Origin of the sequence: Gemmatimonas sp. (assembly GCF_027531815.1) — a bacterium.
Lineage (GTDB): Bacteria > Gemmatimonadota > Gemmatimonadetes > Gemmatimonadales > Gemmatimonadaceae > Gemmatimonas.
In genome coordinates this window covers 172,119-229,789 of sequence record NZ_JAPZSK010000005.1, presented here as the reverse complement: position 1 = coordinate 229,789, position 57,671 = coordinate 172,119, and the positions used below count along the sequence as shown (strand labels likewise).

Here is a 57,671-nt window from a genome sequence, read left to right as displayed (position 1 = left end):
CAGTTCGGTGGCGGCAGCAACAACGCCCTGTTGGGCGCGGCGATGGCCCTCGTGCAGCAGCAGGGGGGACTCGAAGGGCTGCTGCAGAAGTTCCAGACGGGTGGCATGAGTGATCTCGTGCAGAGCTGGGTGGGAACCGGAGCGAACCTGCCGATCAGCGGGGACCAGCTGGAGCAGGTGCTGGGGCACGATAGCGTGGCGCAGGCGGCGGCTCAGGCCGGCGTATCGGCCACGCAGGCCAAGGATGGGTTGGCGTCGTTGCTCCCCGAACTGGTGAATCAGTTCACTCCCGGTGGTTCCATGCCGGCCAACAGCGGCGCGCTGGTGAACTCGGTGCTTGGCATGCTGCGCGGATGAGGCGCTTCTCCATCCTCGGGCGTCGATCGTAAATCGTCCTCACGACGGATGGTCGGCCGTTGCCCGTCGGCCGACCTTTCGTGCATGCAGTGTGCGCTGGACGCACGTTGCACGAGTAGCGGGGAGCGCGACGGAACCCGAGGCTCGACACCGCGGGCCACCCCGGGCGCCGGTGTCATCAGCCGTCGAAGCGGAGACGATCATGAACGCGCAGACGATCGAGGGCAACTGGACGCAGTTCAAGGGCAAGATTCGGGAACAGTGGGGCAAGCTCACCGACGACGACGTGGACATCATTGCCGGGAAGCGCGAGCAGCTCATCGGCAAGATCAAGGAGCGGTACGGCAAGTCGACGGACGTCGTGAGTCGCGAGATCAAGGAGTTCGAAGCGCGACACCAGAAGACGGAGTAGGTACCCGCTGTCCCGGCACGTCGGCGTCATTTCGGCGTCGGGGCCGGCGGTAACGCCAGCAGCCGACGCCGAAACGTCTGAAAGGCCCGTGAGTCTTCCGGCAGTCGCGAGAGGGCCGTGACCGGATAGGTGGCAATCTGCGCCTCGGTTGCGGCGATGCGTCGCTCTTCCAGCGGATGGCTCGCGAAGAAGGCGTCGAGCGCACCGGGATCGCGCTGGCGTTCGCGCAGCAGCGCGCGAAACATGGTCGGTATGCCGCGCGGCGAGATGCCGGCCGTGATCGTGGTTGCCACGGCTTCGCGATCCGCCTCGGCCTCGTCGTCCCGGCTGAACTTCGCAAAGAGGGCGCTACCGCCCACGCTGATGGCCGCCCGGCTCACGCCGCTTTCGCACACACCGGTCAGGGTGCACAGCAGCGTGAGGCCGACATTGGCGCCGGTGGATTGCTGCAGCTGCTGGACGCTGTGTCGGCGGGTGACGTGTCCGATCTCATGGGCAATCACGCCCGCCAGCTCGCTCTCGTTGGTGGCTCGCTCGATCAGGCCGCGGTTGACGTAGATCCACCCGCCGGGGATGGCGAAGGCATTCACCTCACGACTGTTCACCACGGTGAAGGTCCAGGTCAGCCCCCGGGTGTCGGTGGCGTAGGCGAGTCGGCGGCCGAGAGTGCCGATGTACTCCATCACGGCCGCATCGCGAACGAGCGGCAGCTGGGCGCTCACCTGCTGTGCCGCGCTGGCGCCGAGCTCGACTTCCTGCTGTTGCGACATGGCACAGCCTGTCATCAGGACGATCAGGCCGCTGCCCGGCAGGAGCATGCGCATGGGCTTTGCAGTGATGTGGTGCACGGGCATTCCGGTGAAGTCCGAAGAAGGATCGGCAGTGCACGGCGCCTGCCGAACACACCGCAACAAAAAATCGGAGAGCGGACTCATGCTGATGACATTGGCGATCGTACTCCTCGTGCTGTGGTTGCTGGGCATGGTGACGTCGTACACGATGGGCGGGGTCATTCACGTCCTGCTGGTCATCGCCATCGTGGTGTTTCTCGTGCAGGTCATTCAGGGAAGGCGTTTGCGCTAGCGGGGGGCCGTCCACACGATCACGAGGGAGAGGCAATGCAGCGTACCGGAGTGGAAGGGCCGGCAACGGGGCCGCAGCGGACTCGCTTGGCGTGTCGGATGTTGGGTGGCGCGGTCCTGGCGAGTGCCGTCGCGGGTTGTGCGGCGCTGAATCGAAAGGAGCAGGGCGCCATCATTGGCGCCACCACGGGTGGGGTTGCCGGCGGGGTGATCGGCAATCAGACGGGATCGACCGCCCGGGGGGCCATCATTGGCGCCGTCGTGGGAGGTACGATCGGGGCAGTCATTGGCCACCAGATGGACCAGCAGGCCAAGGAACTGCAGCAGCACATCCCCGGCGCGACGGTGGTGCGTGTGGGTGAAGGCATCGCGGTGACGTTCGCGTCGGGGCTCTTGTACGACTTCGATTCGGATGTCGTGCGTGCCGATGCGGCCGGCAACCTGCGCAGCCTGGCGGCGAGCCTTTCGAAGTATCCGAATACCGATCTGCTGATCGTGGGGCATACGGATGCCGTTGGCACCAGTGTCTACAACCAGCGACTCGCCGAGCGGCGTGCCGTGGCGGCGTCGAACTACCTGTCCATGCAGGGCGTGGGTACGAACCGGCTGCGTGCCGTCGGGCGCGGAGAGGCGGAACCCATCGCCGACAACGAAACGGAGGCGGGGCGACAGGCGAATCGTCGGGTGGAGATTGCCATCGTCGCGAACGCGGCGGCGCGGAAGCCGTAGGCTGCACGGCGGCGTTCCCCTGGGGTCATGAACAGCCGGCGGTGCCTCCTGAGGCACCGCCGGTTCGCTGTCGGCATCACGGGGTGGCTTGGCGCGGCATCATTGAGTCGCTGAATGTGAAGTAGGACAGCTTCGTCGACCCGGTGATGACCACTGTCGTGGCACTCCCCCGCTTGAGGCTCATGGCCGGTATGGTGAGCAACACGCGCGACGTTCCCTGTTCCCGCACTTGCAGCGAGAGGGAGACCGGCTCGATGTCCCGGTAACCACCGTTGCCGGCGAAGGACACGTTGCTGAAGAGGTTGTCGGTGCCGTTCAGTGCTCGCACATCGATGGCGGGGGCGCCCGAGGCCGCATGGATGACACGGAGACGCGCCTTGCCGCTGTCGGGGATGACCTCATCCTCGACGAGATGCAGACGCCGGGTGGTCATGTTCTCCGACATCAGGAAGGCGCTGTAGCGATTCCCGTCCACGAGCACCTTGTTGTCGGTGGCCAGCGAGGCCGTGTCGCGCCCCCCGGCCGCACGTGCCGTGAGTTGTGCAATCCGCTTGTCGACTTCGCGGTAGTCGGTCACCGACGCCGCCTTGACGCTGTCGAACAGCATCGTACCGTCGAGCTGCAACGACGCAAATCGCATCTCCTCGGTGGCATTCACGAAGCGCAGCATCGCCGTCCCACGGGCCACGGCGGAGTCGGCGGATGCCGACATGTTGGTCTCCCCGCCACTGGTGGTTTCGATGGTCGCGTCATCATCGCGGCACCCAAGCAGCGCCATGACAAGGAACAGGGTACTCCCCACACGGATGGACATGGTGGCTCCAGAGAAGGAAAACGGGGCAATGCCGGCGCCGTGCGCCGTGCCTGCATGTTCGCTTCGCCGCCAACGTCCGGACATCGGTCGGAGGAGTGATTGTGGAGTGGGACCAGGGCGATACCGGAGGAGCGAGCGAAATCACTCTTCGGAGCGATGGTGATGCGGACGGCCTGATGGTACGCTGTGCTCACGAGTTCTCCGGCCGCTGCCGGCGAAACGCCCCGGTGCCTGCAAGGATGCGGACACCACGCCGTTCCCGCGTGAACGGCTACCAACCATTGCCGGGGGATGGCACCATGCACATGCGCGTACGACATCTGCGAGTGATCCTGAATGGAGGCACACGTACGGCCGGCGCTGCGCCGCCGGCTGCGGCGTTGAACAGCGCACCGCCCACCGATGCCGCACCTGTCCCGGCCCCAACGGAACCGCCGGTGTGTTCAGGCGAGGTCTCGTCTCCAGTGGGCGAGGCCCCCGATTCGCCAGAGTAGGTTTTCGTGGACGATCGACGTACCTTGTTCTCGGCACGACCACGCGGTGGCAGACTTCGAGGGGCCCAGAGTCTTCAGGCGCCGCTTGGGGTCACCGTGCTTCGCCTCTACGGGAACGGTATGCTCGACGCTGCGGCGATGACACAGGCGGAAGCGGGTGGCGCATCGGAACCGGTGGTGCCGGTCTCACTGGTGATCATCGAGGACAACCGGCTCTTGCGAGAAGGGCTGTGCGCGCTGCTCCAGCGGCAACCGGACTTCCGTGTGTTGGATGCTGGTGCCGACTCTTCGGTGCTGGGTCGCCACAGTACCTGGCAACAGCCGGCCATCCTGCTGCTCGACGTCGGGCTGCAGGACGACCATAGTCTCGACATCTGCACACGCGTGCATGAGCGCTTCCCGGGCATGCGGGTCATCGTCATGGGTATGGCATCGCCGGACGACGACATCGCGGCGTTCGTGCGGGCCGGTGTGTCCGGGTTCATCATGAAGGACGCGACCACAGAGGAGTTTGCCGCGACCATCCGTCACGTGGCGCAGGGGGAGCAGGCGTTGCCCCGTGCGCTCACCGATTCGCTGTTTGCGCAGATCGCGCGGCAACCCCATCCATTGCCGACTGACGTCGTGGAAGACAGCGTACGCCTCACCGCCCGCGAGCGGGAGATCGTCGCGCTCCTCGGCGAAGGGCTGAGCAACAAGGAAATCGCCGCACGGTTGCACATCGCGATCCACACGGTCAAGAGCCACGTGCACAACGTCCTTGAGAAGCTGTCGTTGCACAGCCGACTCGAGGTTGCGGCATTCTCGCGCAGCCCTGGCCGGCGTTCATGAGCGACCATCGCCGTCCGATGCGTGTGGTGGCGTTGCGATTGTGGGATGCCACCGCGCATCACACCGGGACACCCGACGACGTGCTCGCCATCTGTGAGGCGCTGCTCGCACAGCTGGACGCCCGATTGCGGCGGTGGATCGGCGCGGAAGGGTACGGCTCGCTGTTGTCCCGGTCGGTTGCCGAGACGCTGGCTACGCACCCGGTCCTTGCCACGATCCCCAACCTGCTGAACGACGAGACGGAGACGTCGGTCGACGTGACGGCCGAGTCGCTGGCGCAACGTGAGGCCTGCATAGCCCTGCTGGTCACCATGATGCGCCAACTGGGCCGCATCGTTGGCGAATCCATGGCCATCCGTCTGATCGAGCAGAGCGGAACCCCGGGGGCGCGCGGTGTTGCTGGGCCCAGGCACAACGATCTCTCCTCATGACCCATCCTGACATGTCGTCCGCCGAAGTGCCGCACGAACTGGCCCTGCTTTCCACCGGCGTCCCGGGACTCGACGAGGTGCTGGGCGGTGGCTTGCCGGCGCTGTCGTTCAACCTGGTTGCCGGAGGGCCCGGAACCGGCAAGACGACGATGGCCATGCAGTTGCTTTTTGCCACGGCAACGGTCGAACGCCCCGGTCTCTTCATCACGTTGCTGGGCGAAACGTCGCTCAAGATGCTACGCTATCAGCAGTGCTTCGACTTCTTCGTCGAGGACGCCGTGGGCGAGCGCGTGCATTTCCTCAATCTTAGTGAGGAGGCGCTCGGTGGCGATCTCGAGGCGGTCCTCGCGCGTATCGTGCACAACGTGGAGGCGCTGCGCCCCGGGCTGGTGGTGGTGGATTCCTTCCGATCCCTCGTGCATTCGGTGGAAACGGAAGCCCCGAACTCCAGTCTCGAGCGGTTCGTCCAGCGCCTTGCCCTGCATCTGACCACCTGGGACATTACCTCGCTCCTCATTGGCGAGTATCAGCATCAGGAGCTGCGCAACCCGGTGTTCACGGTGGCTGACGGCATCTTCTGGCTCACGCAGGACGTCGAGCGCAATTCGGTGGTGCGCAAGCTGCAGGTGGTGAAGTCGCGCGGCGTGCCGCACATGCCGGGGCTGCACACCCTCAAGATCACCACGGCCGGCGTGCAGGTCTTCCCGCGTCTCCCCATTCAGGCGGGTGAGCAGTGTCCAGCGTCGAACGCGCGCGTGAGCACGGGCATCACGGGACTCGATGCGCTCATGGGCGGCGGCATTCCGGCGGGCGACTCGCTGGTGCTCACGGGACCGACGGGATCAGGCAAGACGACTTTTGCCATGCACTTCGTGCTCGCCGGTCTGGTCGCCGGCGAATCGGCGGTGGTGGCGGTCTTCGAGGAACGTCCCGATGTGTACCTGGCGCGCGCGGCCCGGTTCGGGAGCGCCTTCTCTGATGCCGTGGCGGCGGGGCGCCTGCGCGTGATCTACCTGCGACCGCTCGATCTGTCCGTGGACGAGACGTTGCAGGAGATCCGGGAGTCGGTGCAGGACATCGGCGCCTCCCGCGTGGTGATTGATTCGATCAACGGCTTCGAGATGGCGCTTGCCCCCACGTTTCGCGAGGATTTCCGCGAATCGTTGTATCGTCTGATCGGGACGTTGACCCGTCTGGGAGTCACGACGTACTCGACGGTGGAGATCGAGGCGCAGGACCGCGCGACGCTGACTGGGTATCACGTGTCGTTCCTCACGGACATCATCCTGAGCCAGCGCTACGCGGAGATCGATGGTGCGCTCCACAAGGTCCTGCTCGTGGTGAAGATGCGCGGCAGTGATCACAGCCGGGACTTCCGGCGCTATCGGTCGACCGAGGCGGGGGTCATACTCGGTGACACGCTGCCCGAGTACGAGGGGATCCTCTCCGGCACGCCCACCAGGTCACGCCGCCTTGGGTCGTGATGGCCCACGCTGCGGAGCTGCTGGAGCTGCTGCCGGATGGCATCGTGCTTCATGATGGTGATCGTATCGTGGCGGCCACTACGGCCACGCTGCTATTCGCGGGGGCTGAACGGCGGAGGGAGGTGGTCGGTCAGCCGGTCTCGGTGCCGTTCAAGTATCCGCACCAGCTGATAGTCCGGATGGTGCCCCTGCCCCAAACCCGTTGGGCGAGTGAGGGCGAGTACATGCCGAGCGGGCGCTCTGTGACCATGGCGGTGCAGGATACGGGTGACGGCATATCGGCAGACGTCCAGTACCACAGGTTCGAGCAGTTGCATTTACCGCCGCGCCGCGTGGTGGGGGGTGCGCTCGGGCTTTCGGCGGCACCGGGCTGATGCGGCAGGCCGGCGCATGGGACTGCCCACGGACATGACTCCTGCACAGGGGTCCATCGAGGATGACGCGGATCTCGATGGACCCATCGCCGGGCGGCAGCGCCGGCTTCGCTGCGTCACCGCCCGGTCTGGCGGATGTCTTCCTGCCGCGCTGACCGTGATGATACGGCTGTCGGTCAGAAGCTCGTGTTCACCGAGAGGAAGAGCTGACGCGGAGCGCCGGTGAGGAAGGTCGGCAGGTCACCGCGGGCCACGAAACCGCCGCTCCCCATGGTCGCGATGTAGCGCTCGTCGAGCAGGTTGCTGGCGTTCAGCTGCAGTTCGAGCGACTTGACGGCGCCGATGGCCCCCACACGATAGCGCGCCGAGAAATCCGAGACGAAGTAGCCGGGAACCTTCCCGGCGCCGTCACCGGCCGTGGCCAGGTCGTTCGTGTAGGTGAAGTAGCGCTCGCCCACGTAGCGACCGCCAAGCGACAGGCTCAGCTTGCTGCGCGTGTAGGCGAGCGACGCGTTGAGCATCTGCTGCGGTGCATCCTGCACGAACTTGTCCTTGGTATTCACGAGCGAGTTGGGATCGTTCGGGTTGGTGCGGTAATCCTCGCCGAACCGCGAGCTGTTGAAAGTGGCCGAGCCGAAGAGGCGCAGACCACGCCCGAGGTCGGCATTGAAAACGCCCTCGAGTCCCATCGTGTTCACCGACCCCACATTGCCGAAGCCGGAGGCACAGGTGACGGTCTGCGGGCAGAGCGCCACCCCAAGGAGGCGATTGCGGTAATCAATCGTGTACGCCGTGAGCCCCGCCTCAACGGCGCCACGCCGCGTGCGCGCCCCTACCTCGAGCGTCGTGGCCCGCTCCGGCTTCGCCGTAGACTTGAAGAAGTCGAAGGTGGTGACGGCTGTGTTGTACACGCCGCCAGCCGGGTTGAGCGGGAACTGATTCACGTTCTCCGACCAGTTCGCGAACAGCTCGTTGCGTTCGTTCACCTTGAACACGGCGCCGACCTGCGGCAGCAGGCCGCCATCCATTTCGATATTGAGCGATGGGCGACCCTGATCGGCGAAGATCGGTGCCGTGCGGCCGTTCACGGGCGTGTTGCCATTGTTGCGGAAGTCGGCGTTCACCAACAGGTACTTGGCGCCGTAGGTGAGCGTGAGGCGATCCTGCAGCAGTCGGCTCGTGTTCTGCGCGTAGAGCATGTTGGTGGTCACGTCGGCCGTGCGGTCGTAGTCAAGGCGGAGCACGTTGTTGAAGTCCACCTCGGGGCTCTGCTGGTAGTTGACCAGGCGCCACCGCGGCCGGCGATTGTTCGACTCGTTCATTTCGTACCAGCCACCCACCTCGAACTGGTTGGCCACCGAGCCGACGGTGAAGTTGCCGCTTCCCTTGGCCATTACCCCCACGCGATTCGCATTGTACTGGGTCTGGCGGAACATGATGGGATCGGGGCTGTAGGCGGCACCGTAGCTGGGCGCATGCCAGTCACCGCCGCCCCGATTGAGGTGGAGATACGGCTGTACCTCGAGACGTATGCCGGCGGTGGGCTTGAACTCGCCCTTGAGATAGGCGAGATGATCCATACGTGCGCCCTGCGCGGAGCTGTAATAGGCCGCGTCGGTGAGCGGCGTGTATCGCGGGATGCTCGCTTCGGCGAAGCGCTTGGCGGTGTTCCAGTCCGTGAGGTAATCGAACATTGGACCGAACCCGAACTGTGCGGACCCCTGTTCGGTGCCGTTGAAGACACCGAGCGACAGGTCCATGAAGTCGCTCTCCTTGCGATTGGCGTAGTTGTAGAACGCCGTGATCTTGCTCGACCCCAGGAAGAGGTTGGTCTTGAGGTTCAGCTGCTCGTGCCACGTTTCGCCGGCGCCGCCAAGAAAGCCACGCTGTCCGAACAGCAGGTTCTGCTCGCCGGGGAAGTTGGACAACCGCGTGCCGCCTCCCTTCCACTTGTCGGTGTCGAAGCGCGAGACGGAGACGAAGGCGGACACGCCGTTGCTGCCGCCGCCGAAGGTCCGGAGCCCCAGATCATAGCGCATCATGCTGCGCCGCGCGGCGTACTGGCCGCCCATCTGCTGCAGCGTGAACTGCGGACGCGCCGTGGGCTCGGCGGTGGCGTACTGCACGACGCCGCCGAGGTTGTTGGCGGACGCAGTGCCGAGGGCTCCCGTACCCTGGGTCACGGCCGCTGACTCGAGGTTGGCTGCGTCGACCGCGCGACCGACCCCGAGCCCGTTCCAGTTGCCGTAGGACATGTCACCCAACGGGATGCCGTCCATCGTCTGGCCGATCTGTGCACTCTGGAAGCCGCGCATGGTGATCCGGTTCGACCATTCGTACATGCCGAAGCCGTCCACCGACTGCATGTTCACGCCGGGGATGCGCTCGATCACCTTGAGCGCGCTGGTGCCGGGCACGTTCTGCTTGAGCACGGAGGTGTCGACAGCCGAAGCGGCCCTGGCGCTGCCACGCCCGGTGACGCCGGTGACGACCACCTTGCCCAGCGCCTGCGCCGAATCCTTGCGGGCGGGAGCCTGGGCGAAGACGGTGAGCGGAGAGATCACCAGCAGGGATGCCGCCGAGAGGAGCGCGAAGTGCAGCGCGCGCGGATCGTATCGCATAGACACGGAGGAGTGAGGGGGGATTCGCCGTCGAGCACCGTACGGATACTCGAAGGTCCGTGTCGATCGTGCCGATGTGATGATGGTTGCGTTGCGAAACGGCTACGGCGGCGTCACAGGCGGCACAGTGGCGCGGGCGTCGCTACCGGTAGTTGTGCCCCTTCACATGCTGTTCGCCCCCGCCCAGTTCGAGGGCGCGGAACTGCTTCGCGCGCACGTTCACCACGTGCTGCTCCACCTGCAGGGTGCCGCGCACGAGCAGCAGCGGCGTGGTGGAGATGAGCAGCGCGTGCTGCTCGAAGCGGTCGGGGGTGATGATGATGTTGATCATCCCCGTTTCGTCTTCGAGGGTGAGAAAGACGAAGCCCTTGGCCGTGCCGGGGCGCTGCCGGCAGATGACGAGACCGGCCACCGCCACGGGCTGCCCGTCCTTGCCGGTCTCGTGCGCTTCGCGCGCGGTACGCACGCCGTTGAGGGCCAGATGTGCCCGTACGTGCACCATGGGATGCCCCGTGAGCGACAGACCGGTCATGCGGAAGTCGGCTTCGGTGAGCTCCACCGGCGTATAGGCGGGCAGCGGCGCACGCTGGGCGGTGGTGGGCGTTGCGCGAGGCGCGAGTGGCAATGCCGGTCCGCGCGAGACAGCCATGACCTCCCACAACGCGGCTCGGCGACGGCGTTCGGGCGGCTCGTGCGCGAACATGGTGTCGAAGGCGCCGGCCTCGGCAAGGCGGCGCCATGCGGCCCGGTCGAGGGTCACGCGCTGTACCGCATTCTCCACGCTGGTGAACGGGCCGTCGCGCAGCGCGGCTTCGAGACTGCGGCGGGCGCGCGCGCCGAGACCGCGCACGAGGCGGAGGCCGAGCCGTACTGATACATCGCGTGGCCGGGGAGAAGTGTCGAGTTTTGAGTTGGAGTTGTCAGTCGTCTGTTGCTCCCTGTTGTGCCCCCACCGTACGGTGCCATCGTGGGCGTACAGCACACGGCCGTCGGACAGCTCGAGGCTGTGATCCCAGACGCTCCTGGTGAGATCGATAGGCCGCACGCGCACCCCGTGACGCCTGGCATCCTCGATGAGGGTGCCGGGCGAATAGAAGCCCATGGGCTGCGCATTGAGGATGGCGCACAGATACTCGGGCGCGTAGTAGTGCCGCAGCCACGCGGTGGCGTACACGATGAGCGCGAAGCTCGCGGCGTGGCTCTCGGGGAAGCCGTAGTCGGCGAAGGCGTTGATCTGGTTGTAAATGCGCCGCGCGGTCTCCTCGGGAATGCCGTTACGCTGCATGCCGGCAATGAGCTCCTCACAGATGGCCGCCATGCGTTCGCGTGACCGCTTGTGTCCCATGGCGCGTCGCAGCACATCGGCCTGCCCGGGAGTGAAGCCCGCGGCGGCGATGGCCACCTGCATCCCCTGCTCCTGAAACAGCGGCACGCCCAACGTGCGGCGCAGCACGTGCTCCACACTGGGGTGCGGATACGTGACCGGCTCGAGCCCTGCACGCCGGCGCAGGTACGGATGCACCATCTCGCCCTGAATGGGCCCGGGGCGGATGAGCGCCACTTCCACCACGAGGTCGTAGAAGCAGCGTGGCTTGAGGCGCGGCAGCGTGTTCATCTGCGCGCGGCTTTCTATCTGGAAGAGCCCCACCGTATCGGCGCGGCATATCACGTCGTACACGGCGGCGTCGCTCATGTCGAGCTGCCCCAGATCCACGGTCACCCCGCGCGTGTGGCGGATGTACAGCAGGCAGTCCTGCACGACCGTGAGCATGCCGAGCCCGAGCAGGTCGATCTTCACGAGCCCTACGGGATCGAGATCGTCCTTCTCCCACTGGATGACGGTGCGCCCGGGCATGGACGCGGGTTCGAGTGGCACTACGCCACCGAGCGGCTCTTCGGTGAGGATGAACCCTCCCACGTGAATGGACCGGTGACGGGGCAAGGCGTGCAGGCCGTTCACCACATGCGCGAGTTGTCGCACGCGCGGATCGTCGGGATCGAGTCCGGCACGCTGAAGCAGTTCACGCCCCGTCGGGCCCTCACGTGTGGCGGTGGTGCGGTTGCGCCCCTCCACGAACTCGGTGTGGGTCTCACGCTCGGCGCCCTTGGCGAGCGGGCCCAGCTGCGCGTGTTCGTCGCTCGCGAGCTTCTGCTCGGCGCGCAGATCCATGAGCTGCTGCCAGGTCGCGTCGCGCTCGGTGATCCCCTTGGGGGGCTGGGTCGGGGGCTGGGTCGGGGGCTGGGTCGGGGAGAAACGCGTGCCCGCAGCGCTCACCGAGGCGGTGGCGGGCACCGAGGACGACGTGCGCGTCGCGGCCACCGTGCGGGCGCGCTCACGGACAACGCGCGCCGTGGTCGTCGCTTCGGTGCCGCGGATCATGTGCTGGCCATAGCGTGCAGCGTCACTGCTGTTGCGGTGCCCGGTGCTCTCCACCGCCTCGGTGCGCACTGTGCGATCGCGTTTCCCCCCGACCTCACCCCCACCCTCGACCTCCTCCACACGCAACGCCTCCGCCGTGCTCCGCGCACTGAACCGGTCACTCAGCGCCGCCAGCATGTCCGCCTGCTCGGTGCTGAACCCCAGCACGCGCGCAGCATCACGCACGGCACTGCGGCCGCGCCACGTGATCTGCTCGCACACCATGGCCGCGTGTTCACGCCCGTAGCGGTTGTACACGTACTGCAGCACGCGCTCGCGGTCGCGGTGCGCGAAGTCGATGTCGATGTCGGGCGGTTCCTGGCGCTCTTCGCTGAGAAAGCGCTCGAAGAGCAGCTCCATGCGAATGGGATCAACCGCCGTGATGCCGAGGCAGAAGCAGACGGCGGAGTTGGCCGCCGAGCCGCGCCCCTGACAGAGAATGCCCTCACGCCGCGCGAAGCGTACGATGTCCCACACGATGAGAAAGAAGCCCGCCAGTTCGAGCTTGCGGATCATCCCCAGTTCGTGCGCCAGCTGCCGGTCGTGCCGGGGCGTACGCTGGGTGCCCCAGCGTTCGTGCGCGCCCTGCTCCACGAGCCGCGAGAGATACTCGTTGGCCGTCACGCCTGGCGGCAGCGGAAACGCCGGCATGCTGGGCTTGAGCTGCTCCAGCCGAAACGCGCAGCGCTCGGCGATGTCCACGGTGGCGCGCACCCCCTCTTCGGCCCCACGCCAGCGTTGGTATATGCGCGCAATGGGCTTGAGCGCCCATTCGGCGTTGGGCTTGAGGCGCGTGCCCATGGTGTCGAGCGTGCGTTCGTGGCGCAGCGTGTGCAGCACGTCGTGCACGATGCGCGCCGAGGGATCGGCGTAGTGCACGTTGTTGGTGACCACCCATGGCACCCCCAGCCGCGCGGCGAGCGGGCGCAGCTGCTTCACCAGCGCGCGCTCTTCGGGAAGCCGATGATCCCAGCACTCGATGGCCAGCTGTGCGCCGAAGACATCGCGCAGTTCACAGGCGGCGGTCCAGGCGAGATCGGCACGCCCTTCGGCGAGCAGTTGCGGCAGCCAGCCCCGGGGACAGCCCGTGAGTGCGGTGACCCCCTCCACATGCCGGGTGACGAGAGCCCACGGGACGCTGGGGCGCCCGCGGTCGCTGTCCATGCGGGCCCGGGTGACGAGCGTGGCAATGTTGTGGTAGCCGGTGCGCGATTCGGCGAGCAGCACCAGATGCGTGCGCCGCTCGCCGCCACGTCCGGCGAGCTCAGGCATGCGGACCGTGAGCTCAGCGCCCAGGATGCCCGGGAGCGCCAGGGCCGCACAGGCGGTGCCGAAGCGCACCACGCCCCCCATCTCGTCGTGATCGGTGAGAGCGAGGGCCCGGTAGCCCAGCGCCGCCGCCCGTTCGGCGAGCGTCTCGGGGAGGGAGGCGCCGTCGAGGAGCGAGAGGGCGGAATGACAGTGGAGTTCGGCGTACGCGGGACTGGCCATCGCACCGAATATACACCGAAAACAAGCGGCGCGCGCGAGGGGGCTGGATGAGGTCCGAATCACGTCCGAATCACGTCTGCATCGCGTCTGAATCACATCCTCGTGTTCGCGCGTTATTCTTGGACGTACCTCCCCAGTACTCCTGTACCACCCCGATGCCCAACCGCGACACGCAGCAGATCGACGAGGTCCTCGAGGCCGCCGATCACATGACCACCGAGGAGCTGGACCGCCTGCCGTACGGCATGATCCAACTTGACGCGAGCGGTCGCATTCTCAACTACAACGCGCTCGAGTCCTCACTGGCGTCTCTCAGCAAGGGCGACGCCATCGGCAAGCAGTTCTTCACCGAGATTGCGCCGTGCACGCGCGTGCAGGAGTTCTACGGGCGCTTCAAGGAAGGCGTGATCCGCGAAGCGCTCGACACGAGCTTCCACTTCCACTTTGCCTTCAAGCAGAACCCGCGCGATGTGACCGTGCGGCTGCTGTACTCCAAGCGCTCGCGCACGGTATGGGTGCTCATCTCCGATCACGACGGCAAGCCGTTGCGCGCGCAGGCCACCGACGACGAGTGAGTGCGGGGCGCGCCGCGGCGATCAGCGGCGCAGGATGGCGAGTGAGTCGGGCGAGCCGTCGTTGGGCGCCGGCGTGATCCCCAGCAGACGGGCCAGCAGCGGGTACACGTGGACGTTGGCCACGGGGCCGATCACACGCCCCAGCTGAATGTCGGGCCCCGCCGCCACGAACAGCGCGCCCATGCTGGGCAGGAAGTTGTCGTAGCCGTGCGTGCCGCCACGCGGCATGCCGAGCCGCTGCAGGCGCTCGGTGCTGCTGATGGTCCAGCCTTCGTCGGCGAGCAGCACGATGGGCGTGATGCGCGGGTGAGCGCGATAGCGATAGCGTGCAGGTACGCTGTCCTTGAGAAACACCTGCACGTGCGGGACACGCTGCAGCGCGCGATACACGTCGGCCAGCCTGCCCGGTGCCGGCGTGATGGCCGCTACCGGCATCCAGTCCACCACCTCCATGTCGTCGAGCGATACGTACTCGTCGAGGCGAACGACACGCGTGCTGTCGATCTCGGTCATGCCGTGATCGGAGACGATCACCAGGTTCACCTGCCCGGACAGCCCGCGGGTGGCGAGGCCATCCACGAGCGCCCCCACGAGCGAATCCACGTGGGCGATGGCGCTGTCCACCTGCGGAGCGGACGGCCCGTAGCTGTGTCCCACGTCGTCGGTGGTGCTGACGTACATCGCAATGAAGCGCGGCGCCCGTTCCGGCGGCAGCGCGAGCCACTCCAGTACCTGCTGCACCCGCTGCGTGTTGGGAACGCGCCCGTCGTACGGCCGATAGTAGGTGGGAAACCGACCATTGATGGCGTAGTCGCTCCCCGGCCAGAAGAACCCCGCCGTTCGCATGCCCTGTCGCTCGGCGGTGTTCCAGATGGGTTCACCGCCCCACCACCGTGGATCGCGCGCCACATTCGTATCGCCGATGGTGAACGTGGTGCCGATGCGTGCATCCCGCATGGTGTTGGCCACGATGCCATGATGCTCCGGATGCAGCCCCGAGACCAGCGTGTAGTGGTTGGGGAACGTCTTGCTGGGAAACGCCGGCACGAGACGCTCCGCGCGCACGCCGCGCGCGGCCAGCGCACGCAGGCGCACCGCACTCGGCCGCGCGAGGTAGTCCGCGCGAAAACCGTCGAGGGACAGCAGCACGGTGGCATGTGGCGTGTGCTGCTCCGCGGGGGCGGCGCGGGAGCCGCGCTGCGCTCCCCACGTCGCGCAACCGACCAGCAGGACAACCGTCCACACCAGGACGCCACAGGCAAGGACGCGAGCCGACATCATCCGTAATCGTGTCAGGGAACACCCAGCGCGCACACGAGCACGGCGCTTCATGTGCGCACCGTGACCAACTCGTGACGAAGTCCGACGGGCGCTTCGCCACTCGCATCGTAACCGCAGGGGATGCACCACGGGAAGCGGGGTGGGCGCAGCAGCAGCGCGCGACAGCACGGCCGACATCGGTCTAAGTTCGCGCGCGTTGCGCGGAGGCGAAGCCACCGGCCTGATCGCCACGCCGGTATCGTTGGTCTGGTAGGCACCGGCATACCCGGTATGATCGTCATGGTGCTGGCGTTGCGGCCGCCGGGTCGGCATACAATCCTCGGCGACGGACCAGGAACTTCTCGAACTCCACGGCCACGAATACCACTGACGCAATGGCCAGGCAGGCGGCCAGCTCACCGAGGGTGAGCGGGACGGTGTGAAACACGCGGTTCATGGCCGGCACGTAAATGGTGGCGAGCTGCAGCAGCAGCGTAGCCACCACCGCCAACAGCAGCAACGGATTGCTCGTCACTCCCTGGCGAAACACCGATTGGCGCTCCGACCGGATGGCCATGATGTGCGTGAGCTGCGAGAGGGTGAGGACGGTGAACGTCATCGTCTGCCAGTGCGCGTTGCCCGTATGTCTGGCCCAGGCGAGAGTGCCGAGCGACAGCGCCGCCATGAGCAATCCCACCCACACGGCATGCTGCCACAGGCCGTGGGCGAAGATGCCCTCCTGAGGCGGGCGCGGTGGGCGCTGCATCACGTCGCGCTCGGCGCGCTCGGCCGCGAGCGCCAGTCCCGGCAATCCGTCGGTGACGAGGTTCATCCACAGGATGTGAATGGGGAGCAACGGCAGTGGCAGTCCGAGAAACGGGGCGAGGAAGAGCGTCCAGATTTCGCCGGCATTGGTGGAGAGAACGAAGCGCACGAAACGACGGATGTTGTCGTAGATGCGACGCCCTTCGCGCACCGCCTGCACGATGGTGGCGAAGTTGTCGTCGAGCAGCACCATGTGCGAGGCCTCGCGCGCGACATCGGTGCCGCCGAGACCCATGGCAATGCCGATGTCGGCATGCTTGAGCGCCGGGGCGTCATTCACGCCGTCGCCCGTCATGGCGGCAAACTCGCCGCGCGCCTGCAGCGCGCGCACGATACGCAGCTTGTCCTCCGGCGCGACGCGCGCGTACACGCGCGTGTGCTCGACCTGTTCGCGCAGCGCCTCGTCGTTGAGGTCGGCCAGGGCGCGTCCCGTAAGTACCGGCGCCGTGGGATCGGTCATGATGCCAAGGCGGAGCGCAATGGCGCGTGCGGTGGCCGGGTGATCACCGGTGATCATCACCACATGAATCCCTGCCGTATGGCAGGTGCGCACGGCGTCGGCCGCCTCCTGGCGTGGCGGGTCGATCAGGCCCACGAGCGCGAGGAGCAGTTGGTGCTCCTCGAGCGCGTCCGGCGGATCGCCCGGTTCCCCATGATCGCTGTTGGTGGCCACGGCCAGCACTCGCAGTCCCGCGGCCGCCATCTGCTCGGCCTGCTGCAGTACGGCCGCGCGATCGATGGGCACGAGCGCGCCGTCGCGCAGCATGCGGTCGCAGTGGGGTACCACCCGCTCGGGGGCACCCTTCGTGCAGGCCAGTCGCTGCTCGTGTCCAGGCGCGGCGTGTACCGTTGTCATGCGCGCGCGCTCGGAGGTGAACGGCACCTCGGCGATACGCGGCCAGCGCTGCTCGAGCGACGGCTTGTGCGCGTCGTGCGCCGTCGCCCAGCGCACGAGCGCGGTTTCCGTGGGATCACCCACCAGTACATCGTCTGCCGCTGCATCGTCTGCCGCGCCCTGCACGTCGGTGCACAGGGTGGCAACACCCGCGATGGTGAGCGCTACGTGCGGGAGCGGGGTACGCACGTGGGATGCCTCGAGCGCTGATCCGCACGGCGCCTGCACCACATCCACGCGCATGCGGTTTTCGGTGAGGGTGCCGGTCTTGTCCGTGCAGATGTACGTGACCGACCCGAGCGTCTCCACCGCGGGGAGGCGGCGAATGAGGGCCTGCTGGCGCACCATGCGGCGGGCCCCCAGAGCGAGCGACACCGTGATGACGGCGGGAAGCGCTTCGGGGATGGCCGCCACGGCGAGGCTGAGCGCGGTCATGAACATGAGCCCCAGCGGTTCGCCGCGCAGCAGCCCTGTGACGAAGATGATGGTACAGAGGCCAATCACCAGCACCGCGAGTCGGCGGCCGAACGCGGCGAGGCGGAGCTGCAGCGGTGAGCGTACATCGGTGTCGTCCTGCAGCATGGCGGCGATGCGGCCAAGTTCGGTGCGCATGCCGGTGGCGACGACGATGCCCGTGCCGCGGCCCGCCGCGATGCTCGTGCCCTTGTACAGCATGCCGTGGCGGTCGCCGAGCGGGGCGTCGGTGGCGCTTGTGGGCGCCGTGTCCTTTTCCACCGGCACCGACTCGCCGGTGAGTGCCGCTTCCTCCACGCTGAGGCGCGCGCTGTCGGTGAGGCGTACGTCGGCGGGCACCACATTGCCCGCCTCGAGCAGCACGAGGTCACCCGGGACGAGGTCGTGGGAAGGGACGGTGCGCTCCTCGCCTGCGCGCCGCACTCGTGCGGTTGGCGCAGCCATGGCGCCGAGGGCCGCGAGTGCGCGCTCGGCACGGTATTCCTGCACGAAGCCCAGGACGGCGTTGAGGATGACGATGGCGACGATGGCCAGCGTGTCTTCGGGGTCGCCGACGAGGGCGGCGATGATGGCGGCGGCGATGAGCACCAGCACCATGACGTCGGCGAACTGCGCGAGCAGCATGCGTAACGGCCCGCGTCGGGTGGCGGCGCGCAGGGTGTTGTCGCCGTGCTCCCGTTGGCGGCGCGTCACCTCGTTGGGGGTGAGCCCGCGGGCAGGGTCGACGCGCAGCTGCTCGGCGACGGCGGCGGTCGTCATCGTATGCCACGGCCGTTCGCCTGGGCCAGATACGGTCATGCGATTCCCGCGTTTGAGGGCTTTCGCAATAATGGAAGGCTTTGCTCAGTCGTACCACCCCTGCAGGTACCAGCCGGTCTCGGTGTGGTACACCAGCAGATCACCGTCGGTGGGGGCGGTGCAGCGCCAGTAGTCGCGCGCGTAGCCATCACCACGCCACCAGTCGCCGCTGAGCCGTTCCGGGCCGTGGGCGGCGGCGAGATCGATGCGGCGACCACGCCACCAGATGGCGCCGGGCACGCCGTGCGGGGCTTCGATGTCGACGGGGTCGGGGGCGGGAAGGAGACGGAGGACGGCGGTGGGGGCATTGGTGGCACCCGCGGCTCCCGCGGCATCGGCTGGATTGGCGGACACGGGCACGGGCGCGGCGGCGAGGGTGAGGGCGTCGGCGGGCGCCCAGCGACCGGCTTCCTCGGGGCGGTGCGTGTCTCGCGCCTCGGGGTGGACCACGACGTCGCCGCGGTTGTCGGGGTCGAGCACGGCGCGCAGGCGGGCGAAGACCGCGTCGGCATGCATGGCCGCATCACGCCAGGAGGGAACGAGCAGGTCGCCCTGATCGGCGGCCAGCGGGGCCGTGGCGGGGATGCCCAGGGTCACCCCGATGACCGGCGCGGGGATGGGCCAGCGCTCGAGCAGGGCACGGCACTGATCGAAGAGCGGCTCGAGCCGCGCGAGGGGGCGCGCAGGGCGCACTTCCCGGGTGATGGTGCGCTGGGGGATGCCGAGCAACGCGGGGATGGCGCGAGGGCCGGGATCGGGGGAACCAGGGGGAAGGAAGCAGGGGACCGGGAGCAGGGGGCAGGTTGTCGCCTCGTCGCGGCGCGCTGTTCCCCCTGCTTCCTGCTCCCGGCCTCCTGCTCCCTGCTTCCTGGTATGGTCGGAGTCATCACTCGTCTCCGGCACGTGCACATGCCCGCGCAGTTCACTCCCGATCTCCTCGATGGGGTACTGCCGCCCGGCATCGAGCACGAGCGTAATGGCCACGGCGGCCACGGCGCGACCGTCGTGCACACACTCCTGCAGGAGCCGTTGCAGCTGGGCGCGCAGCACGAAGAGAATGGGCTTGGCGCTTTCCACGGCCCCTGGCAACTCCACGCTCGTACTGCGCGCGGCTTCGACACGCACGAGCCCCGGACGCCGCGGGTCGTCGCCGCGCGCCAGCCGCCAGGCCGTGAGTCCCTCGGCCCCCCACCGTTGCTCGACCTCCCCGGCGTGGAGGGCGGCGAGCGCCCCCACGGTGGTGAGGCCGAGCATGCGCAGGGCGTCGCGTACTTCGTCGCTCATGGGCACGAGCCCGAGCGGGGCGGGGGCGAGATAGCGGGCGCAGCCGCCGCGTGGAATCAACGTGATTTCCGCACCCGCGTCCCGACGTCCCGGCGCCCATGTGGCCGCGCGCGCCGCCACACAGCTGTCGGCGATGGCCACGCGCGCGTCGGGGTGCCACTGGCGCGCGATGGCGAGCAGGGTGCGTGCGAGCTGTTCCTCGCCACCCAGCGCCTCGAAGCCGGTGGCCCCCACCCACCATAACCCCGGGGCGCTGCTGGCCGGGGTAACCTGAGGGCTGGCCGCCAGCAACGCCGTGGTGGCAGCGAGCATGGCGTCGGCCACGGCGTGATCGTCCCACGGCCGCACCTCGAGCGCCGCGCAGCGTGCCCTGGCGTCGACAATGGTCATCCCCGCCCGCACACCGGCCCGCCCCGCCGCCAGCGAGACCACACGCAGGCGGGCGCCGTGGCTGAGCGCCCGCGGCCGCTCATCCCAGTGCGGGAGGGGCGGCGGCGGGGGCGGGATCGGGGCGCTCTTTCCGCGGGGCCGACTGCCCGCCGCCGCTGCCGAGGAGTGCCCCGGTACGCTCGCGCGCCAATTCGCGGCGTCCGCGTCGCCCGAACCCTGATTCGGCGGCACGCCGTCGCCCACGGTATGTGGTCCAGTCGCGGGTACGCCGGTCGAGCTCCCGGTCGAGCCGGAGCCGGTCGGTGTCCTCGAAGCGGTCGCTGCCGAGGCGGTCGCCGGGTTCGTCGAGTCCAGCAGCAAGTCGAGCTGGATGTCCCGGAAGGTCAGTTCCGTACAGGTCGTGGCTGCCAACACCGAGTCCCCCCCAGGTGACGGGGTGCTCGCTGCGCTGGGCGTCGTTGCCGGTGTCGACGCCGTTGCCACTGGGGGCCCAGGGACGACGCGCGCTGCGCGCCACCCCGCGCCGATCGGGAATCTCGGGATGCGCACACACGCGACGCGCCAGGAGGACGACACGGGGGACCTCGATGGGCCGGTTGCTGGTGAGGGGGACGGCGCCCTTTTCGATCGTGAGCAGGGAGCAGGGGGCGGGGGGGAGGGAGCGGGAGGCAGGAGTGGGGGCGCGGGAAGCCGAGGGACGCCCTGCCGGAGCGTGCATGGATGGCGGAGGGCTCAGCGCCACCCGCACACGCACCGTGCCGGCCAGCCGCTGGACACGCGTTTCCCCGGGAGAGGCATGCTCCAGCACCACACAGGCGGCATCGCGTTCACGAGCGAGCTGCGCCAGACGCACGCCGTGCACCCGGGAGAGGGGCGGCGCCCCGTCGAGCACGACCAGCCCGAAGACCCCGCTGCGCAGCAGCAGATCGGTGGTCCAGGCCGCTCGTTTGGCCTCGGGGAGGCGGATGACGACGAATCGCTCCCCTAGGTCGGCCCACGGGGCCGGGGCCAAGGTGCGGCCGGCATCGATCCAGGCCACCCAGGCCCCGCTCCGCAGCACCTGCGCCACCACCTGCCGCAGCAGCGCCGTTTTGCCCACCGCCAACGGGCCGGTGAGTTCCGTGATACGCCCCCGGGGAATCCCGCCCCCCAGCGCCCGGTCGAGCGCCGGCACCCCCGTGGACCAGGGCGCACTGGCCCGACGGCCACCCGCCACCACCCGGTGCACGTCGGCCTGCAGCGCAGGGGAAATGGTGGCCGGCAGCGCCCGCCCAGCCGATTCGGCCCCGACCGGCGGGGACTCCGCGTGAGGACGCAGCGCAGCGGACGAGGTGGAGGTGCGTGACATGATGAATACCGAACAAATGCCGAAAGTCTCAGGGCAGAAAAACCGCCGACTGAAGCGGCGGACCCGTTGTCAACTAAGCGTGAGCTGTCTGACAATTGCCGTATTCATTCCTTCTTCCTCGGGGAGAACCATTCTTCCTGTCTCCGTGGGCAGAGACCGACACCCAGCCTTTGGGGGCTGGCGGGACGACCTGTTCCCCCCGACCCTCTGACCGGCGACGTCCCCGCGCAGCTCCGGCAGCAGGGGATCCGACATGTTGGACCCTACCGAATACATGCCGAAGTCGCAAGTGGCTGGCGGGGGGTTACTCTACCAGTATGAGCTCCCTCCCCGTGCTTTCCGACATCGAGATCCAGCGCAGCCTGGGTGCCCTGCCCGGGTGGGCCCGCAAGGGTGAGACGATCACGAAGAGCTACCACTTCGCGACCTTCCCAGCGGGCATCGCCTTCATCGCGAAGGTGGCCGACGTGGCTGAAGCGCAGCAGCATCACCCCGACGTGGACATTCGCTACACCAAGGTGACCTTCGCGCTGTCCACGCACGACAGCGGCGGCATCACCGCCAAGGACTTCACGCTCGCCGAGGCGATCGAGCGGCTCGCCGCCGAGTAGGACGGGCGCTCAGCTACCCTTGCGCAGCGTGACCGATCCGTTGACGGTGCTCGCGCGCACGCGGGTGCGTCCGTCGCCGACCGTGCCGCGCAGACGACGGGGCGACAGGGTGCCCGAGACGGTGATGGGGAAGTCGGTGGACACGCGCCCGTTCACCGTGCTCAGCTCGAGATCGGCGCCGAAGTTGGCCGGGAATTCCAGTGTGATCGCCCCGTTCACCGTCTCGTACTCCAGGTCGTCGGCGCGCCCCATCGCGCCCATGGACACGTTGATGCTGCCGTTCACCGTCTTCGCGTAGACCGGTCCGCCGGCACTGCGCGCGGTGATGCTGCCGTTCACGGTGGCCGCGCGCACCTCGGTGCTCACGTCGCGCACCTCGATGCCGCCGTTCACGGTGGCGAGATCCACGCGCGTGCCCTCGGGCACCTTCACCACGAAGCGCACCGACACGTCGTTGCGATCGTTCCAGCGCATGCGCTTCTCCGACCGGATGCCGCTCTCGTCGCAGGTGGCGCCTTCGTTGTAGAGCGCACAGATGACGACGTTGTCGCCCGACTTCTTCTGCTCGATGCGCACCATCTCCGGGTCGCCACGGCGCCAGCGCTTCTCGCCGGTCACTTCCACGCGACCGCTCGTGCTGCGCTCGACCTCCACGCCGCCGTTGATGTTCTTGATGAACAGCACCCCGCGTGACGGCACGGTGCCCATCCACGTGAAGGCGTTCTCGCGCCGCGAATCCTGCGCGGCGAGCGCCGAAGCCGAGAGCAGCACGAGCACACCGCTGCGGGCGAGGGAACGGGAGACGAGGGAGGCGTGCATACGGGACTCCGGATGGGAAAGGGTCAGGAGCGGGGCGTGCGCACGAGACGCACGTCGCCGCTGAAGGTCGAGATGTCGAGCTGCAGCGCTACCCCGCCGCTGCCGGACGCGGGACCGAACTCGAAGCGCCGCACATTGCCACCGCGCCGGTTGGCGCCCGCGCTCCCCGGCATGAGGGTGAGCGGCATGACGGCGGAGAGTTCACCGGTTACGGTGCTGTGGTCGAGCTGACCGCGCGCCTCGTCCGGCAGGCGCAGGATCACATCGCCGCTGTGGGTACCCACCTGCACGCGGGCGGCAGAGTTGAAGTCAGCGGACACCCGCACGTCACCGCTCATGGTTTCCGCGGTGAACCGGGTAATCCGGCTGGCGTCCACGTTCAGGTTACCGCTGGTGGTGCGCACCTCGATGTCGCCGCGCACGTCGCGCAGCTGCATGTCCCCGCTCACCGTGGTGACACGCGCGAGCGTCAGGGCGCCGGTGCGCGTGCCGGCAATGATCACGTCGCCCGAGAGGGTCTCCGCAAAGATGCGGCCCCCCACATCGTCGAGTCGCAGATTGCCGCTCGTGCTGCGCACATCGATTCCTCCGGTGATCCCACGCACCTCCACGTCGGCCGAGAGTGCGCTCACCACCAGGCGTACCCCACGTGGCACATCGAGTTCGATCGCCTGCTGGTCCTGCCACTTGGACGCGTTCCGTTCCCCCTCGGTCGGCATGACCACGAGCGTGACGCCGGTGCTGCGCAGCTGATAGTCGCCGCGCGCGGCGCGCACACGGCCCGTACTGCCGTCCACCCCACGCACGACCAGCCGTCCGCTGCGCACGGTGATGTCCACCACCGCGCCGTCAGCCAGACGCACCGACGTATCGCGTGCCTGTGCGTGCACCATCGTCGACGGCACCAGCATGGCGACCGGGGTGAGCGCGACGAGCGCCGCCAGCAGCGTGGCGGAGACGCCGGCGCGGGGCGCGCGGTCGCGGGGCAGGGACACGTCACTCACAGCAGGGCCACTCGGCGCAGCAGGGTGAGCTTCGCCTGCAATGCCCGATCGAGCTGCGACGACACCACGCTGCTGCGCGGGTCGCGCGCCAGTGCGGCGCGGCTGTCGGCGATGGCCCGGTCGATGATGTCCAGATTGCGCCGAAGCTCCGTCACGGTCACCGAGTCGAGCTCGGTGAAGCGCTCGTCCACGATCTGTCGTAGGGCGCCGATTTCGCGCTCATAGGTGAAGTGCGGGTCGGCGGCATCGGTTTCGTCGGCCACCACCAGCCGCGCGTTCGTCGCGGCATCGCCCGGCAATCCGCCATCGGCCGACAGCGGCTCACCCGACGGCGCGCGTGCGGCAACCGACGCCGCAACGGCATCACCGCGGCGCGCCTTGGCGAGCTGCCACGTGATGCCGGAACTCACGGCCACCAGCACGGTTGCCGCCATGGCGAACCACTGCACCGAGATCCCGCGTCCGGTGCGCAACGCCGGGGGGGCGCCGGTGGTGGACGGCGACAGGGGAACGACCGGCGCCTCGAGCCGCGCTTCGATGCCGGACCAGAGATCGCGCGACGGAGACAGCGAGGGCAGGGCGGCCGCTTGCGCCGTGAGGCGCTCGAGATCGGCCACCAACGCGTCGCAGGTGGCGCACGTCGATCGGTGCGTGAGCATCCAGCCCTGATCGGTGGCTCTCAGGTCGTGCTCCAGCCATGCCCCCAGCTGCGCCTCGAAACGGGCACAGTCGGCGGACACGGTGGCAGGTGGGCGAGTGGTCATGATGACGTCCTAACGAGTCAGTGCGGCACGCAGCAGCATGCGCGCGCGGTGCAACTGGGCCTTGCTGCCGCCCGGCGAGATGCCGAGCTGCGCGCCGATCTCCTCGTGGGTGAAGCCTTCCACGTCGTGCAGCACGAACACCGTGCGTGCCCCCTTCGGCAACCCGGCAATGGCCCCCTCGAGGTCGAGGCGGTCGCCCACCGACTCGCCGCGTGACGGTGCCTGGTCGAGGGCCTCGTCATCGGCGGTGCGGTGGTCCCGAATGCCAAGCGTCTTCCGGCGGGTGAGCACGACGTTCACCGTGACGCGATGCAGCCAGGTGGCAAACGCCGCGTCGCCGCGGAAGCCCGGAAGCTTCTCCCACACGCGCACGAACACGTCCTGGGTAACCTCTTCCGCGAGTACCCGGTCGCCGAGCATGCGCACGCACAGGCTGTATACCCGGTCGGCATGTGCCCGATACACCCGCTCAAACGCCCGGCGGTCGCCGCCGGCCGCGGCTGCCACATCGTCACCGTCCGGCGTGTTCGACGCCGGGCTCGGTGCGGAGATGTGGAGAGTGCGGTCGTTCACGCGCAAGGCGAGCAGAGGGGGCTCCGGAAACTTGACACCCTTTCGACCGCGCGGCGGGCTCGAAGGTTTGAAAGGCGGCACCAGCGCCCTCGGCAGGGGGACTCGGCAGGGGAGCCCCCAGGCCTCGGCCTCCGGGTCAGCGTCCCTCCACGATCTCCCGCAGCTGCCCGAAGCGGCTGAGCCAGTGGTTTGGCTTGGCGTCGGCCAGCTCCTCGCGGCTGAAGGGCCCCCAGAGGGCGGCCGCGGTGGTCACCCCCGCGGCACGACCGGCGTGCATGTCGTGTGGGGAATCGCCCACGAAGAGGGCGGCGTTGGCGTTGGCGCCCAACCGCTCGAGCGCCAACCACACCGGGTCGGGGAGGGGCTTGTGCCGAGTGGTCTCTTCGAAGGTCACGACCGCATCGAACGCGTCGCCCAGTCCCACATGGTCGAGGGAGCGCTTCGTCATCCCTTTCCCCTTGCTGGTCACGATGGCCGTGGGGTACCCGGCGGCACGCGCCCACTGGATGGTGTCGAGCACCTCGGGAAACGGTGTGGTCAGCCGCTCGAGGTGGAGGTCCTGGTAGTCGCGATAGCGCCCCACCATGGCCTCCACGTCGGCGGCATCGGTGCACCACGCGTGCAACTGGGTGCGCAGCGGGGTGCCGATTCCCGCCACCCATTCCGCGGTGGTGGGGACCCGGTCCCGCTCCGCAAAGGCGTACTGCATGCACTCCAGCAGCAGGCCAATGGAATCGATGAGGGTACCGTCGAGATCGAAGAGCAGGGCAGGTTGGGCCATCCCCAACTCTAACCGCTGAGGCCCCGCTCATCAGCGCCGGTGGCCCGGGAGCGAGCACTCCGGTGGGGAGCACCGGCGCTCAGGGGCTGGCGCCTCGGCGCATCCCCCTCGGCGACCGGCCGCGGCAGCACCACCACGCACGCGTCGACGTGCGCACCTCCGCCCTCAAGAGCCCGCCCCGGGCTGCGGCCGTGCTCGGAGGTGCGCACGAGTTCCGGAAAGGTGCGCCACGCGCGCACGGCTTCACCGTGAGCGGCTTCACCGTGAGCGGCTGCGCCGGCGCGCCAGCGTCGCAAGGCCGGTTCGCATCCAGCGCCGGTGGCTGCGGCAATACACCTTCGCGCCGCGGCGATCTCTGCCGCCCAACGCTGGCGCTCGACGGCGCTCCAGCTCTGCAGCAGGGAACGCAGCCAGTGCAGGGTCAGCTGTTGCTCGGTACTGTGCTTCTCGACGCCCGCCAGCCGATGATTGGCTGGCCGCTGATCGGTGGCGTCCGTTGCCAGGCCGCTGAGCCGACGCTGTCGTTCGTGGGCTAGCCAGCGTTGCACGGCGCGGGCGATGCGTCGGCGTACCGCGGGCCACGGCACGTCCGGTTCGGCGTACGTCACCTGATGCGAGCGCGCGCCGACCGGCGGTGGAGACGGTGGTCGCCGGCATCGTGGTGGCCAGTGCCCTTCTGCGACGGCGAGCAGGGCATCGGGGCGTGCCGACACCCAGGCGCGCTGCGGGTGCAACACGACGGCGAGCGCCAGCGGCCCGTGGGTCGTGTGCAGCAGCACGAGTGCGCCGTGCAGTGAGCGCGGGGCGGCGCGCCACCTCGCCCATCTCACCGGGCGTGCGTGTGGCAGGTCGTGGTCTCCGTTGGTGGACGGTGGCATCCATGTGGCGAGGAGTTCGAGCCAGCGGGTGTTGCGGTCGGGTGCCGAGCGGCGGGCGGTGCTGCCAACGAGCCGTGCGGCGAGTGCGGCCTTGTGTGCCACGCGCTCCTCGATGCGCAGGTGCTGTCGGATGTGCCGTGCGCAACGCAGGCGATACTCGTGGACAACGGCATGCGGGGACCCCAGCCGCAGCACGCGTCCGCTGCGCTGGGTGCGCAGCGCATGGGTCCACGGCAGATCGAGGTGTAGCACGACTCCGGCATCCTGCAGGTTCACACCTTCGGCGATGAGATCCGTGGCGAGCAGCAGGGTGACACGCTGGTGGGTGGGGGGCGGCGGGCGGCCGTGGGCGCGCGGGGCGAAGGCTTCCAGCAGCGCGGTGCGCGTGACCGGCCCGCTGGCGATGCGCGCCTGCCGGCTGGTGAGCAGTCCCACGCCGGCAATGTCGGCGAGGGCGCGAAACAGCGCCTCCACGGTGCGGGTGTGTTGGGAGAAGGCTACGACGGGCACCTCGCTGTGGCCTTGGCATACGTGCCGGACGTACGCGGCCCGCAGCCGGTCGGCGCGGGCGGTTGCGCGGTGATGATCGCGCAGGGCGCGCAGCGCGGTGGTGTGGCGCTCGAGCACCTCGATCATCGGCTGGGGTGCGTGCGGGGGGTCGAGTGCGTGTTCGACGAGCAGTTCGGGAAAGCCGAGCTGCATGTCGGTGGCCTCATCGCCTACGAGCCAGCTGGCGAGCTCCTGGGCGGTGGGATGTCGTCCCGCATCGAGGGCTGAGCGGAGCGCTGCGGCGCGCTGCAGTCGCCGGGTGATGGCATGGGTGAGTGCGGCGTCGCTGGAGCACCAGGCGCGGAGCAGCCCCAGCCTGATGAGGGCGCCACTGGCGGCGCCGTGGCGTGCGGGAAGTGGGGCGGGGAGTTCCAGCAGGCGATCGAGGGTGCCGGGGTGTTGGGCGATCGTGTGTGGGGGGTGGATGCGTTGTGGCGGCGGTGCGGCGCGCGGTCCACTCGTCGGGCTCTCCCCGCCTGCCCCGCCACCCGTCGTGCTACCGTGCCCGGGCGTCTCGTGAAGGCGATCACGTCGCACGATGAGGGTGGCGAGCAGGTGACGGGGAAGCGGGGTGGCGTGATGACCGCGGAAGAGCGCAAAGAGTGCTTCGAGGTCGCGCGTCCGATTGTGGAGTGGTGTGGCGCTGAGGAGCAGCACATCGCAGCCCGTGACAGCCTGTGCGACATGTCGGTAGCGGGTGGTCTGCTCATTGCGTAGTGCGTGGGCTTCGTCGATGATGACGAGCACGCGCCGGTGGTGTGCCGACGATGCCGTGGCCCGATCGGCGAAGGCGGGGAGTGGTTTCACCGAGGCCTGGTGCAGCGAATGCACGGTGATGGCGGCTTGCCGGCTGCGTAGCAGTGCGGCCTGCCACATGGTTACGAGCGTGGCGGGGGCGATGATGGTGGTGTGTGCGTACTGCCGTGCCACCGCAAGTGCCGTGAAGGTCTTGCCGAGCCCGACGGCATCGGCGAGCAGGGCACCGCGGTGGCGCTCGAGCATGGCGAGCAGCCGTGCGGCGGCGTGGCGCTGGTGGGGCAGCAGGCGCACGTCGCCGAGCGCTTCGGGGGGGAGCGGCGGCAGCAGGGCGGTGGCGAAGCGGTGGCGGACGGTGCGCAGGCGGTCAGTCATGGTGGTGCCACTCCAGCAGTGGCGCGAGCAGGGTGGGGGCCAGCTGGTAGGCTTGCAGCACGGTGGCGTCGAGCGTGGCGCTATTGATGGGCGCACCGTGTGCCTGCTGCTCCTGATGCAGCAGCTGTTCCCCCAGGGGGTGGAGCAGTTGCACGGCGCGATTCCAGTCGGCGGGCACGGGGAGTGCGGCAACGGTCCAGCCGAGGAATCGTTTGAATCCACCGCGCGCGGGTTCGGCGAGTGCGCCGAGCCAGGCGTTGGCGATGGAGGAGGAGAGGAGAGCGTGGAGGGCGTAGCTGTCGGCGAGCGTGGGGAGTCGCATGACGTAGCAGCTGTTGAGCGGGACGGTGGGATCGCCGGCGGGGAGCACGGTGCTGCGCATGCTGCGTGCGATGTCGGCCCAGACGAGTCGTGGGCGATCGGTGCGGGCGGCTTCGGTGCGGAAGAGCGTCCACCACGGGTGGGTGCGTCGTGCATCGCGGCGCGCCTGCAGGGTGGGGCGCCATTGGGCGAGCCAGCGGGTGGCGGCGGGGGGCAGGGTCTTGAGTGGACGTCCATCGTGGCCGTGTGTCCAGAGGACGCGCAGGTCCTGTGGGGCGGGTGTGTCGCCCCGCGCGGCATCGTGTGCGGCGGCGAGGCCGATGCTGTCGCCGCGGAGTGCGGGGCGCAGGAGGGTGCGCTCGATGACGGCCTGTCGCGCGGGGCCGGAGAGTGCCGTGACGGTTGCGCCATCGTCGTGGTGTTCAGTGGCGTGCACCACGAAGGCGGCGTTGCAGCCGCATTTGACGCCGAGGAGTGGGCGGCCGAGTGGCGTGGTGGCGAGCGCGGGTCCGGCGGCGCGGAGCTGCTCGAATGCGGCGTGGGCGGCAGGTGGGAGCAGCAGCCAGGGTGCGCCGTGGTCGCCTTGGAGTGAGAGCGTTTCGGCGCTGCGGTCGAACCAGCGCGTGCGATGCGTGGTCACGGCGCAGCGGACGAGGGGCGGCGTGGCATGGGGCGCGGCGGTGTACGGCGTGGCCGCGTGGGGATGTGGTGTGTGGCGGCTGGTGGTGGGGGTGCGGCGACTTCCGTGGCGGGCGGGGGTGGCGTCCTTGCGTCGCGCCACCACGAGCGACGGGTAGGTGGCCGCATCGAAGAGCGCGGGCGCCTGGCTCCAGTCGTGCACGAGGCACAGCTGCGTTTCCTCGAGGAGGAGGCGTCGGACGCCTCCGCCGGAGAGCGTGCGCCAGAGCTTGGCCGGAACGAGCAGGGCGAGCACACCGTGTGGGGCGAGCAGGTGCACGCTGCGTTCGACGAAGGCGGCGGCGAGATCGGCCTGGGCGCCGAAGCCGGCACCGGCTCCGGCGCGAGTGGCGCCGGCGTGCCAGGTGGCGGCGCGCATGACGCGAAACTCGTGGCGCAGCCACTGGCGTTCGCTGGCGGCCAGCGCGTGCGGGCGTACCCACGGCGGGTTGCCGACGACCAGCGAAAAGCCGTTGTGGGCGGCCACATCGGCGAACACGGAGGCGAAGCGGAAGGGGAGGGCGGCGCCGAGGTGCAGTCGTTGCGTTTCCGCGGCCAGTTCGCGTGCGTGTTGGCGCAGCGTGTCGAGGCGCAGGCGTTCGGCGCGTTGCGGGCGTCGGCGGTCGCCAAACAGATCGCGACCGCGCAGCACGGTGAGCAGCGTGCGACGTTCGTGCTGCAGCGCCTCCCGGCGGCGGGCAAGTTCCCTGACGGCGCGCCGGCGTTCCTCGCGGTCGAGGGTGTCGGCGAGGCGGTGCTTGCGGGCGCCGGCGGCGCGTGCGTAGCGCTCGCGCAGGCGGGCGAGGGTGCGGGCGCTGGGCGCCGCGAACTGGAAGCTTCCGCCGGTGAGCGAATCGCCCACGCGGATGTGGTGATCGAGATTGGGGAGTGGTGGAATGCGGTCGGGGTGTGTGGCCGGGCATTCGATGATCACGGAGAGCCAGAGGCGCAGCTCGCAGAGCCAGACCGCCATGGGTTGGCGGTCGACGCCGAAGATGGAGCGGGCGAGCAGGTCTCGGCGGCGGATGTGGGTGTCGCGCGGGTCTCCGAGGCGTGCGAGGAGGGCGTCGAGCTGTTCGAGGAGATGGACGAGGAAGGCGCCGGAGCCACAGGCGGGATCGATCACCCGCAGCGCCTCGATGCGGGCGCGCAGCGCGTCACGTTGCTCGGGGGAAACGACCGTGCTGTCGGCTGCGGCAGTCTCGCCAGCGAGGGTGAGTGCCTCGGGGATATCGGGGAAGAGCGTGGTGAGCGCGGCGTGGACGGTGTGGCCGACCAGCGCAGGGGGCGTGTAGTACGATCCGGAGCGTCGTCGCTCGCTGCTGGCCATGAGTCCCTCGAAGGCGCGCCCGAGCATTTCAGGGTCGACGGCGGCTTCGGACCATTGCGCGGAGTCTTCGTGCGCCGTGAAGCGGTGCCGGTCGATGACGGCGACGACGAGATGGGTGACGGCATCGTCGGAAAAGCGCCAGCGGTGCCACCGCCGTTCGAGTGCGGTCGGGGAGAAGAGTCCGCCGTTGAGGAAGGGAACGGCACCGAAGGCGCGCGCGGCGGCCGCGCGTTGGCGGGCCGGGGTGTTGAGGGTACCGAAGAAGAGGGGGCGGAGCAGGCGATCATGGAGGCGCCCGCCGGTTTCCAGCTGCTTGACCGTTTCCGTGAGCAAGAAGTCGCGCCGCTGATCGAGCCATCCCTTCGCTTCGAGGAACGCGAGGAACAGGCATCGTGATGCGCAGAGCAGGGCGAGTTCGCGCCGTTCCTCGCGCGAGGGGGCGCGCTGGTGGGCGGGTGTGGTCGCGGCAGTTGCGGCGGGGCCGCGCGTGGAGTGGGGCGCGTGCAGCGACAGCGCGAGGGTATCGACCGCCTGCTCGAGGGCGCGGTAGAATCGTCCGCCGAGTGCGTCACGCTGCAGGATGTCGGCAAAGCGGGCGTGTCGCAGCAGATCATCGGGCTCACCGACCGCGGCGAGGGTGCGCAGCGTTTCCGCATCGGAGTCGAGCACGCGGGTGCACTCGACGCGGAGCGCGGCCACGCGGGTGGTACCCTGGCCCGGGGAGGCGATGGCGAGGCAGAGGGTGGTGCCATCGGCTCGCCGGTCGACGGTGAGCAGGCACCAGAGGCGATCGGGGGCGGACCGGCAGAGCGAGGCGGCCAGTCGTCGGGTACGCTCCCGGGCGTCGTCGATGGGGAGGGTGTCTGCCAGTGGCGCCGCGAGGTCGGCGAGCAGGAGGCGCAGGGTTCCCGCGCCCACCGCCAGTTCGGCGCGCCGGGTGAGGGGGGCGATGCCGAGGGCGCGCCTGTTGGCGGCATCGACGGGTGCCGCAGGGCCGAAGCCCAGCACCTGGCCGATTGCGCGCAGCGGCGTGAACGGGTTGAGTGCACCATCGGGGCGCGTGTCGGCACGCGCGAGCAGTCGGGCAGCAGAGCGGAGAGTGAGCACGGCGGCACGATGTCACCGACGCGCGCACGTTGTGTCACCCGAATCGTGCGCGCGTGTGCATTCCAACGCAGGGGCCGACGCGCCATCTTTTGCGCCATGCCGATGACTCCGGTACGCGAAGTGGCGTTGGTCTTCACCCGCCTGGGGCTCACGGCGTTCGGCGGTCCGGCCGCGCACATCGCCGCCATGGACGACGAACTCGTCACTCGGCGCGCGTGGCTGTCGCGCGACGACTTCGCCGACCTCATCGGCGCGGCCAATCTCATTCCCGGCCCCAATTCCACCGAACTGGCGATTCACCTGGGCTACCGTCGTGCCGGGTGGCCCGGACTGGTGGTGGCCGGGTGCTGCTTCATCGCCCCGGCGGTGCTGCTGGTCTGGGGGATCGCGTGGGCGTACGTCGCTCTGGGGACGCGTGTGGAGGTGCAGGCGCTGTTCCAGGGGATGCAGCCGGCGGTGCTGGCCGTGGTCGCGCAGGCCATCTGGCGGCTCAAGGGCAGCCTCGCGCGCACGCGGCTTGGCGTGGTGCTGGCGATGCTGGCCTTCGTGGGGGTGCTGCTGGGTGTGTCGGAGCTGGTGCTGCTGCTGGGGGCGTTGGTCGCGGCCCTGCTGTATGCGGTCCTCTCCTGGCGTGGCGCCAACGCGTCGGGTGCCGGGTTCGCCATCGGACCGTGGCTGGGGCTGGGGAGTGCGAGCCTACCCCAGCCGGTAACGCCCACCGGAGCCGCGGCCATGTGGACCGCCGCGGGAGCGGCCGCCGTGAAAGCCACCGCCTCGCTCTCCGCGGGGGCGCTGTTTCTGAGCTTCGCGAAGATCGGCAGCGTACTCTTTGGCAGCGGCTACGTGCTGCTCACCTTCTTGCGCGGCGAGTTCGTGACGCGACTGGGCGTCCTGTCGGAAGCACAACTGCTGGATGCGATTGCCGTAGGGCAGGTGACTCCGGGGCCGGTCTTCTCGGCCGCGACCTTCGTGGGCTATCTGCTGGGCGGCCACGCTGGAGCCGCCGCGGCCACGGCCGGGATTTTTCTGCCGGCGTTCGTGGGTGTTGCCGTGACGGCGCCACTGGTGGCGCGCCTGCGCCGGTCGCCGGTACTGAGCCGCACCCTCGACGCCGTGAATGCCGTCACGCTGGCCTTCATGGCGGGGGTGGTCCTGCTCATGGCACGCGGCATCGCTCTTTCGCCGTGGTCGCTCGCTATCTTGGTCTCGGCCACTCTGCTGCTGCTTGGCACGCGTGTTGGTGCCGGGTGGGTACTCTTCGGCGGTGCCTTGGCCGGACTCACGCGTCTGCTGATCACCGGCGCCGCCGGTTCTCCCTGACCTCACTCCCCTCCGCCTCGTGTCCCTGCGCACCTGCTGGATCAACGGCTCGTACGTCTCCGAAGCCGACGCCACCGTCTCCATTTTCGATCGCAGCGTGCTATTCGGCGACGGTGTGTACGAGGTGGCGGCCGTGTTCAACGGCCGGCTGCTCGATGCCGACCGGCACCTCGTGCGCCTCGAGCGTTCCATGCGCGAGATCGCGCTGCCGAGCGCGTATCCGGTGGCACAGCTCGAAGCGGTCATGCAGGAGCTGGCCACGCGGGGCGGCATCACCGAAGGGCTGGTGTATCTGCAGGTCACGCGCGGTGCAGCCGAACGCGACTTCGCCTTTCCGGAGCAGGTCACGCCCACGGTGTTCGCCTTCGCGCGCCCCAAGCGCCTGAGCGACGATCCCAATGCGAGCGGCGTGCGTGTGCACGTGGTACCCGATATTCGCTGGCAGCGATGCGACATCAAGAGCACGGCAATGCTGGCGCAGGTGCTGGCCAAGCAGGCGGCGCGGCAGGCGGGTGCGTTCGAGGCGATGATGCACGAAGACGGCCTCGTGACCGAAGGCGGCTCGAGCAATCTGTGGATCGTGCGCGACGGGGTGGCGTACACCCGGCCGCTGTCGAACGACATTCTGGCCGGTATCACCCGGCACGTGTGCCTCGAGGTGGCCGATGACGCCGAGGTGCCGGTGGTCCAGCGCGCCTTCACGGTCGACCAGGCACGCGCGGCTGACGAGTGCTTCATCACCAGCGCCACCAGCTTCGTTCTGCCCATCACGTCCATCGACAGCCATGTGGTGGGAACGGGGGCCATGGGGCCGGTGACCAGTCGCATGCGCGCGGCGTATCTGGCGCGGGCAGAACGGCTCACCCGCTGACCACTGCACAGCACGGTTTCCGTTATCTTTCAAGGGTGCCCCATCGTTTCCCCGCTCCGGAGTGTTCGCCATGAAGACCGCGCAGCAGCTGATCGCCGAGGCCAAGGCCGCCGTCACCGAAGTCACGGCGCGCGAGGTGCAGGATGCCCTCGGCCGCGGTGAGGCGCTCACGCTCATCGACATTCGCGAGCAGAACGAGTGGGCGTTGGGGCATGCGGCACCGGCGCAGTACATAGGGCGCGGCGTGCTGGAAAGCCAGATCGAGGCCAAGGTGCCGCGCGATGCGCGGGTGGTGCTGATGTGCGCGAGCGGCAACCGGTCGGCGCTGGCCGCGGTGACGCTGCAGCAGATGGGCTACGGCAACGTGGCGTCGCTCGCTGGCGGATTCCGCGACTGGGTGGCGTCGGGCGGCGAGGTCGCCGGCTGACCGCGCGATTGCCGGCGGTGAACAACGCCGACTCGGCCGCGCGCCTGCGCGAGGCGCTGCGGCACCCCATGGTATCTGCCTTGGCCACGCGCCTGGCGGCTCGCGCTCCCGAGGAGGCCACGGCGCTCGACGACACGCGGCTTGCCGCCGTCGCCGCGGTGCTGCGGGTCGTCGATGGCGCGCCCGAATTGCTCTTCATCAAGCGGGCCGACCACGACGGCGATCCGTGGAGCGGGCACATGGCGTTTCCCGGTGGCCGTTACGAGGCGACCGATGCGTCGCTGCTGGTCACGGCGCAGCGTGAAGCGTTGGAGGAGTTGGCGCTCGACCTGCGGGCGGGGGTATGGCTGGGGCAGCTGGATGACCTCGCTCCGCGCAATGCGGTGCTGCCGCCGCTGCTCATCCGCCCGTTCGTGGCGCTCGTGGCGGCCGACGTGACGTTCCTGCCGAACGAGGAAGTGGCCGCAACGTTCTGGGTCCCGCTCGCCGTTCTCGCGCACGCGGACAGCCGCGGCGAGCACGTGATGACCATCAACGGCACGCGGGCGCGCTTCCCCGGCTACCGCGTGGAGCAGCATATCGTGTGGGGCCTGACCGAACGCATCGTGCAGCAGCTGCTGTCGCTGCTCGATCCCGAGCATTTCAACTTCGAGGACACCGCGTGACCATCGTCTCCATGAAGCGGGCCACTGCCGCTGCCGGTGTGCTACTCCTGCTCGGCGCTTGCGCCCGGCCGGCACCGGTGCCCCTGTCGGCACCCATGGCGGGGAAGCGCGTGGAAGGCGATCGCGGTATGGTGGCGGCGTCTCACCCCGATGCAGCCGCCGCCGGCGCGGCGCTGCTTGGGCAGGGTGGCAACGCCATCGATGCGTACGTGGCCACGGCGTTTGCCCTTTCCGTAACCGACGTCTCGCAGACCGGACTTGGCGGCGGCGGGGCGATGACCTTCTACGACGCGTCGGCGCGCCGGGTGGAGCACCTGAGCTTCTATCCCCGCACCGGCGCCAATCCCGAGTGGGCGCGCCCCGACAGCTCGCGCGGCCGGGCGATGGGACGCGCCGCCGCGACGCCGGGCATGGTGGCCGGGTTGCTGGAGGCGCACGGCAAGTGGGGCCGCCTGCCGCTCGCGCAGGTCATGGCACCGGCCATTCGCCTCGCACGCGACGGCTTCATCGTGTCACCGCTGCTGGCGCGCACGATCGAGCGTTCGCGCGACAAGATGATGGCCGATTCGCTGGCGATGCTGCGCTTCATGCCGGGAGGCCGCGCGCTGCGGCCGGGAGAGCGGCTGGTGCAGCCCGAGCTCGCGAACACGCTGGAGCGCATTCGTGACGGCGGACGCACCGCGTTTTACGGGGGCGACATCGCCGAGCGGCTGAGTGCCAAGGTGCAGGCGCGCGGCGGGCTGATCAGCGTGAGCGACATGCAGCGCTACGCCGTGCTGACGGTGCGTCCGCTGTGCACGACGTGGCGGCAGTACACGGTGCTCGGTGCGCCACCGCCAATGGGTGGTGCCTCGGTGCTGGCGATGCTGCAGATGGCCGATCGCAGTGGGGTGGCCAGCGCGGGGGGCTTCACGTCGCACCCCGAGGCGGTGGTGAAGATGGCCGACATCATGCGCCTTGCCGGTGCCGATGCGAACCGGTGGCGTGGTGACCCGGTCGCGCTGCGCGTACCGGCGCGCGGCGCGTCGAGCGCATCGTTTGCAGCCGTCCGTGCGGGGCTCGTTGGCGGCGCGTTGCCGGACACCGTGCTGGCCGGCAACGCTCCGGCCTTCGACAGCATCGCGGTGGCGTCGACGTGTGCCGGCTTCGACCCGTATCCCGCGCAACCGGTCTCGGCGACGGCGCCGGGTGAGGCGGGCGACCTACCGACGGGACGCGACGTGTCGGGTGAGGCGCCGCGCGAGGGCGAGAGCTTTACCTCGCACCTCTCGGTGGTGGACGGGCAGGGCAACGCCGTGTCGGCCACCACGACGGTGGGCGTGCTCTTCGGGTCGGGGGTCTACACCGACGGCTTCTGGCTCAATTCGTCGGCCTCGAACTTCGATGCGCGGACGCGTGGCACCGAGCGGTATGCCAACAGCACCATGTCTCCCACGCTCGTGCTGGAGGGGAACGCCGTGCGTCTGGTGATCGGTGCGGCCGGGTCGCAGTACATTCAGCCAGCGATCGCGCAGGTCACGTTGCGCACTCTGGCGTTCGGCGAAGATCCCTGGACGGCGATCGCGGCGCCGCGCATTCACGCGTCGGCCGCGAGCACCGAGGTGGAAGTGGAGCCGGGCTTTGCGTCGGAGGTGTACGAGGCGCTGGTGCGGCGCGGTTATCGCCCGGAGAGCCGGGTGGCCGACATCACCTTTGGCGGCGTACACGCGGTGTACGTGAGTCCGCGCGGCCGTCGCATTGGCGTGGCCGACCCGCGCCGCGACGGGGTGGCGGCGCGGCAGTAGCTCGCGCCGGCCGACCGGCGCTGGGGCGCTTGCCGAGGGTTTAGTGGTGCCTAAATTGTTGGTATGGCAACACCGAATCCTTCCCCTCCGTCCGATCCAGTAGCGGTCCCTCCGGAAGCGGCGACTGTCGAACCCGGCTGGCGCCGTGCCCGGCTGGCGCCATCGCTCTCCGAGGTGCACCGCTCCGTCGAGGTGCACGGCGCCACCTGGTTCCGCAAGCTGCTGGCCTTTGCCGGCCCCGGCTATCTGGTGGCGGTGGGATACATGGACCCGGGCAACTGGGCCACCGACCTCGCCGGTGGGTCGCGCTTCGGTTACGCGCTGCTGTCGGTCATCCTGCTCTCCAACCTCATGGCGGTGCTCCTGCAGGGGCTCGCCTCCAAGCTGGGCATCGTCACCGGTCGCGATCTCGCGCAGGCCTGTCGGGATCACTACTCGCGGCGCACCGGGTTCGCGCTCTGGGTGCTCTGTGAGCTCGCCATCGCGGCCTGCGACCTGGCCGAAGTGATCGGCACCGCCATCGCCCTCAACCTGCTCTTCGGCATCTCGCTGCCCGTGGGCATCGCCATCACGGCGTTCGACGTGATGATCGTGCTGTACCTGCAGAACAAGGGCTTCCGCCTCCTCGAAGCGTTGGTCATCGCGCTCATCGCGGTGGTGGGCGGTTGCTTCGTCTTCGAGCTGTTCATCTCGAAGCCCGACATCGGTGAGGTGGCGCGCGGCTTCCTGCCCACCACGGAGATCATCACCAACCCCGAGATGCTGTACATCGCCATCGGCATCCTGGGTGCCACGGTGATGCCGCACAATCTGTATCTGCACTCGAGCATCGTGCAGACGCGGAAGTACGCCGAAAACACCGAGGGGAAACGGGAGGCGGTGCGCTTTGCGTTTCTGGACAGCACCATCGCGCTCACCTTCGCGCTGTTCATCAACGCGGCCATCCTCATCGTGGCCGCCGCCACCTTCCACAGCACCGGCAACACCGAGGTGGCGGAGATCCAGGACGCCTACAAGCTGCTGTCGCCGCTGCTGGGCGTGGGTGGTGCCAGCGCGGTCTTCGCCCTCGCCCTGCTGGCGTCGGGACAGAACTCCACGCTCACCGGCACCCTGGCCGGGCAGATCGTCATGGAGGGATTCCTCGATCTCCGGTTGCGGCCGTGGCTGCGCCGGCTCATCACGCGCGCCATCGCCATCGTGCCGGCGGCCATCGTGGCGATACTTTATGGCGAGAGTGGCACGGCCAAGCTGCTCGTGCTCAGCCAGGTCATCCTCTCGCTGCAACTCTCCTTCGCCGTGTTTCCGCTGGTGCAGTTCACCTCCGACAAGGTGAAAATGGGCGCGTTCGTCAACTCCACGCCACTCAAGGTTGCGGCCTATACCGTGGCCACGGTCATCGCCTCGCTCAACGTGTGGCTGCTCGCGCAGACCGTGCTCGGGTGGATGCACTGATGTACCGCCGCATCCTCGTGCCCCTCGAGCACTCATCGTACGATCGCGTCATCATCGACCACGTGCGCCAGCTCGCCAGCCTGTGCGGCTCCTCCATCGTGCTCATCCATGTGGCCGACGGCTGGGCCGCGCGCAACCAGCAGTCGCTCAAGCTGCGCGAGTCGGAGGAGATGCGCGTCGATCGCGACTACCTCGAGGGGCTCTGCGCCCAGCTGCGCGGCGAAGGGTTTGAGACCGAGTCCCTCCTTGCTGGAGGGGACCCGGCCTCGGAGATCGCGAGCGCCGCCGACCGCGAGCGGTGCGACCTCATCGCCATGGCGACGCACGGGCACAAGGGGCTGCAGGACCTGCTCTACGGGACCACCGCCAACGGGGTCCGGCACCGGACCATGGTGCCGGTCCTCATGGTCCGGGGTCCCGTTGGCGGTCGCCCCCGCTGATCTTTCGCACCATGACTGCCCGCCCCGCTGACTCGCCCCCGCTGCTCACCGAACCGGTCGAGGACTATCTCAAGGCGATCTACGAGCTCGAGATGCGCCACGGTGCGGCGGCCACCTCCGACGTGGCCAGTGCGCTCGCCGTGGCACCGGCGTCGGTGACCGGGATGATCCGCCGGCTGGCCAGCCAGGGCTTTCTCGATCATGTGCCCTACAAGGGCGTGCAGCTTACGGCGCTGGGCCGCCAGGCGGCGCTGCGTACCATCCGCCGGCACCGCATTCTCGAGACGTACCTCACGCGCGTGCTGGGGTACCCGTGGGACCGCGTGCACGACGAGGCCGAGCGGCTCGAGCATGCCGCGTCCGACGACCTCATCGCGCGCATGGCGGCGGCGCTGGGCAACCCCACGGCGGATCCGCATGGCGCCCCCATCCCCACAGCCGACGGCCACGTGGACGAGCGCACACACCGCACGCTGGCCGACCTTGAAGTGGGCGAATGCGCGCGGATGGTGCGCGTGAGCGACAAGGATCCGTCGCTGCTGCGCTACCTGGCCGAAATCTCGTTGCAGCCGGGGGCCGAAATCACCCTCGTGGCACGCGCGCCCTTCGACGGCCCCATCACGCTGCGCATCGGTACCGCCGAGCCGCTGGTGGGACCCAATCTGGCCGCGCAGGTGTTGGTGGAATCGATGACGTCCTCCATGCCAGCCTCCGCTTCCGCTCGCCGCCCTGCGGCGCCCTCCGCACCGGCTCCTGCTGCCACCGCCGAGTCGGCGGGCGCACGCCCCCGCTCCCGCAAGCCGTCGCGCTGACCCGCCCGCTGGCGTTGCCGAGGGAGGGGCGGTGATGTGCTACCGATGGCGCGCGGTCTCCGCCGCGCTCGTGCTGTTCGCGGCACTCGCCGCGTGTCCCGCGCTCGCGCCTACGGCGGGGGCGCAGGGAGACACCATTCTGTCGCCCACGTACGGCCGCCGTGCGCCCACAGTACGCGGGATCGCCGTGGATGCGCGCATGGCCGAGGATTTCGGCTTGCGCCCGGGCGCGGTAGTGCGGCTGTCGGGTACGCCGGGGGTACCGGGGGACAGCGTCACCGTGGCTGCCGTCTTCGAGCGCAGGGCCGACCCCGCCGAAGTGGCGCGGCGCGAGTATCGCATCCGCACCCACGTCGATCATCTGCAGCAGCTGCTCGCACTCGACGATCGGGTCGACCGATTCGCCGTGGGCGTTCCCGACTCTGTGCCCATCGATTCCGCCGTCGCCCGCATCAACCACGTGGCGTTCGGCTTTCGCGCGCACAAGTCGGCCGACGTGGCGGTGCAGAGCTCACGCACCTTTCGGGTGGTGGAGCGCTTTCATCGCGCCATTGGCCTCATCACCGTGGTGGCCAGCGCGGTCTTTCTGCTCTGCCTGCTGCTGTTGAGTGTCGAGGAACGCCGGCGCGACATTGCGGCGCTGCGGCTCATGGGGATCTCGCAGGCAACGGTCGTGCGGGCCATCGTGATCGAGGCGGCGCTGGTTTCGGTGATCGGGAGCGTCATCGGTGCCGGGATCGGGTGGGTCGCCAGTCTCATCGTGAACGCGCACTTCCAGCAGGTGTACCGCACCCCGCTGCTGTTCGCGCTGCTCACGCCGGAGATCTTCGCCTTCGCCACGCTCACCAGCCTCGTGCTTGGTATCGCCGCGGGCGCCGTGGCCGCCTGGCGACTGGTGCGCACGCCGCCGCTCACGCTGCTTGGCCGATGACGTCGCACCCCGGAGGCCACCCATGAGCATGCGCGCCACGCTGGCCTTGGCCACCCTGCGCCGTCATCCCTCACGCACCGCCCTGGCCGTGATGGGCATTGCCGTGGCGGCCGCGTTGCTGCTCGACATGGTCATGCTGGCCACGGGCATGCGGGAAAGCTTCCGCTCGCTGCTGCTCACCCGCGGCTACCAGCTGCGCGTGTCCCCCAAGGGGACGCTCCCCTTCGACAGCGAGGCCACCATCGACGGCGCGACGGCCATCGTGTCGGCGTTGCGTGCCAATCCCGACATTCGCGCCGTCAGCCCGGGGCTGGGGGCCACGCTGGCGTTGCCGGGCCATCGGTTCCCGTCGGTCTTTTCGCTCGGGCTCGAATCCGATGTGCAGGGCGACTACGTCCTGGACGGAGGGCGCGACCTGCCGCCGCCGTCCGACCGCACCACCGGTGCGGCTGCGCCATTGCCGGCGGTGGTGAACCGCGCGTTTCTGCTGCGCAGCGGCAAGCAGCTGGGCGACACGCTCACGGTGGCATCCGGTATCGACGCGCAGCTGCGCACCACGGCGCGCGCGCGCGTGGTGGTGCTGGCCGGTGAAGGCCGGTTCTTCTACGTACCCGCCGAAACGCCGGTCATGGCCCTGCCGCTGCGCGAACTCCGCACCCTGTTGGGGAGCGCCTACCGAGACCGCATGTCGGTGGCCATGGCCGAGAGCCGGCGCGGCGATTCGGCCAGCGTGGAAGCGGTGCGCACCTGGATTGCGCAGACCCAACCGCGCGTGACGGCCATCAGCACCGAGACCGCCATTCGGCAGGTCGAGGAGCGCCTTTCGTACTTCCGGCAGCTCGCCTTCGTACTCGGGGCCATCAGCCTCGGCATCGGCTTTCTCCTCGTGGCCACGCTCGTCACGCTGTCGGTGAACGAGCGACGGGGAGAGATCGCCGTGTTGCGCGCCATTGGTACCCAGAAGGGGGGCGTACTGCGCCAGGTCTTTCTCGAGGGGTTCATGCTGAGTGCCACCGGCATTGCGGGGGGGCTGCTGCTGGGGCTCGTGACCGCACGCTGGCTGAACGGCATTCTGCGCGACTTCCCCGGGCTGCCGGCCGCGTTCGACTTCTTCCGCTGGAGCCCCGAAGCGGCATGGAAGTCCCTGGCCCTGCTGCTCGTCTCCGGAACGCTTGCCGGACTGTTGCCGGCGTGGCGCGCCGCCTCCATTCCCATCGTGCGCTCGCTGCGCGAGGACGCTGTTGGCTGACATGACGCACTCCACACCCGTGGGCTCGCGTGACGAGGTGGTGATTCGTTGCGAACAGGTGGAGCGCAGCTACCGCATGGGCGACGCCCTCGTGCAGGCGGTGCGCGGCATCGATCTGGAGATCGCTCGCGGTGAGTTTGCGGCCATCACGGGACCATCCGGGTGCGGCAAGAGCACCCTGCTGCATCTCCTGGGGGCCATCGACGCGCCGAGCAGCGGGCGCGTGCTCGTGAACGGCCGGGACACGGCGCAGCTGGGCGATACCGAGGCCACCGACTTTCGGCTGCGGCACATCGGCTTTGTGTTTCAGCGCTTCTACCTCATGCCCACGTTGTCGGCCCAGGAGAACGTGGAGCTGCCGCTCGCCGAAGCGGGGATGGACCGGCGTGCGCGCCGCACGCGGGCCGAGCAGCTGCTCGGGTACGTGGGGCTGGGTGACCGTCGGGATCATCGCCCCACGCAGCTGTCGGGTGGTGAACAGCAACGCGTGGCCATTGCCCGTGCGCTCGCCAACAGTCCGGCGCTGTTGCTGGCCGACGAGCCCACGGGCGAGCTGGATGCCGCCACCGGTGAGCGTCTGCTCGAGCTGTTCGGACAGTTGCATCGCGACGGCACGACGCTGGTGTTTGTCACGCACGACACGGTCGTGGCCAACCGCGCCCAGCGGGTGATTCGCCTGCGCGACGGCCTGGTGTCGTCAGACACCCGCAACCGCCCTGCCTGAGCCACGTGCCATGAACCGCGAACGGCTGGGCACCTCGTGGCTGCTGGCGTGGCGCACGGTCACGTCACGTCCGTGGCGTGCGCTGCTGCTGTGCAGCGGATTCGGCGTCGGAGTGGGCGTCATGGTGGTGCTGCTGGCCGTCGGCGAGGCGATGGTGCGCCAAGCCAGTCAGGAGCGGCTGGTGGGCGGTGGCCAGATCACGGTGCTGCCGGAAGGGATCGATCTCGAGGTCCTCACGACCGGCGGGCTGGGTGGGCTGTTCTTCTCGGTGCCCAACGCGCGCTTCGTGTACCGGCAGGTGCTCAGCAATCCGCGTCTCGCTGATGCCGTCTCGGTGGCGGCGCCGCAGATGGAGGGAAAGCTGCTCTATCTCACCACACCGGACGGCGTGGAGCGGGCCGTTCGGGCCACCGGTGAAGTGCCGTCGGCCACGCGGGCGCTCGGGGCGATGCCCACGATCACCGAGGGGGTGTGGGAGGACGATGCTGGTGACCTGCGCTGGACGCGTCCCACGGTGGCGGAGCTGCGACACGAAATCGACCACTTCCATCGCCCTGCCGATGGGCTGGCGAACGCCGACTCGTGGGGCGAATGGCACTACTTCAACGTGCTTTCCCCCGACGCCTCGAGGTGGGCCTTCATCACGTTCCTCGTGGGCGGTGATGTACGGGGAGAGCGGTGGGGAGGGCAACTGCTCGTCACGTTGCACGAGCGGGGGCGGGCGCCGCGGCGCTTCGTCACGAACGTTCCGCGGGAGCGGGTTCGCTTCAGTCGTCGCGATGCCGACGTGCGTATTGGCGAGGGAAGCGTCACGGTGCTTCCCGACGGGCGCTACGCGATTCGGTCCGTGGGTCGTGAAGCAGGCACGGGCGCATCGCTCTCCCTCGACCTGGTGGTGTCACCAACGCCGCGCGTGGAGTTCCCCGGTGCCACGCTGGTGAGCGGTGACTTCACCTCGGGCTACGCGGTGCCGGCGCTGCGCGCCACGGCCACCGGCCGCATCTGCGTCGCGTCGCGCTGCGACCGCTATGCCGAAGCGCAGGCGTATCACGATCACAACTGGGGAGGCTGGCGTGGCGTGACGTGGGAGTGGGGCGCCACGCGCGCCGGTGACTACACGCTGCTGTACGGACGCGTCACGCCCGAAGACACAGCGGGCAGTTCGTCGCCGCTGTTCGTGTACGTGACCGACGCACGCGGCTTCGTGGCGCTGTTCCGCCCCCGGGTCGTGCACTACGAGGATGCGCGCGTGGTGAACACGGCGGAGGGGCCGCTGCGGGTGCCGGCCAACGCCGAACTGTTCGATGTGCGCGACGCGGATACGCTGCGGCTGCAGCTCACGATCGACGACGCGGTGGCCACCGACACGCGCACGGGGCTCGCCGAACGTGGCGAGGGCGACTACGCGCGCGGCCTCGCCCGACCGTGGTTCGTGCAGATGGCGGGCGAGGCGCAGCTCAGCGGACGCATTCGCGGCACCGTGCTCAGCGGGCGCGGGCGCGGCTTCTTCGAAACGTACCGCTGATCCGCCCCGCTGTGCGTGGTCCCGGTCTGCCGGTGCCTCAGCGCACGCGCTGGGTCACATACTCACGCGTCTCCGGAGCGAGGCGCGCCGAGTCCAGCCATCGGTGTGGCGATCCGACACGGCTGGCACCGGTGTGGCGGCATGCGGTGCTCCATGGGTGAGCCGGCATCGCGTCCGACGATCCGTTTCGGCACGCAAGGGTGGAACTACCCCGCGTGGGTCGGCCCCTTCTATCCCGCGAACACCCGTGCGGTCGACTTCCTGCGCACCTATGCGAAGGCGTTCGAGGTGGTGGAGATCGACTCCACCTTCTACGCCATTCCCCCGGTGAGCACCGTGCGCGGATGGGCCGCACGAGCGCCCGACCACTTCATGTTCACCTGCAAGCTGCCGCAGGCGATCACGCACGAGCGGCGTTTTCGCGACAGTCGCGGCCTGCTGGACGAGTTCGCCGATCGCATGCGCGAGCTGGGCCCACGGCTGGGGCCCATTCTCATCCAGTGCGCGCCGGACTTCCTGCCGGCGCAGGGCAAGCCCTTCGCCGAGTGGCTGGCGACGTTGCCTCGCGACCTGCGCTTTGCGGTGGAGTTTCGGCATCCGTCGTGGGTGCGGCGACGCGTGCTGGCGCTGCTGCAGGAGCACGGGGTGGCGCTGGCGCTCAGCGATGGGCGATGGATTCCCCGGGAGTGGTTGCTGTCGCTCTGTGCGCACCCCACCGCCGATTTTGCGTACCTGCGCTGGATGGGACCCGATCGCGCCATCACCGATTACTCGCAGCTGCAGGTGGACCGCAGCGCCGAACTGGACGCCTGGGCGCGCGTGATGCCGGTGCTGCAGGGACAGGTCCGCGAGATCTTCGGCTTCGTGAACAACCATTTCGCGGGCCATGCGCCCGCTTCGGTGCGCATGCTGCAGACCCGCCTGGGGCTCCCCACGGTGGACCCGGCACGGCTGGGGGACCAGGCGTCGCTCTTCTGACGCCGCCGGGGCACTTGCGGGGCGGCCGCGCTGCCTAGATTGCAGGCATGACGACGACCCAAGTGCCGCCCGTGCCGTCCGACGCCGCGCAGCGCCTCGTGCGTGGGGAATCCATGCATCCGCACGATGTGCTCGGGGCCCACACAGCCACGGTGGATGGTGTGCAGGGGGTCGTCGTCCGCGCGTTCCTCCCCAATGCGGCCGCGGTTTCCGTGCTGGTGGGAGAACACGAGTTCGCCATGCAGCGTGACGCAGCTGGCCTCTTCACGACCTTCCTCTCCGATCGCCGCGTCCCGCTGCGCTACCGGCTCGTGGTCACCTCCGGCGAGGGGGAACGGTTCACCATCGACGATCCCTATCGCTTCCAGCCCACGATGGGCGAGGTCGATCTGCACCTCTTCAACGAGGGGCGGCACCTGCGCCTCTGGGAGAAGCTGGGGTCGCATCCCATGGTGGTGGACGGCGTGGCCGGAACGGCCTTCGCCGTGTGGGCGCCCAATGCGGTGCGCGTGAGTGTAATCGGCACCTTCAATCGCTGGGATGGGCGCGCGCACGCCATGCGCATGCTGGGCACGAGCGGCGTGTTCGAGCTGTTCGTGCCGGGGGTCGGCGCCGAAGCGTTGTACAAGTACGAGATCCGCACGCGCACCGGCGCGACGCGCGTGAAGACCGATCCGTACGCCCACAAGCTGGAGCAGGCGCCGGGCTTCGCATCCATCGTGCAGGCGCGCAGTGGCTATGTGTGGAGCGACGGCAGCTGGCTGGCGCAGCGCGCCGAGGGCGAGCCGCTGCGCGAGCCGATGCTGGCCTACGAGGTGCACCTGGGCTCGTGGTTGCGTGGCGACGACGGCCGTGTGCTCAGCTACGGCGAGATCGCGCCCAAGCTGGCGGAGCATGTGCGCCGCATGGGGTTCACCCACGTGGAGCTGCTCCCCGTGCAGGAGCATCCGTTCGGTGGCTCGTGGGGCTACCAGGTGGGCGGGTACTTTGCGCCCACGTCCCGCTTCGGCACGCCTGACGACTTCCGGCATCTGGTGGACACGCTGCACCAGGCGGGGATCGGCGTGCTGCTGGACTGGGTGCCGGCGCATTTCCCCAAGGATGACTGGGCGCTGCGCCGGTTCGATGGCACGGCCTGCTACGAGCACGAAGATCCGCGCCTCGGCGATCACCCCGAGTGGGGAACGCACATCTTCAATTATGCGCGGCACGAGGTGCGCAACTTCCTCGTGGCGAATGCGCTGTACTGGATCGAGGAGTTCCACATTGACGGGCTGCGCGTGGATGCCGTGGCATCCATGCTGTACCTGGACTACGGCCGCGAAGCCGGACAGTGGCTGCGCAACAAGCATGGCGGCCGCGAGAACCTCGATGCCGTGGGGTTCCTCAAGCAGCTCAATCATGCTGTGCAGTCGCTGCACCCCGGTGTGATCACAGTGGCGGAGGAGAGCACGGCGTGGCCCAAGGTCACGGCCCCGATCAGCGACGGCGGACTGGGCTTCACCTTCAAGTGGAACATGGGGTGGATGCACGACACCCTCGACTACTTCCGGGTGGACCCCTTCTTCCGCAAGGGCGCGCACGACAAGATGACGTTCGCGATGTGGTACGAGTACAGCGAACGGTTCGTGAATCCGCTGTCGCACGACGAAGTGGTGCACCTCAAGAAGTCGCTGCTCGAGAAAATGCCGGGGGACGTGTGGCAGAAGCTCGCCAACGTGCGGGCGCTCATGGGTTATTCGGTGACGCGTCCCGGCAAGTCGCTCTTCTTCATGGGCATGGAGCTGGGCACGCACCACGAGTGGAATCACGACGCGAGCCTCGAGTGGCACCTGCTGGAAGATCCGCGCCGACGTGGCCTGCTGGAGTACGTCTGTGCGCTGGGCGCGCTCTACCGCCAGCTCCCCTGCCTGTGGCGCGGGGATCATGACCCGAACGGCTATCGCTGGATCGATGTGGCCGATCGTGAGCAGTCGGTGTTTTCGTACGCGCGCTTCGATGGCCACGAGCATGCCGTGGTAGTACTGAATCTCACGCCGGTGCCCCGTGCCGACTATCGGCTGGGGGCGCCGGCGCGCACGCGCTATCGCGTGGCGCTCAACTCCGATGCACCCGAGTTCGGCGGCAGCGGCTACGAGGCCGCGGTGTCGGCGTGCTCCGACGCCGTGCCGTACCACGGATTCGAGCAGTCGTTCACGGTGTCGCTGCCGCCGCTGAGCATGCTGGTGCTGGTGCCCGAGGAGCTGCCGCCGCCGGCGGCGCCCGATGCGCCGGCGTTGTCCGCGGCCAACCCCGAAGGCAAGGCGAGGAAGGGGAAGAAGGCGCCGAAGGCCACCAAGACGCCCAAGACGCCCAAGGCGCCCAAGTTGACCACGGCGTCGAAGCCGGCCAGTGTGGCCGCGCCGTCGCCCGCGCCGGCACCCGCCGCCAAGCGGGCGCGCACGCCGCGCAAGCGGTCGGTCCCTCCCGCCCCGCCGGCGCATGAGCAGTAAGGCGAAGACCATTGCGTTCGGCCTGCTCACGGCCGTGGCGGTGGGCGTGTGTGTACGGCTTGGCATCTGGCAGCTCGACCGGCTGACACAGCGACGCGCGCAGAACGCGATCGTGGCGTCGCGGGGGGCAACCGAGGCGCTGCCGCTGGCCGCGTTGCAGGGGCAGGACACGAGCGTGACCCACTGGCGACGGGTGCGCATCGAGGCGGTCGCCGACTACGGCAACGAACTCGTGCACGCCACGCGCACGCAGAACGGGTCGCCCGGTGTGCATTTGCTCACGCCGGTGCGCCCCCTCGACGGCAGCTGGGGGGACACCGCGATTCTCGTGCTGCGTGGCTATCTCTACGCGGCCGACGGCCGCACCGCCGATTTCGCCAAGGCGCGAGAGGCCGATACGCTGCGGCTGGACGCGTTGCTCCTCTCGTTCCCGCCCAAGCGCGGCGGCCAGGCCACCATGCAGTCGTCACCGCGGGCCATGCGGCTGCTCGACCGCGATACGATCGGCACGCTGGTGGGGCGCCCGGTGGCACCGTTCATCCTGCTGGCGCTGGGCGACACCATCATGCAGGACATCACCCGCCCCACGCGCGTGCCGCCACCGGCCATCAACGATGGCCCGCACCTGTCGTACGCGCTGCAGTGGTTCTCCTTCGCTACGGTCTTTCTGGTGGGCTTCGTGGCCTTCGTCCGCACGAGGCGGCGCTACGCGCCGTAGTACGCCCGGTACCACTCCACGAAGCGCGCCACGCCCGTTTCGATGGACGTCTTCGGCGCAAAGCCCACGTCCTGCTCCAGCGCCTCGACATCGGCGTAGGTGGCCGGCACGTCGCCCAGCTGCATGGGCAGCATGGTCTTCACGGCGGTGCGCCCCAGCGCCTGCTCGAGCGTACCGATCAGGTGCATGAGTTCCACCGGGTTGTTGTTGCCGATGTTGTAGATGCGGTAGGGCGCCTTGCTCGTGGCGGGATCAGGGCAATCGCTGTCCCACGCCGCGTTCGGTGGCGCCGTATGGTCGCTCGTGCGAATCACCCCTTCCACGATGTCGTCGATGTAGGTGAAGTCGCGGCGCATCTGGCCATGGTTGAAGACGTCGATGGGGCGCCCGTCGAGGATGGCCTTCGTGAACAGGAAGAGCGCCATGTCCGGGCGTCCCCACGGGCCGTAGACCGTGAAGAAGCGCAGCCCCGTGGTGGGCAGCCCGTACAGGTGGCTGTACGTGTGCGCCATGAGCTCGTTGGCCTTCTTCGTGGCCGCGTAAAGCGACAGCGGATGGTCCACGTTCTGGTGCACCGAGAAGGGCATCGCCGTGTTGGCCCCGTACACGCTCGACGAGCTCGCGTAGGTGAGATGCTGCACGCCGTGATGGCGGCACCCTTCGAGGATGTGCAGGAACCCCACCAGGTTGCTGTCGATGTACGTGTGCGGGTTGGTGAGCGAGTAGCGCACCCCCGCCTGCGCGGCCAGGTTGATGACCTTGTCGAACCGCTCGGTGGCGAAGAGTCGCTCGATGCCGGCGCGGTCGCCCAGGTCCATCTTCACGAAGGTGAACCCCGGCTGCCCCTGCAGCCGCGCGAGGCGCGCTTCCTTCAGCGTGGGGTCGTAGTAGTCGTTGACGTTGTCCAGCCCCACCACCGTGTCGCCTCGCGCCAGCAGGCGTTCGCTCGTGTGGAAGCCAATGAAGCCGGCCGCGCCGGTGACGAGAATCTTTGCCATGGTGAGATTAGGACGATCGAGTTGGCAATGTCGCTACCGGACGTTGCAGGAGGAGTACGGCGCCCATTATGGCCGCGCCGCCCACCAGCGTGCCGGTACCGACGGGCTGAGCCAGGAGCACCACTCCCAGCAGTGTCGTCCAGAACGGTTCCACCGTGCTCGTGATGGCGGTGCGCACGTTGCCGAGGATGCGCAACCCCGCCAGAAATCCCACGAAAGCGCCGGAGGCGAGCACGCCCTGCAGTACGCTCGCCCCCAGCGCCACCGCATCGGGAATGGCGAACAGCGTGCCCGACAGCACCGACCACGTGGCGAAACAGAGTGTCCCGCCCACACAGATCGCCCGCGCGACATCGAGCCCGTCGCGCCCGCGCTGCAACCCGCTCAGGACGGGGATGTACAGCGCGTACACGAGCGCCCCCGACAGGATGACGGCCAATCCCACGGGCGACAGCGACGCGGCGCTGGGGGCGCCCACCATGGCCGCGATGCCACCCAGTGCCAGGGCGAGTGCCAGCACCCGCGACCCGTCGAGGGGTTCGAGACCACGCACCGCGGTGATCACGGTGACCCACGCGGGGTACGTGTAGAACAGGAAGCTGGCCGTGGCGGCGGGCAACCAGCGCAACGCCGCCAGCGCCAGCGTGGCCACGATGGCCTGTCCGCCGCCGGCAATGAGCAGCGTGCGCGGACGATACCAGGGGGAGAGCCCCGCCGCCGGCGCGGGCGGACGCCACCAGCCATACGCCACCACCAGCACCGCACTGGCGAAATAGCGCCAGGTCTGGATACTCTCGAGCGCCATGCCACGCTCGGTGGCCACCACGGTGAGCGGCGAAATGGAGCCGAAGCAGCAGGCGCTGAACACCACCGCCAGCGTACCGCGCCAGATGGCGCGCCGCGCCGCCGGCGATGCACTCACAGCAGCTTGCCGGCGAGGAACAGGTAGGCCACGCTGAAGTAGAGGCTGATCGCCGACACGTCCACGATGGTGGCCACGAATGGCGCCGACGCACTGGCCGGGTCGAACCCCAACCGCTTGAGCAGGAACGGGAGCATGGAGCCACTCAGCGACCCGATCGTGACCACGGCCACGAGCGTGACGCCCACCGTGAGCGCAATCCACGCCGAGTGAACGCCGTAGTCGTACAGCCCGAGCGTGTTCCAGGCCACGATGCGGATCATGGCGATGACGCCAATGATGATCCCCAGGATGAGCCCGGCCGGCAACTCGCGCAGCACGATGCGCCACCAGTCGCCCAACCGCACCTCGCCCAGTGCCATGGCGCGGATGATCAGCGATGTGGCCTGCGACCCCGAGTTCCCCCCCGAACTCATGACGAGCGGGATGAACTGCGAGAGGAATACGGCATCGTCGAGGCTGTGCTCGTAACGCGCCATGACCGAGGCGGTGAAGAACTCGCTCATGGCCAGGATGGCCAGCCAGCCGCCGCGCTTGCGCACGTTTTGCCAGAGCGAGATCTGCATGTAGGGCTCCTCGAGCGCCTCCATGCCGCCGAACTTCTGCGCGTCCTCGGTCTGCTCTTCCTGGATGACGTCGATGACGTCGTCCACGGTGACCACACCCAGCAGCCGCTTCTGCCCATCCACCACCGGCAGCGCCACGAGGTCGTAGTTGGACGTCACCTGCGACACCTCTTCCTGCGGGGTGTCGGGGGACACGCTCACCACTTCGGTCCACGCGTGCTCGCTGATGCGCGACCCTTCCGGCGCCGCCAGCAGCTCGCGCAACGACAGTACTCCGCGCAGCCGCCCCGCGTCGTCCACCGTGTAGATGGTGTACATGGCCTCGCGCCGGCCGCCGCGCGCCATGGCTCGCACCGCCCGTAACGACTCCTCCACCGTGAGCGTCTCCAGCACACTCACGAACTCGGTGGTCATGAGTCCACCGGCCGTGTACGGATCGTACTGGAGCAGCCGCTCCGTTTCGGCCTTCTCCGCCGGCTCGAGCTCCTGCAGGATCTCGTCGGCCGTCTCCTCGTCGAGCTCCTCGAGGGCGTCGGCCCGCTCGTCGGGGTCCATCTCGGCGACAATTTCCGCCGCCTCCCCCGCCGGCAGCTCCTCGAGGACCTGCGTGCGCAGCTCCTCGTCGAGGTACTCCAGCACCTCGGCGGCGCGCTCGCGCGGCAGGGCGGCCAGGAAGGCCCGCACCGCAGCCTCCGGCATGGCCTCTGCCACGTCGGCGAGGTCGGCCGGGTGCATCTCCTCCGTCTGCGGGCCGATGCTCTCCGGATGCTCCTCGAGCAGCTCGAGCAGGTCCGGCACGATCAGCGCCGCAAGCGGCCGGTCTTTGTCGGAACGAGGCGTCATGGGCGAAGAGGCGGCGGTTCGGGCGCAAGTTAGTGAGCCCCTTCCCGGGCGCAAAGCGACGCCCGTCGTCCGGTTACAGCACGGGCAACGAGCCCTTCTCCACCGTGATGTTCACCACCCGGACACCGGCGTGGTCCAGACACGCGTCGAGCAGCGGCCGGTCGATGGGGCCATCGGTCTCCAGCACGGCCCCCTTCATGGACACCTCGGCGTGGTGCACGCCCGGGACGGCCGTCAGGGCCGTCCACACGGCGCGCACGGCGTGCACCGAAAGCAGCCCCTCGATCTGCACGTGGATGCGAAGTCGTGGCATCTTTCAATCTCGGCGCCACTCCATGGCTTCTCAACGGGGACCGGGCGCCGGCTGGTTTCCCTCGAGCATGCCCCCATGCCACGTGTCGCGTTTCTCGGTCTCGGCGCCATTGGAACTCCCATGGCGCGCCATCTCGCCCGTCCCGATTTCGACCTCGCCGTGTGGAACCGCACCGCGGCCAGGGCCGAGGCGTTTGCGGCCGCGCACGACGCGCGTGCCGTGACCACGCCCGCCGAGGCCGCGCGGGACCGTGATGTGGTCGTGACCTGTCTCCCCGTGTCACGGGATGTCGAGTCGCTGCTCGCGGGCCCGGACGGCCTGCTGGCCACCATGCCGGCCGGCGCTGTCCTCGTCGACTGCACGTCGGGCGACGCCGCCACCTCGCGGCGGATCGCTGCCACCCTGGCCGAGCGCGGCATCGGGTTTCTCGACGCCCCCGTGTCCGGCGGGGTGAGCGGGGCGGAGCAGGGAACACTCACGGTCATGATCGGCGGCGACGAGGCCACCCTGGCGCGCGTGCGCCCCGTCATCGAGTGCTTCGGCAAGAAGATCGTGCACTGCGGCGCCGTGGGCGCGGGCGATGCCCTCAAGGCAGTGAATAACGCGTTGCTGGCCATGCACATCTGGGGTACCGCCGAGGGGCTGGTGGCACTCGAGAAGGCGGGGGTGAAGGCGGAGGTGGCACTCGACGTGATCAACACCTCGAGCGGCCGCTCGAACGCGAGTATGAACCTCTTCCCCGAGCGGGTGGTCACGCGTGCCTTCCCCCGCACCTTCCGGCTGGCGCTGCTCGACAAGGACGTGGGAATAGCCGCCGAGCTGGCGCGCGAGCAGCGCATTACGGCACCGCTGCTGCAGCTCACCTCGGAGCTGTTCCGCATGGCCCATCACGAGCTGGGCGAGGAGGCCGATCATGTGGAAGCGGCCCGTGTGGTGGAGCGACTGGGCGGCGCCACCATTGGCGGCGGGGCCGCCACCGGGAGTGCCTCGACATGACAGCCACCCAGGTGCCCCCGCATATGTCCGACGGCAGCGAGCACGTGATTGCCAGCGTCGATGCCATTCGTGCCCAGTTCCCCGCCCTTGGTCGTCGCGAGGGAGACCAGCCCGTGGCGTACTTCGACGGGCCGGGGGGTACGCAGGTGCCGCGCGGCGTGGCCGATGCCATGACGTACTACCTGCTGCACCACAACGCCAACACGCACTGGGCCTATCCCACGAGCGTGGAGACCGATGCCCTGCTCATGCAGGCGCGCGAGACGCTCGCCGACTTTCTGGGGGCGAGCGCGGGGGAGATCGCGTTTGGTGCCAACATGACCACGCTGCTGTTTCATCTGTCGCGGGCCATTGGTCGCGCCCTGCAGCCGGGTGACGAAATCATCGTCACCGAGCTCGATCACCACGCCAACATCGCGCCGTGGCAGGCGCTGGCGAAGGAACGGGGGGCCGTGCTGCGCTGGCTGCCGCTCGATCTCGACACGTTCCGCCACGAGGCGGGCGCGTTCGAGCGACTGCTGACTGAGCGCACCAAGGTGGTGGCGCTCGGGGCGGCCTCCAACATCCTTGGCACGGTGAGTGATGTGCCGCGCCTGGTGCAGCTCGCGCGCGCCGCCGGCGCCATCACGGTGGTCGACGCCGTGCATTACGCCCCGCACCATCTGGTCGACGTGCAGACGCTGGGCGCCGACTTCGTGCTGTGCAGCGCCTACAAGTTCTACGGGCCGCATGTGGGGGTGGTGTACGGCCGCGCCGATGCCACCGCCGCGCTCGACCTGCCGCGCCTGGAGCCTGCGCCCGATTGGGTCCCGGAATGCCTGGAAACCGGCACCCAGAACCACGAGGGCATCGTGGGCGCCGCCGCCGCGGTGGAGTTTCTCGCCAGCATTGCCGGCGAGGTGACGACCTCCCGCCGTGACCGGCTGGCCGTTGCCATGCACGGGCTGCACGAGCGCGGCGAGCAGCTGTTCGCCCAGCTGTGGAACGGCCTCGCGGAGGTCGACGGGGTCACGCTCTACGGGCCCCGTCCCGGTACGCCCCGCACGCCCACCCTGAGCTTTCGAGTGCTAGGGCACGCCGCCGAGTCGGTGGCGCGCTTCCTCGCGCCGCGGGGCGTGTACGTGTCGCACGGCGACTTCTACGCCACCACGGTGGCGCGTCGGTTGGGATACGAGCAGGAGGGCTTCGTGCGCGTCGGCTGTGCCTGCTACACGAGCGGCGCGGAAGTGGCGCGGCTCGTGGATGGCGTGCGTACGCTGGTCCAGGGGCGCTGAATGCGCGTGCCGGTCAGTCGATCACGCGGGGGGGTGCCGGCGGCATCTCGTGCGGCCCGGGCGCTGGTGGTGAGCGCCACCACCGCCCTGCTCGCCGCCGCGTTTGCGGCGTGCGGCGAGCCGGCGGCCCGCGGCCAGGCGCTGCCCGCGGCCGAGTTTCTCTTTGCGGCGGGTGACTCCACCTACTGGGTGCGCAGCGGCGGAGAAGGCATGCGGGTGCGCAGCGCTCCCATCCTGCTCACCGACGTGGATGGTCGCCTCATCGAGGTGTTCCTCTCCGACGATGGCGCGGAGTATCCCAGCGCCTCGTTCGCCACCACGCGGTTGTGGGCGCGCGCCCTGCAGTCGCGCGACAGCACGCTGCTCTTTGCCGACAGCACGGTCATGCGCGAGCTGACCGCGTGGCGTAAGGCCAACCCGCGCGAGCTTGAGATCGATCCCAACGATGACGATGCACCCGATGACCCGCGCACCGTCGTGCACGATGGCATCGAGATCATTGATGTGCACGGCCCGTATCTCACCTTCGAACATCTGCTGGACGCCGACATTGACGGTGGCCCGCCGCACCAGCATCGCGGGCGCCGCTTCGTGGTGGATGTGCGCAGTGGACACGTGAACAGCCTGGGTGAACTGCTGGGTGCCGAGGAGGCGCGGCGGGTGGTATTGGTCGCGCAGGCGTCGCTGGCGCAGCTCACCGACAGCATTCGACAGGCGGGTGCCGCCGGCGACGACCGGGCGCAGGCCGCGGTGGAAACCCTCGACAGTTTCGTCTTCGACAGCAGCAGCTTCGGCATCACCGACCTGGCCCGCGAACCGGCCATCGCCTTCATGGTGCCGGGGCAGGCCACCGATGGCGAGGCGCTGGCGCTGTACCTACCGCCCATCGGCGTGCGCGCGCCCCGCTGGTGGACGTCGGTGCGGAGCACGTTGCCCGAGTGGAGCAGCGATTCGTCGCGGGCGCGCTGGGAGCGTGGGGGCTACGATGTGATTGCCGTGCCCGCACAGGACGGGGAACTGCTGGGGCTGTCGCTCAGTGCGCGTGGCGTGACGACCTCGCGGCGCGAGTGGCCGGTGGCTACGGTGGGCGCACCGGCGTACCAGCTCATTGCCCTCGAAAAGCCGCCGCTCGACAGCGCCGGCCGCGCGTCGCTCGCCCGCGCCTTCGACCGGTCCACGGCGCTCGATGGCCTGGTGCAGCGGGCCTCGCATCGCCGCCCTCCCCGCCGTCACGATGCCGTGCGCGTGTCCATGCGGCACGCCACCTTCTCCGCCCAGCCATGACCGACCGCCCCGCCCGTCCCGTCGCCCACTCGCAGCACGAGACGAGTGAACTCATCATGCCGCAGGATGCCAACATCCTTGGCCATGCCTTCGGCGGCGCCATCATGGCCATGGTGGACAAGGCCGCGGCGGTCTCGGCGTTCCGCCATGCCCGCACCGCCTGCGTGACGGCCTCCATCGACCGCGTCGACTTCCGCGAGCCCATTCACGTGGGCGATCTCGTGACGTGCAAGGCGTCGGTGAACTTCGTGGGCACCACGTCCATGGAGATCGGGGTGCGGGTGGAGGCCGAGGACCTCATCAACGGCACTCGGCGGCACACGAATACCTGCTACCTCACGTTCGTGGCCATCGATCGCAACGGCCGCCCGGTGCCCATCGCCGCGGTGATGCCGGAAACCGAGGAGCAGCAGCGGCGCTACGACGCCGCGCAGGCCCGCCGTCGTCGTCGCCTCGAGGAGCGCCAGGACGAGGCGCGGGGCGCGTCGTAGGGAACGTGCCACGCCCGCGCGCGCGAGGATCTGCGACTATGTTGCCGCATGTCCGCTGACCAGATCGGCGAGGCGCGCGATACCTACGCCGCGCTCCGCCTGCCCAATTTCCGTCGCTACATCCTCGCGCTGTTCACGCTCACCCTGGGTATTCAAATCCAGGGGACGGTCGTCGGCTGGCAGATTTACGATCTCACGAAGGATCCGCTGGCCCTTGGCCTCGTCGGGTTGGCGGAGGCGCTGCCGGCGATCAGCATGTCGCTGTTCGCCGGACATGTCGCCGATACCTACGACCGACGCCGCATCGCGTTGGCGGCGCTGTCGGTCCTGGTGGCGTGCTCAATCGCGCTCTGGTGGCTGGCGCTCCCCGCGCCCACGGGCAACACACCGCTTACGGCGTCTGCGCGCGTGCGATCCATCTACGCCGTCATCGTCGTGAGTGGCGTGGCGCGCGCCTTTCTGCAGCCGGCACGTCAGGCGCTCAGCGCCGAGCTGGTGCCGCGTACGCTATACAGCAATGCCATCACGTGGCGCAGCGGCAGCTGGCAGTTGGCCGCCGTGCTGGGGCCGGCGCTGGGTGGCCTGCTGTACGCCGTGGGCGGCATCACGCTCAGCTACGCTGTGGACGCCGTGCTCATGGCATTCGCGGTATTGGTGCTCTTCTCCGTGCGTCATCGCTCGCCCCACCGCGAGCGGCACGATGAACCGATGCGCGTAGCCATTCTTGGCGGGTTGCATTTCGTCTTCCGCGATCCGTTGCTGCTGAGCGCCTTGTCACTCGACCTGTTCTCGGTACTCTTCGGTGGCGCCGTGGCGCTGTTGCCAGTCTTCGCCAGCGAGATTCTGCAGGCCGGCCCCACGGGGCTCGGATTGCTGCGCGCGGCCCCTGCGGCGGGGGCGGTGGTGTCGAGCATCCTGCTCACGCGCTTCCCGCCCTTCGCGCATTCGGGGCGCAACCTGCTGCTCGCCGTCACCGGCTTCGGGGTGTGCACGATCGGCTTCGGGCTCAGTCGGAGCCTGCCGCTCTCCATTGCCTTCCTCGCGCTGGGGGGCGCGAGCGACATGGTGAGCGTGGTCATTCGCAGCCTCATGCTGCAGATGCGCACTCCCGAGGCGCTGCTGGGGCGCGTCTCCAGCGTGAATCAGATCTTCATTGGCAGCTCGAACGAGATCGGTGCGTTCGAGAGTGGCATCACCGCCCGCTGGTGGGGCGCGGTGACGGCCGTGGTGGTGGGTGGCGTGGCTACTCTGGGCGTGGCGGCCACGGTGGCGTGGAGGGTGCCGGCGCTACGCCGGCTGAAGAATCTGAAGGGGCACTGAGCACGCCGACGTTCGGGCGTCGGATGTCGGATGTGTCGGACGTGTCGGATGTCGGAGGTCGGATGTCGGAGGTCGGATTGAATGCCCGAAATCGGAGCCCGGAAACGGCGTTCGGAGGTCCGAAATCGGAGGGGTGGCAGGGAGCGTCGATCGCGCCCCAGCCCCACACGCTCCGGCCTCCGATTTCCGAACGCCGTTTCCCGCCTCCGATCTCCGGTATTCATCCGACTTCCGATCTCTGACCAGTCCGACCAATCCGACCTTATCCGAGCCCCGCCTCCTCCTCCGTCAACGCCAGCTCCACCTCGTACCCATCCTTCGCCACGGTCGTATTGGCGAACA

Annotated in this window: 50 protein-coding genes (2 of these 50 cut by a window edge); 30 read left to right on the top strand and 20 right to left on the bottom strand. The window is 69.0% G+C overall.

The features are described 5' to 3' along the window. Positions 1-357 carry the 3' portion of a YidB family protein gene (locus tag O9271_RS07230; RefSeq protein ID WP_298267704.1) on the top strand. Its footprint begins 96 nt before the window's first position, so 357 of the gene's 453 nt are visible here — the last part of the coding sequence; the start codon falls outside the window, past its left edge; its stop codon occupies positions 355-357. 202 nt (positions 358-559) lie between these two features. Further along, positions 560-769, top strand: coding sequence for a CsbD family protein (locus O9271_RS07225; protein ID WP_298267701.1), 210 nt, complete (start codon positions 560-562; stop codon positions 767-769). Between the two features lie 26 nt (positions 770-795). Here the strand turns inward: O9271_RS07225 and O9271_RS07220 are convergent, their stop codons facing one another. Next, positions 796-1,593, bottom strand: a complete 798-nt coding sequence (locus tag O9271_RS07220) for a M48 family metallopeptidase (protein WP_298267699.1) — start codon at positions 1,591-1,593, stop codon at positions 796-798. A gap of 109 nt (positions 1,594-1,702) precedes the next feature. Here O9271_RS07220 and O9271_RS07215 point away from each other — a divergent pair, with 109 nt between their 5' ends. Together O9271_RS07215 and O9271_RS07210 are read left to right on the top strand one after the other, a co-directional pair. Then, positions 1,703-1,852 carry a lmo0937 family membrane protein gene (locus O9271_RS07215; protein WP_298267697.1) on the top strand — a complete coding sequence of 50 codons (150 nt, stop codon included), beginning with the start codon at positions 1,703-1,705 and terminating at the stop codon, positions 1,850-1,852. Between the two features lie 35 nt (positions 1,853-1,887). Further along, positions 1,888-2,580, top strand: coding sequence for an OmpA family protein (locus O9271_RS07210; protein WP_298267694.1), 693 nt, complete (start codon positions 1,888-1,890; stop codon positions 2,578-2,580). A gap of 76 nt (positions 2,581-2,656) precedes the next feature. On the opposite strand, the gene O9271_RS07205 is transcribed toward O9271_RS07210, so the two are convergent. Then, positions 2,657-3,394, bottom strand: coding sequence for a DUF4397 domain-containing protein (locus O9271_RS07205; protein ID WP_298267692.1), 738 nt, complete (start codon positions 3,392-3,394; stop codon positions 2,657-2,659). Positions 3,395-3,984: 590 nt separating this feature from the next. On the opposite strand from O9271_RS07205, the gene O9271_RS07200 reads away from it, so the two are divergent. From O9271_RS07200 to O9271_RS07185, 4 genes are read left to right on the top strand one after another with little or no spacing between them, the layout of a single operon-like run. After that, complete coding sequence (locus O9271_RS07200; protein ID WP_298267690.1) at positions 3,985-4,719, top strand: response regulator transcription factor; 735 nt, start codon at positions 3,985-3,987, stop codon at positions 4,717-4,719. Then, positions 4,716-5,150, top strand: a complete 435-nt coding sequence (locus O9271_RS07195; RefSeq protein WP_298267687.1) for a hypothetical protein — start codon at positions 4,716-4,718, stop codon at positions 5,148-5,150. The genes O9271_RS07200 and O9271_RS07195 overlap by 4 nt, the downstream gene beginning before the upstream one ends. 11 nt (positions 5,151-5,161) lie before the next feature. Continuing rightward, positions 5,162-6,634 carry an ATPase domain-containing protein gene (locus O9271_RS07190; RefSeq protein ID WP_298267685.1) on the top strand — a complete coding sequence of 491 codons (1,473 nt, stop codon included), beginning with the start codon at positions 5,162-5,164 and terminating at the stop codon, positions 6,632-6,634. Beyond that, the gene (locus tag O9271_RS07185; protein ID WP_298267683.1) at positions 6,631-7,008 is read left to right on the top strand and encodes a hypothetical protein; all 378 of its coding nucleotides are present in this window, start codon (positions 6,631-6,633) and stop codon (positions 7,006-7,008) included. Before O9271_RS07190 ends, O9271_RS07185 begins: the two co-directional genes overlap by 4 nt. A 176-nt stretch (positions 7,009-7,184) precedes the next feature. Here the strand turns inward: O9271_RS07185 and O9271_RS07180 are convergent, their stop codons facing one another. Next, a complete protein-coding gene (locus O9271_RS07180; RefSeq protein ID WP_298267853.1) occupies positions 7,185-9,629 on the bottom strand; it encodes a TonB-dependent receptor in 2,445 nt (814 codons plus the stop codon). Positions 9,630-9,771: 142 nt separating this feature from the next. After that, the gene (locus O9271_RS07175) at positions 9,772-13,539 is read right to left on the bottom strand and encodes a PHP domain-containing protein (protein WP_298267681.1); all 3,768 of its coding nucleotides are present in this window, start codon (positions 13,537-13,539) and stop codon (positions 9,772-9,774) included. Positions 13,540-13,694: 155 nt separating this feature from the next. On the opposite strand from O9271_RS07175, the gene O9271_RS07170 reads away from it, so the two are divergent. After that, positions 13,695-14,114: a PAS domain-containing protein gene (locus O9271_RS07170; RefSeq protein ID WP_298267679.1), complete on the top strand. Its 420-nt coding sequence runs from the start codon at positions 13,695-13,697 to the stop codon at positions 14,112-14,114. Positions 14,115-14,135: 21 nt separating this feature from the next. On the opposite strand, the gene O9271_RS07165 is transcribed toward O9271_RS07170, so the two are convergent. The 4 genes from O9271_RS07165 to O9271_RS07150 all read right to left on the bottom strand — a co-directional run bounded on the left by O9271_RS07165 (position 14,136) and on the right by O9271_RS07150 (position 21,388). Continuing rightward, positions 14,136-15,392, bottom strand: coding sequence for an ectonucleotide pyrophosphatase/phosphodiesterase (locus O9271_RS07165; protein WP_298267677.1), 1,257 nt, complete (start codon positions 15,390-15,392; stop codon positions 14,136-14,138). A gap of 280 nt (positions 15,393-15,672) precedes the next feature. Next, entirely contained in the window at positions 15,673-18,327 is a 2,655-nt protein-coding gene (locus O9271_RS07160; RefSeq protein ID WP_298267675.1) for a cation-translocating P-type ATPase, read from the bottom strand. A gap of 84 nt (positions 18,328-18,411) precedes the next feature. Beyond that, on the bottom strand, positions 18,412-20,157 hold the full coding sequence (locus tag O9271_RS07155; RefSeq protein WP_343213879.1) for a hypothetical protein: 1,746 nt from the start codon (positions 20,155-20,157) through the stop codon (positions 18,412-18,414). Beyond that, positions 20,120-21,388 carry a hypothetical protein gene (locus tag O9271_RS07150; protein ID WP_298267670.1) on the bottom strand — a complete coding sequence of 423 codons (1,269 nt, stop codon included), beginning with the start codon at positions 21,386-21,388 and terminating at the stop codon, positions 20,120-20,122. The genes O9271_RS07155 and O9271_RS07150 overlap by 38 nt, the downstream gene beginning before the upstream one ends. A gap of 317 nt (positions 21,389-21,705) precedes the next feature. Between O9271_RS07150 and O9271_RS07145 the strand changes: the two genes are divergently transcribed. Further along, on the top strand, positions 21,706-21,999 hold the full coding sequence (locus O9271_RS07145) for a 4a-hydroxytetrahydrobiopterin dehydratase (RefSeq protein ID WP_298267668.1): 294 nt from the start codon (positions 21,706-21,708) through the stop codon (positions 21,997-21,999). A 9-nt stretch (positions 22,000-22,008) separates the two neighbouring features. Here the strand turns inward: O9271_RS07145 and O9271_RS07140 are convergent, their stop codons facing one another. The 7 genes from O9271_RS07140 to O9271_RS07110 form a co-directional block, all read right to left on the bottom strand. Then, positions 22,009-22,818, bottom strand: a complete 810-nt coding sequence (locus O9271_RS07140) for a DUF4097 family beta strand repeat-containing protein (protein WP_298267666.1) — start codon at positions 22,816-22,818, stop codon at positions 22,009-22,011. Positions 22,819-22,841: 23 nt separating this feature from the next. Next, a complete protein-coding gene (locus O9271_RS07135; RefSeq protein WP_298267664.1) occupies positions 22,842-23,822 on the bottom strand; it encodes a DUF4097 family beta strand repeat-containing protein in 981 nt (326 codons plus the stop codon). Further along, positions 23,819-24,586, bottom strand: coding sequence for a hypothetical protein (locus O9271_RS07130; RefSeq protein ID WP_298267662.1), 768 nt, complete (start codon positions 24,584-24,586; stop codon positions 23,819-23,821). The genes O9271_RS07135 and O9271_RS07130 overlap by 4 nt, the downstream gene beginning before the upstream one ends. Before the next feature lie 9 nt (positions 24,587-24,595). Continuing rightward, entirely contained in the window at positions 24,596-25,159 is a 564-nt protein-coding gene (locus O9271_RS07125) for an RNA polymerase sigma factor (protein ID WP_298267660.1), read from the bottom strand. A gap of 136 nt (positions 25,160-25,295) precedes the next feature. Continuing rightward, entirely contained in the window at positions 25,296-25,940 is a 645-nt protein-coding gene (locus tag O9271_RS07120; protein ID WP_298267658.1) for an HAD-IA family hydrolase, read from the bottom strand. Between the two features lie 8 nt (positions 25,941-25,948). Then, positions 25,949-28,498: a DEAD/DEAH box helicase gene (locus tag O9271_RS07115; RefSeq protein ID WP_298267656.1), complete on the bottom strand. Its 2,550-nt coding sequence runs from the start codon at positions 28,496-28,498 to the stop codon at positions 25,949-25,951. After that, positions 28,491-31,934: an N-6 DNA methylase gene (locus tag O9271_RS07110; RefSeq protein ID WP_298267654.1), complete on the bottom strand. Its 3,444-nt coding sequence runs from the start codon at positions 31,932-31,934 to the stop codon at positions 28,491-28,493. Before O9271_RS07110 ends, O9271_RS07115 begins: the two co-directional genes overlap by 8 nt. A gap of 96 nt (positions 31,935-32,030) precedes the next feature. Here O9271_RS07110 and chrA point away from each other — a divergent pair, with 96 nt between their 5' ends. The 15 genes from chrA (at position 32,031) to O9271_RS07035 (ending at position 48,322) form a co-directional block, all read left to right on the top strand. Continuing rightward, positions 32,031-33,254 (top strand): chromate efflux transporter, encoded by a 1,224-nt coding sequence (gene chrA / locus O9271_RS07105; protein ID WP_298267652.1) that lies wholly within the window; start codon positions 32,031-32,033, stop codon positions 33,252-33,254. Between the two features lie 19 nt (positions 33,255-33,273). After that, on the top strand, positions 33,274-34,125 hold the full coding sequence (locus O9271_RS07100; RefSeq protein ID WP_298267649.1) for a D-amino-acid transaminase: 852 nt from the start codon (positions 33,274-33,276) through the stop codon (positions 34,123-34,125). A 70-nt stretch (positions 34,126-34,195) separates the two neighbouring features. Continuing rightward, complete coding sequence (locus O9271_RS07095) at positions 34,196-34,552, top strand: rhodanese-like domain-containing protein (protein WP_298267647.1); 357 nt, start codon at positions 34,196-34,198, stop codon at positions 34,550-34,552. A gap of 17 nt (positions 34,553-34,569) precedes the next feature. Continuing rightward, a complete protein-coding gene (locus O9271_RS07090) occupies positions 34,570-35,217 on the top strand; it encodes a CoA pyrophosphatase (RefSeq protein ID WP_298267644.1) in 648 nt (215 codons plus the stop codon). Continuing rightward, on the top strand, positions 35,214-37,001 hold the full coding sequence (locus tag O9271_RS07085; protein WP_298267642.1) for a gamma-glutamyltransferase: 1,788 nt from the start codon (positions 35,214-35,216) through the stop codon (positions 36,999-37,001). The genes O9271_RS07090 and O9271_RS07085 overlap by 4 nt, the downstream gene beginning before the upstream one ends. A 63-nt stretch (positions 37,002-37,064) precedes the next feature. Then, on the top strand, positions 37,065-38,453 hold the full coding sequence (locus O9271_RS07080) for an Nramp family divalent metal transporter (RefSeq protein ID WP_343213876.1): 1,389 nt from the start codon (positions 37,065-37,067) through the stop codon (positions 38,451-38,453). Further along, a complete protein-coding gene (locus tag O9271_RS07075) occupies positions 38,453-38,893 on the top strand; it encodes a universal stress protein (RefSeq protein ID WP_298267639.1) in 441 nt (146 codons plus the stop codon). The genes O9271_RS07080 and O9271_RS07075 overlap by 1 nt, the downstream gene beginning before the upstream one ends. An 11-nt stretch (positions 38,894-38,904) precedes the next feature. Then, positions 38,905-39,705: a metal-dependent transcriptional regulator gene (locus tag O9271_RS07070; protein WP_298267637.1), complete on the top strand. Its 801-nt coding sequence runs from the start codon at positions 38,905-38,907 to the stop codon at positions 39,703-39,705. A 34-nt stretch (positions 39,706-39,739) separates the two neighbouring features. Then, positions 39,740-40,636: an ABC transporter permease gene (locus tag O9271_RS07065; protein ID WP_298267635.1), complete on the top strand. Its 897-nt coding sequence runs from the start codon at positions 39,740-39,742 to the stop codon at positions 40,634-40,636. Positions 40,637-40,658: 22 nt separating this feature from the next. Further along, positions 40,659-41,885: an ABC transporter permease gene (locus O9271_RS07060; RefSeq protein ID WP_298267633.1), complete on the top strand. Its 1,227-nt coding sequence runs from the start codon at positions 40,659-40,661 to the stop codon at positions 41,883-41,885. Between the two features lies 1 nt (position 41,886). After that, positions 41,887-42,609 carry an ABC transporter ATP-binding protein gene (locus tag O9271_RS07055; RefSeq protein ID WP_298267630.1) on the top strand — a complete coding sequence of 241 codons (723 nt, stop codon included), beginning with the start codon at positions 41,887-41,889 and terminating at the stop codon, positions 42,607-42,609. Positions 42,610-42,619: 10 nt separating this feature from the next. Next, entirely contained in the window at positions 42,620-44,134 is a 1,515-nt protein-coding gene (locus O9271_RS07050) for a hypothetical protein (RefSeq protein WP_298267628.1), read from the top strand. Positions 44,135-44,275: 141 nt separating this feature from the next. Further along, complete coding sequence (locus O9271_RS07045) at positions 44,276-45,112, top strand: DUF72 domain-containing protein (protein ID WP_298267626.1); 837 nt, start codon at positions 44,276-44,278, stop codon at positions 45,110-45,112. 47 nt (positions 45,113-45,159) lie between these two features. Next, the gene (gene glgB / locus O9271_RS07040; RefSeq protein WP_298267623.1) at positions 45,160-47,604 is read left to right on the top strand and encodes a 1,4-alpha-glucan branching protein GlgB; all 2,445 of its coding nucleotides are present in this window, start codon (positions 45,160-45,162) and stop codon (positions 47,602-47,604) included. Then, entirely contained in the window at positions 47,594-48,322 is a 729-nt protein-coding gene (locus tag O9271_RS07035) for an SURF1 family protein (RefSeq protein WP_298267621.1), read from the top strand. The genes glgB and O9271_RS07035 overlap by 11 nt, the downstream gene beginning before the upstream one ends. On the opposite strand, the gene O9271_RS07030 is transcribed toward O9271_RS07035, so the two are convergent. From O9271_RS07030 to O9271_RS07015, 4 genes are all read right to left on the bottom strand, one after another. Further along, on the bottom strand, positions 48,310-49,320 hold the full coding sequence (locus tag O9271_RS07030; RefSeq protein WP_298267618.1) for an NAD-dependent epimerase: 1,011 nt from the start codon (positions 49,318-49,320) through the stop codon (positions 48,310-48,312). The two genes, O9271_RS07035 and O9271_RS07030, sit on opposite strands and share 13 nt — an antisense overlap. Positions 49,321-49,327: 7 nt before the next feature. Continuing rightward, positions 49,328-50,242 carry a DMT family transporter gene (locus O9271_RS07025; RefSeq protein WP_298267616.1) on the bottom strand — a complete coding sequence of 305 codons (915 nt, stop codon included), beginning with the start codon at positions 50,240-50,242 and terminating at the stop codon, positions 49,328-49,330. Further along, entirely contained in the window at positions 50,239-51,651 is a 1,413-nt protein-coding gene (gene mgtE, locus O9271_RS07020; protein ID WP_298267614.1) for a magnesium transporter, read from the bottom strand. Before mgtE ends, O9271_RS07025 begins: the two co-directional genes overlap by 4 nt. A 73-nt stretch (positions 51,652-51,724) precedes the next feature. Further along, positions 51,725-51,964 carry a hypothetical protein gene (locus tag O9271_RS07015; RefSeq protein ID WP_298267612.1) on the bottom strand — a complete coding sequence of 80 codons (240 nt, stop codon included), beginning with the start codon at positions 51,962-51,964 and terminating at the stop codon, positions 51,725-51,727. Positions 51,965-52,039: 75 nt separating this feature from the next. Between O9271_RS07015 and O9271_RS07010 the strand changes: the two genes are divergently transcribed. Genes O9271_RS07010 through O9271_RS06990 form a run of 5 tightly spaced genes read left to right on the top strand, consistent with a single transcriptional unit; the run spans position 52,040 to position 57,329 of the window. After that, the gene (locus tag O9271_RS07010) at positions 52,040-52,960 is read left to right on the top strand and encodes an NAD(P)-dependent oxidoreductase (protein WP_298267609.1); all 921 of its coding nucleotides are present in this window, start codon (positions 52,040-52,042) and stop codon (positions 52,958-52,960) included. Then, on the top strand, positions 52,957-54,234 hold the full coding sequence (locus tag O9271_RS07005; protein WP_298267607.1) for a cysteine desulfurase-like protein: 1,278 nt from the start codon (positions 52,957-52,959) through the stop codon (positions 54,232-54,234). The genes O9271_RS07010 and O9271_RS07005 overlap by 4 nt, the downstream gene beginning before the upstream one ends. Positions 54,235-54,267: 33 nt before the next feature. Beyond that, the gene (locus tag O9271_RS07000; protein ID WP_298267605.1) at positions 54,268-55,518 is read left to right on the top strand and encodes a hypothetical protein; all 1,251 of its coding nucleotides are present in this window, start codon (positions 54,268-54,270) and stop codon (positions 55,516-55,518) included. Then, positions 55,515-56,009, top strand: a complete 495-nt coding sequence (locus O9271_RS06995) for an acyl-CoA thioesterase (RefSeq protein WP_298267603.1) — start codon at positions 55,515-55,517, stop codon at positions 56,007-56,009. The genes O9271_RS07000 and O9271_RS06995 overlap by 4 nt, the downstream gene beginning before the upstream one ends. Positions 56,010-56,057: 48 nt before the next feature. Continuing rightward, on the top strand, positions 56,058-57,329 hold the full coding sequence (locus O9271_RS06990; protein ID WP_298267600.1) for an MFS transporter: 1,272 nt from the start codon (positions 56,058-56,060) through the stop codon (positions 57,327-57,329). 262 nt (positions 57,330-57,591) lie between these two features. Here O9271_RS06990 and rnz read toward each other — a convergent pair whose 3' ends face one another. Further along, on the bottom strand, positions 57,592-57,671 hold the 3' end of the coding sequence (gene rnz, locus O9271_RS06985; RefSeq protein WP_298267598.1) for a ribonuclease Z. Its footprint extends 859 nt past the window's final position; only the last 80 of its 939 coding nucleotides appear in the window; the start codon falls outside the window, past its right edge; it ends in the stop codon at positions 57,592-57,594.

Bases quoted from the DNA above. Each gene is read 5' to 3' on its own strand.
- O9271_RS07225 (WP_298267701.1), top strand. From the start codon at position 560: ATGAACGCGCAGACGATCGAGGGCAACTGGACGCAGTTCAAGGGCAAG.
- O9271_RS07220 (WP_298267699.1), bottom strand. From the start codon at position 1,593: ATGCGCATGCTCCTGCCGGGCAGCGGCCTGATCGTCCTGATGACAGGC.
- O9271_RS07215 (WP_298267697.1), top strand. From the start codon at position 1,703: ATGCTGATGACATTGGCGATCGTACTCCTCGTGCTGTGGTTGCTGGGC.
- O9271_RS07210 (WP_298267694.1), top strand. From the start codon at position 1,888: ATGCAGCGTACCGGAGTGGAAGGGCCGGCAACGGGGCCGCAGCGGACT.
- O9271_RS07205 (WP_298267692.1), bottom strand. From the start codon at position 3,394: ATGTCCATCCGTGTGGGGAGTACCCTGTTCCTTGTCATGGCGCTGCTT.
- O9271_RS07195 (WP_298267687.1), top strand. From the start codon at position 4,716: ATGAGCGACCATCGCCGTCCGATGCGTGTGGTGGCGTTGCGATTGTGG.
- O9271_RS07190 (WP_298267685.1), top strand. From the start codon at position 5,162: ATGTCGTCCGCCGAAGTGCCGCACGAACTGGCCCTGCTTTCCACCGGC.
- O9271_RS07180 (WP_298267853.1), bottom strand. From the start codon at position 9,629: ATGCGATACGATCCGCGCGCGCTGCACTTCGCGCTCCTCTCGGCGGCA.
- O9271_RS07175 (WP_298267681.1), bottom strand. From the start codon at position 13,539: ATGGCCAGTCCCGCGTACGCCGAACTCCACTGTCATTCCGCCCTCTCG.
- O9271_RS07170 (WP_298267679.1), top strand. From the start codon at position 13,695: ATGCCCAACCGCGACACGCAGCAGATCGACGAGGTCCTCGAGGCCGCC.
- O9271_RS07165 (WP_298267677.1), bottom strand. From the start codon at position 15,392: ATGTCGGCTCGCGTCCTTGCCTGTGGCGTCCTGGTGTGGACGGTTGTC.
- O9271_RS07160 (WP_298267675.1), bottom strand. From the start codon at position 18,327: ATGACGACCGCCGCCGTCGCCGAGCAGCTGCGCGTCGACCCTGCCCGC.
- O9271_RS07150 (WP_298267670.1), bottom strand. From the start codon at position 21,388: ATGTCACGCACCTCCACCTCGTCCGCTGCGCTGCGTCCTCACGCGGAG.
- O9271_RS07145 (WP_298267668.1), top strand. From the start codon at position 21,706: ATGAGCTCCCTCCCCGTGCTTTCCGACATCGAGATCCAGCGCAGCCTG.
- O9271_RS07140 (WP_298267666.1), bottom strand. From the start codon at position 22,818: ATGCACGCCTCCCTCGTCTCCCGTTCCCTCGCCCGCAGCGGTGTGCTC.
- O9271_RS07130 (WP_298267662.1), bottom strand. From the start codon at position 24,586: ATGACCACTCGCCCACCTGCCACCGTGTCCGCCGACTGTGCCCGTTTC.
- O9271_RS07120 (WP_298267658.1), bottom strand. From the start codon at position 25,940: ATGGCCCAACCTGCCCTGCTCTTCGATCTCGACGGTACCCTCATCGAT.
- O9271_RS07115 (WP_298267656.1), bottom strand. From the start codon at position 28,498: ATGACTGACCGCCTGCGCACCGTCCGCCACCGCTTCGCCACCGCCCTG.
- chrA (WP_298267652.1), top strand. From the start codon at position 32,031: ATGCCGATGACTCCGGTACGCGAAGTGGCGTTGGTCTTCACCCGCCTG.
- O9271_RS07095 (WP_298267647.1), top strand. From the start codon at position 34,196: ATGAAGACCGCGCAGCAGCTGATCGCCGAGGCCAAGGCCGCCGTCACC.
- O9271_RS07080 (WP_343213876.1), top strand. From the start codon at position 37,065: ATGGCAACACCGAATCCTTCCCCTCCGTCCGATCCAGTAGCGGTCCCT.
- O9271_RS07075 (WP_298267639.1), top strand. From the start codon at position 38,453: ATGTACCGCCGCATCCTCGTGCCCCTCGAGCACTCATCGTACGATCGC.
- O9271_RS07070 (WP_298267637.1), top strand. From the start codon at position 38,905: ATGACTGCCCGCCCCGCTGACTCGCCCCCGCTGCTCACCGAACCGGTC.
- O9271_RS07065 (WP_298267635.1), top strand. From the start codon at position 39,740: ATGTGCTACCGATGGCGCGCGGTCTCCGCCGCGCTCGTGCTGTTCGCG.
- O9271_RS07060 (WP_298267633.1), top strand. From the start codon at position 40,659: ATGAGCATGCGCGCCACGCTGGCCTTGGCCACCCTGCGCCGTCATCCC.
- O9271_RS07055 (WP_298267630.1), top strand. From the start codon at position 41,887: ATGACGCACTCCACACCCGTGGGCTCGCGTGACGAGGTGGTGATTCGT.
- O9271_RS07050 (WP_298267628.1), top strand. From the start codon at position 42,620: ATGAACCGCGAACGGCTGGGCACCTCGTGGCTGCTGGCGTGGCGCACG.
- O9271_RS07045 (WP_298267626.1), top strand. From the start codon at position 44,276: ATGCGGTGCTCCATGGGTGAGCCGGCATCGCGTCCGACGATCCGTTTC.
- glgB (WP_298267623.1), top strand. From the start codon at position 45,160: ATGACGACGACCCAAGTGCCGCCCGTGCCGTCCGACGCCGCGCAGCGC.
- O9271_RS07035 (WP_298267621.1), top strand. From the start codon at position 47,594: ATGAGCAGTAAGGCGAAGACCATTGCGTTCGGCCTGCTCACGGCCGTG.
- O9271_RS07030 (WP_298267618.1), bottom strand. From the start codon at position 49,320: ATGGCAAAGATTCTCGTCACCGGCGCGGCCGGCTTCATTGGCTTCCAC.
- mgtE (WP_298267614.1), bottom strand. From the start codon at position 51,651: ATGACGCCTCGTTCCGACAAAGACCGGCCGCTTGCGGCGCTGATCGTG.
- O9271_RS07015 (WP_298267612.1), bottom strand. From the start codon at position 51,964: ATGCCACGACTTCGCATCCACGTGCAGATCGAGGGGCTGCTTTCGGTG.
- O9271_RS07010 (WP_298267609.1), top strand. From the start codon at position 52,040: ATGCCACGTGTCGCGTTTCTCGGTCTCGGCGCCATTGGAACTCCCATG.
- O9271_RS07005 (WP_298267607.1), top strand. From the start codon at position 52,957: ATGACAGCCACCCAGGTGCCCCCGCATATGTCCGACGGCAGCGAGCAC.
- O9271_RS06995 (WP_298267603.1), top strand. From the start codon at position 55,515: ATGACCGACCGCCCCGCCCGTCCCGTCGCCCACTCGCAGCACGAGACG.
- O9271_RS06990 (WP_298267600.1), top strand. From the start codon at position 56,058: ATGTCCGCTGACCAGATCGGCGAGGCGCGCGATACCTACGCCGCGCTC.